Source organism: Chryseobacterium indologenes, from assembly GCF_001295265.1.
Lineage (GTDB): Bacteria > Bacteroidota > Bacteroidia > Flavobacteriales > Weeksellaceae > Chryseobacterium > Chryseobacterium indologenes_A.
On the sequence record NZ_LJOD01000007.1, the window covers coordinates 173,015 to 226,345 of the forward strand.

Sequence of the window (53,331 nt, forward strand, 5' to 3'; positions counted from 1 at the left end):
TGATTTCAGTATCAGGATTTTCTGTAATATTTTTTAAAATGTCTTTCAGGAACCCGTCAGAGACCTTTACAGGGAGAAGGCCGTTATTCAGGGCATTTCCTTTAAAAATATCGGCAAAGTAACTGGATATAATAACTTTAAAACCGTAGTCCGTCAATGCCCATGCGGCATGTTCCCTGCTGCTTCCGCATCCGAAATTATTTCCTGCAATAAGGATTTCACCGCTGTATCCGGGATTATTCAGGACGAACTCCGGATCAGGTTCCCCTGTATTACTATTAAACCTCCAGTCCCTGAACAGATTTTCCCCAAAACCTTTCCGGTCTATGCTTTTAAGAAACCTCGCAGGAATAATCTGATCTGTATCTATATTTTCTGCCGGCAGCGGAACTGCGCGGGATTGTATTTGTTTTAATGGCTGCATATAGTGTTAAAAATATGTTTTTAAACCTTTAATTTAAACTTTCAAAAGCTGATATCTTCCCTTCAATAGCGGCTTTAGCAGCTGTAAGAGGACTGGCCAGTATCGTTCTGGCTCCCTGCCCCTGCCGGCCTTCAAAATTCCTGTTGGAAGTAGAAACACAATATTCGCCTTCCGGAATCTTATCATCATTCATAGCAAGACAAGCAGAACATCCTGGCTGACGGATCTGAAACCCTGCTTCATTAAAAATCCGGTCAAGACCTTCTTCATAAATCTGTTTTACCACCTGCTGAGACCCGGGAACAATCAAAGCCTTAACATTGTCCGCCTTGTTCTTTCCTTTAATGTATTGTGCCGCTGACCTGAAATCTTCTATTCTTGCATTGGTACAGCTTCCGATAAATACATAATTCACTTTAATATCTGAAACGGTCTGTCCTGCTACCAATCCCATGTAGCGGAGGGCTTTTTCCTCAGATTCATTCTGTGGAACCGGAATTATTTCGTGGACAGAAATTCCCATTCCAGGGTTAGTTCCATAAGTAATCATAGGATGAATTTCAGATGCGTCAAAGCTCAGTTCCCGGTCAAATACAGCTCCCTCATCTGTTTTTAAAGTTTTCCAGTATGCCAGATCGGTTTCCCATTCTTCCCCCTGAGGTGCAAAAGGTTTTCCCTTCACATAAGCAAAAGTTATTTCATCCGGAGCAATCATACCGCCTCTTGACCCCATTTCGATACTCATATTGCAGACGGTCATTCTTCCCTCCATAGACATTTCTTCAAATACATTCCCTGCATACTCACAGAAATAACCTGTTCCGCCATCTGTTCCTATTTTAGAAATGATATAGAGGATCACATCTTTAGGCTGAACATTTTTATTCAATTTTCCGTTTACGGTAATCCTCATTGATTTAGGCTTATTCAAAAGCAGGCACTGGCTGGCAAAAACCTGAGCTACCTGGCTGGTTCCTATTCCGAAAGCAATCGCTCCGAAAGCTCCGTGTGTAGACGTATGGCTGTCTCCGCATACAATACTCATTCCGGGACGGGTAATCCCCAGCTCCGGGGCAATAATGTGTACAATTCCCTGATACGGATGCCCAAGTCCGAAAAGCTCAATATTATTTTTCCTGCAGTTTTCTTCCAGCTGCTGAACCTGATTCCGGGAAAGTTCATCCCGGATCGGCAGCTCCTGATCAAGTGTCGGAACATTATGATCAGCAGTGGCTACAATCTGTTCCGGTCTGAATATTTTCAGATTTCTGGCTTCGAGCTCTGCAAAGGCCTGGGGACTTGTTACTTCGTGAATAAGATGTTTATCAATATAGATAATCTGTGGACCGTCTGGAACCGTCTCCACAACGTGGGCATCCCACACTTTGTCAAAAAGAGTTTTTTTACTCGTATTCATTGCTATTCTGTCGTGATTATTCATCTTCATCTATCCTATTTTCCTGCTGAAAGTTTCCATCATCAGGTACAGGTCGTCATTTTTTACTTCTTTTTTTATATCGGCTATTTTTAAAAATTCCTGATACAGAAAATCAAGTTCATTTTTGGTTATATCATATCCGATATGTTTGAAACGGTACGCTAACGCTGAACGCCCGCTCCTTGCTGTAAGGACAATAGAAGATGCGTTCACTCCTACTTCCTCAGGATCAATAATTTCATAGGTTTCCCTGTTTTTGATAACACCATCCTGATGAATCCCGGAACTGTGGGCAAATGCGTTGGCTCCTACAATCGCTTTATTAGGCTGCACCGGCATTCCCATCAGATCTGAGACCATTAGGCTCATCTCATTAAGCATCCTGGAATTTACATCGGTATGCAGGTTTAAATGTTTATGCTGCTTCAGGATCATTACCACTTCTTCCAGAGCCGTATTTCCTGCTCTTTCTCCCAATCCGTTAATGGTGCATTCAATCTGACGGGCCCCATTGGCCGCTCCTGCAATGGAATTAGCTGTAGCCAGCCCCAGATCATTATGGCAATGGCAGGATAAAACAGCTTTTTCGATACCTTTTACATTTTCTTTCAGGTACCTTATTTTCTGACCGTATTCCTCAGGAAGACAATATCCTGTGGTATCCGGAATATTAAGAACCGTAGCCCCTGCTTTAATAACTTCCTCACAAACCTTTGCCAGATAGACATTATCCGTTCTTCCGGCATCCTCTGCATAAAATTCGATATCTTCCACGTAATTTTTAGCATATTTTACAGCCTCAACAGCTCTTTCAAGAATATCCTCCCTGGTTGAGTTGAATTTATATCTGATATGAGAATCAGAAGTGCCAATTCCGGTGTGGATACGTGGCCTCTTTGCATATTTTAAAGCTTCTGCAGCAGTATCAATATCTTTTCTGTTGGCTCTTGTCAGTCCGCACACTTTAGCATTCCGTATCAATTTTGAAATTTCTGAAACTGATTCAAAATCCCCGGGGCTTGAAATCGGGAAACCAGCTTCTATTACATCAATCCCTAGTTCATCAAGGCTTTCGGCGATAATCAGCTTTTGCCGGGTATTCAGCTTACATCCGGGAACCTGCTCTCCATCTCTTAATGTGGTGTCAAAAATTTCAATTTTTTCAGAACTCATAATTAATATTTTACTTAATTTTGATTCAAAACTACAGCTTACAATATTTTTTTATTTTCAATAATTCTGAAAATTACAATATCCAACAGCCGGCAAAATAACCGTATTTTATTAAAAACCAAGTAATTACAATTCATTAATTTACAATGGCAGAATTGCAGAAAGATTTTTTGTTCGTCCTTGTCAAGTCTTTGACTACATCAGAAAAACGACAGTTCAAACTTTATGTGAACCGTCTCGGAATAAATACAGATGCAAAATTTCTGCTGCTGTTTTCAGAAATGGATAAAATGAAAGAATATGATGAAAATATTGTTATTGAGAAAAAGATATCCACCAAACAGCAATTATCCAATCTTAAGGCCCATTTATACAAGCAGATCTTAGTCAGCCTGCGGATGAATCCCAGTCATCAGAATTACAGGATCCAGCTTCGTGAGCAGCTGGATTTCGCCAATATTCTATATCAGAAAGGACTTTATAAACAGGCTTTAAAAATATTGGATAAAACGAAGCAAACAGCTTTGGAACTGGATGAAAAAAGTATCGCTTCTGAAATTATTGACCTTGAAAAGGTAATTGAATCACAATTCATTACAAGAAGTATTGAAGGCCGCGCGGATGAACTGATCAGACAATCCCGCGAAGTAAGCAGACAAAATCATTACGCTACAGAACTCTCCAATCTTTCATTAAAACTGTACAGCGAAATGCTTACCCATGGCTATGCAAAAAATGATAAGGACCGGGAAGAAATACTGGAAATCTTCAATGCACAGATCCAAAATATCAATCCGGACCAGCTGAACTTCACAGAAAAACTATGGTATTTTAAAGCTCATGTCTGGAAAAACCAACTGTTACAGGAATATAAATATACCCTGAAATACGCCTACCAGTGGGTTGATCTGTTTCATAAAAAACCGGAAATGATCTTCAGCCATCCTGTATGGTACATAAAAGGAAATACCTATCTCCTGAAAATCCTGTTCTTATATGGAAACATTGATATCCTGGAAGAACATTTTGAAAATTTCAATACCACAGTGAATGCTGAAAACTTTGCTCAGAATGAGAACCTCCAGTCACTGATCTTTCTGACTCATTATAATACCCTCATGAACATTCATTTTGTAAAAGGTGAGTTTTTTGCAGGCACAAAGCTGATTCCGGAAATTGAACTGAAAATGGAACGCATGAAAGAAAAGATTGATGAACACCATTTCATGATTCTTTATCTGAAAATGGCAGCGATGTTTTTCGGAAGCAAAATGTATGACCAATCCATTGAATATTCCATGAAAGTGGTAGAATGCCGCGGAAATGTACAGGAAGACCTTCTCTTTCATACAAGAATCCTCATTCTGATGGCCAAACATGAATCAGGGAATGATGAAGACTATGACGAGTTTATTACTTCTACATTAAAGTTTACCCGGAAAATGAAAAAGCCTGAAGAGTTCCATTATGAAAGCATCCGTTTTTTTAAAGAGCTTAATGGTCTGGTTTTAAACAAACAGCAGGAAGCATTTAAAGCATTTGATGAAAAACTGGAAATCTTTTCCCAAAATGAATATTACAGAAGATCTCTTCTTTATATCGACATTCATGGCTGGGTAAAATCTAAGGTGAAAAATGTAGATGTGATTGAAATCATCAAGCAGAAAGTAAAATATAAAAGAAAAAGTTAGCTGTTTATAATCTGTTTTCCACAAATCCTATTGATTACAAATATCTTATAACATTTTTAATCTTCACTGATTGAACTGCTGACATGAGCTAAAAAATTTCCGTTATAGATCTCAGAGCGCACAATGCAGGTCTATATTGAAAGTCTCCATATATAAAAAGTTTATTTTTGTTTGATTTCTGATGTTTTAGAGAAGAAATACGGCTCAATATACAAAGCGGCGTACTTCATGCTTTTTACTTCTTCTCTAAACAAGGAATTTGAATAATTTTTCCATGAAAATCTACTTATAAAACTCAATGATATCAAAAGCACAAATATCTTTTCTATTTTTTATATTAAATCTCATTCTAAATAGATGCTCATATAGTATATTATCTAAAAAATGCGTATTTTTGCATCTTAAAATTTCTTAGTAAACAATGATAAAAATTACACTTCCAGACAATAGCGTCAAAGAATTCGAAGGAGAAGTTACTCCTTTAGATGTGGCAAAATCTATCAGCGAGGGATTGGCTAGAAATACCATTTCCGCAGTTGTAAACGGTAAACAAGTAGAAACCACCACACCTATAACGACGGATTCAACGGTACAGCTGCTTACCTGGAATGATGATCTTGGAAAGAAAGCGTTCTGGCATTCTTCTGCCCACCTTCTGGCACAGGCAATCCTTGAGTTTTATCCTAATGCTAAGCTGACCATTGGTCCCGCTATTGAAAGCGGATTCTATTATGACGTAGACTTCGGAGACGAAAGCTTATCTGAAAAAGACTTTGAGAAGATTGAAAAGAAAGTATTGGAAAATGCTAAAAAAGGTTCAACATTCTCATTATACCCTGTTTCTAAAGAAGAAGCATTGAAGGTGTATGCAGATAATCCTTATAAAGTAGAACTGATCTCTAATCTTAATGACGGAGAGATCACTTTTGTAACTCATGATGATTTCACGGATTTATGCCGTGGCGGCCATATTCCTAACACCAGTATCGTAAAAGCAGTTAAGATTTTAAATGCTGCCGGAGCTTACTGGAGAGGAAATGAGAAAAACCCTCAGCTGACAAGAGTTTACGGTATTTCTTTCCCTAAACAGAAAGATCTTACTGAATATCTTGAAAGACTGGAGGAAGCCAAAAGAAGAGACCACAGAAAACTAGGTAAAGAGCTTGGAATTTTTGCATTTTCTGAGAAAGTAGGTGCCGGGCTTCCGTTATGGCTTCCAAAAGGAACCGCTTTGAGAAGAAAACTTGAAAATTTCCTTTCTGCAGCTCAGAAAAAAGGTGGTTATGAATTCGTAATGTCTCCTCATATCGGGGCAAAAGAATTATATGTAACTTCCGGACACTGGGATAAATACGGAGCAGACAGCTTCCAGCCGATCAAAACTCCGAATGAAGGAGAAGAATTCATGCTGAAGCCAATGAACTGCCCTCACCACTGCGAAATCTATAAAACTTCGCAATGGAGCTACAGGGATCTTCCGAAAAGATATGCCGAATTTGGTACTGTTTACAGATATGAGCAAAGCGGAGAGCTTCACGGGCTGACAAGAGTTCGTGGTTTTACTCAGGATGATGCCCACCTTTTCTGTACTCCGGATCAGCTTTTAGGTGAATTTGAAGCGGTAATTGATCTTGTTCTTTATGTGTTCAGGTCTTTAGGTTTTGAAGACTTTGTGACCCAGGTATCTTTAAGAGATCCTGATAACAGAGAAAAATATATCGGTTCTGATGAGAACTGGGAAAAAGCAGAAAATGCCATCATTACAGCTGCTAAAAACAAAAACCTTAAAACGGTAATAGAATACGGTGAAGCTGCATTCTACGGACCAAAACTGGATTTCATGGTGAAAGACGCTTTAGGAAGAAGATGGCAGCTTGGAACCATCCAGGTTGACTACAATTTACCGGAAAGGTTTGATCTTCACTACATCGGAAACGATAATGAAAAGCACAGACCGGTCATGATCCACAGAGCTCCTTTTGGTTCTATGGAACGTTTTATCGCCATCCTTTTGGAGAATACTGCAGGAGATTTCCCTTTATGGCTGAGCCCTGATCAGTTTATAATTCTTCCGATCAGTGAAAAATATGTAGATTATGCAAAAAAAGTTTCACAATTTTTGGAAAATCACGATATTAGCGGTCAGATTGACGACAGAAATGAGAAGACAGGGAAAAAGATCCGTGATGCTGAATTGAACAAGATTCCATTCATGCTTGTAGTAGGTGAAAATGAAGAAAAAGACGGCACAATTTCTGTAAGAAGACGCGGCGAAGGAGACCTTGGAGTAATGAATATGGAAGATTTTGTTTCTTACTTCAAAAAGGAATCAGCCATCTAAGTTAAAATTAAAGTATCGGGAGATTAATCATTACTGAGTCTCTCAATCTTTATGATATAAAATAGCAATTAACCAATAAAATTATAATACAATAGCACAAAGATTTAACAACAGGGGCCCACAGAGACGTCCGGTACAGGAGGACGCACACTTGATCAACGATAAAATTCGTGTGAGAGAGCTTCGTTTGGTGGGCGATAACGTAGAGCCGGGAGTTTATCCAATTGATAAAGCAAGACAGCTTGCCACAGAGCAGGAGCTTGATCTGGTAGTAATCTCCGATAAGGCTGAGCCTTTTATTGCAAGAATATTAGACTATAAAAAGTTTTTATACGAGCAAAAGAAAAAGCAGAAGGAACTTAAGGCCAAGCAGGTAAAAGTGGTAGTAAAAGAGATCCGTTTCGGACCTCAGACTGATGACCACGATTATGAATTCAAGAAAAAGCATGCTGAAAAATTCCTTGAAGAAGGTTCAAAATTAAAGACCTACGTATTTTTTAAAGGACGTTCGATTATCTTTAAAGACCAGGGAGAAATCTTACTTCTGAAACTTGCTCAGGAACTGGAGCACGTTGGCAAAGTAGACCAGCTTCCAAAGCTTGAAGGAAAAAGAATGATCATGATGATGAGTCCTAAAAAACCAGCTAAGTAAATATAAAAAAGCTATCTCAAACGAGGTAGCTTTCTTTTTTCCGTTTATTTGACTGAAATGTAGATATTATATCACCTTACTTGAAGCAGACTAAACTTTCCATACGGCTTGAAGGCTGATTTTGCTTTATTACATTAACCTTAAATATTATCCTATATCAATATTCTGTGAAAAAATTAGCCCTACATTTGCTATACTCTCAATACGCCAGAATATTTACCATACTATTAATAACTAAAAAAGCAGAACAATGAGCACATTTCAATTAAAAGACGGAACAGAGATCTATTACAAAGACTGGGGAAAAGGACAGCCTGTATTCTTTCATCACGGATGGCCTTTATCAGGAGACGACTGGGACACACAGATGTTTTTCTTCCTGGAAAAAGGGTTTCGTGTAATTGCCCATGACCGTAGAGGTCACGGCAGGTCCAGCCAGGTAGAAACAGGGCATGATATGGATACTTACGCATCAGATGTAGCAGAACTTACGGAATTTCTGGATCTGAAGGATGCTATTCATGTCGGGCATTCTACAGGAGGTGGAGAAGCCATCCGGTACGCAGCAAAATACGGAGGAAACGGAAGAGTTTCAAAAGTAGTATTAATCAGTGCCGTACCTCCTATCATGGTACAAAGTGAAAGTAATCCTGAAGGAACACCAATCTCGGTATTCGATGATATCCGCTATAATACCGCTAACAACAGGTCTCAATTTTATATTGACATTACGCTTCCTTTCTATGGATTTAACAGAGAAGGAGCCAACGTATCGGAAGGAATCCGCAGAAACTGGTGGAGACAGGGAATGATGGGGTCTATAAAGGCGCATTATGACTGTGTTAAAGTATTTTCTGAAACAGATTTTACAGAAGATCTTAAAAGTGTTGATTTTCCTGTACTGGTAATGCATGGTGAAGATGACCAGATTGTTCCTTATAAGGATTCAGCGGTTAAATCTGCACAGCTTCTTAAAAATGGAAAGCTAATAACTTATCCTGGCTTCCCCCACGGTATGCCAACCACAGAAGCAGAGACAATTAATAAAGATCTGCTGGAATTTTTCAATTCATAGATTTCAGCTCATAAAAAAATCCCACTGCAGGCATTCCGTCTGCAGTTTTTCTTTTTTAGGAGGCAGTTTTTTTGTTATTTTGCAACCGGAATTCCTGAAAGGTTTGGGAAACTCTGCGCTAAAAAACTGACACATTCATGAAATTCGGATATCGACTTTTTTTCATTCTTTCCCTTATTGTATTTTTACTGACCTGCTACTTCTACTACCCTTTTTTCTCAGACGACAGCCTGATCTCTCTTCGATATGCACAGCGTTTTTTAGAAGGTAAAGGATTGAGCTGGAACGACGGCCATCCTGTGGAAGGATATTCCAATCTTCTTTGGGTTCTCGGAGTTTCTTTATTGGGAAAACTGGGCATTGATCTCATTGTTTCAGCAAGGATATTAGGGATTCTCTGTACGGTTGGGATGATAGGCATCATTCTCCGATACTTCAGCCAACAGCCTGTAAAAAAGGAGATTGTATTTTTTGCCGTGGGATTATTGGTGACAACACCTACCCTTGCTGTATGGGCAGTCGGGGGTCTGGAGCAGCCCCTATATGTACTGCTGGTTACCCTGGTTATCATTGAAGTTTTAAAAATCATCAATACCGGAAGTCTGAAAAGAGGACTTTACCTTTCTTTATGGCTGGGACTGCTTGCCCTTACCAGACCGGATGGATTTTTATTTACCCTTCTGGCTTCATTCTTCCTGTTAGCTGTAAATCTCAAAAACAGAAGCAAAGCAGCTAAAATAGCTCTTTTCAGTTTTATTCTCCCTTCTCTGTTTCTTTTGGGACAATTGGCTTTCCGGTATACTTATTATGGTGAAATTGTTCCTAATACGGCACTAGTTAAAGTAAAAGTCACCTTTCATCATATTCTGAGAGGCGGATATTATCAGCTTAGAGCATTTGCCGGAACCCTGATTATCTCTTCCCTGGGTCTGTATTTTTTATATATTCTTGTCTTCAGGAAAAAAAGTTTGTCCGGATTCTACCTTTTATTAAATATGATAGCATGGGCAGGCTATGTAACCTTAGTCGGAGGTGATATTTTCCCTGCCAACAGGCATTATTATGTTCTGCTTATTTTCTTTACGTTTGCTATTATTTTAGGGCTGAACTCTTTCTCCCAATTCAACTTTAAACAAAGAAAAATACAGGCTGTGCTGATTCTGGCACTGATTATTAATGCTGTTATACAGCTGTTTATTCCGCAGAATTACAGAGCGGCCAAAGAAAGATGGGAGTTCCGTGGGATGGAATTAGGCAAAGAGCTCAAAAGCACATTCCCGGATAACACTCTGATTGCAGTTACCGCAGCAGGATGTATTCCCTATTCATCAGAACTTCCGACTGTAGATATGCTAGGGTTAAATGATTATTACCTTCCGAGGCATCCGCCTGCTAATTTTGGAAACGGAGCTTTAGGGCATGAATTGGGAGATGCCAACTATGTTCTTAAAAGAAATCCCGGAATCATTATTTTCAACACCGGCAGTATTCCTTTTTTCTCTTTCGGAGAACAGATGGCTAAAGATCAAAGATTTACGGACCGGTATGATCGTGTTGACCTCAGGTTAAAAAATGAAGATTATATTCTCTATTTTAATAAATATGATAAGAATACGGGAATAAATACGGATAAAAATGAACTGAAAATTCCTGGTTATTTCTTTAAAAATACCACTGATACTTTAAGTATTTTCAGACAGAACAAGCTTGTAAAGAATATGATTAAAGGAAATATCTATACTGTGGTTCTGAAATCTATTCCGCTTAAAAAATGGTCTGTAAAATCAATCAATCATCAGAAAGATAATGGTAAACTTCAGAGTACTATTGTACAGGATGGCGAAGTGATGAGGATATCCGTTATTCCTTCCCACAATATTTTATTAGAATCTCTGGTATTACAGGCTAAAGATTAAATCTTTTTTTGTATCTTTGCAAACTGTTATTCCTAAACTATTTAGGAACCATGGACAAGATATTGATAACAAAAACAATAAAAAAGCAAAACAATGCCAAAATTAAAAACGAAATCAGGTGCTAAGAAACGTTTTGCTCTTACCGGATCTGGTAAGATCAAAAGAAAAAATGCTTTCAAAAGCCACATCTTAACTAAGAAAGAAACTAAGCAGAAGAGAAATCTTACGCAGACTTCTTACGTTGCTGCTGTGGACACAAAGAGCGTTCTTCGTCAATTAGCCATTAAGTAGTTTTTATAAATCTATATCCGGTTTATAAGAATTCAAAACAAATTCAAAATTTTAACCCTGAAACGGAGCCACTAAGAGAATTTTATATTCCGCCCTTTTCAAAAAAACAATTTAAATTATGCCTAGATCAGTAAATGCCGTAGCTTCAAGAGCTCGCAGAAAGAAAATTTTTAAGCAAGCTAAAGGTTTTTTCGGTAGAAGAAAGAACGTTTGGACTGTAGCTAAAAATGCGGTTGAAAAAGCAATGCAATATGCTTACCGCGGAAGAAAAGAGAAAAAGAGAAATTTCAGAGCACTTTGGATCACTCGTATCAACGCGGGTACAAGAGAGCACGGAATGTCTTACTCTCAATTTATGGGAGCTCTTAAAAAGAACAACATTGAGCTTAACAGAAAAGTTTTAGCAGATTTAGCAATGAATCACCCTGAAGCTTTCAAAGCTGTTGTAGATCAAGTAAAATAATGTAGAACTTTTGTTATCAATATAAATCCCGGGCTTTTGTCCGGGATTTTTTGTTATGGGAAATGACTTTCTTCTTTAAAGACTGATTCTTCAAAAAACATATATCACAAAGGTATTAGAAAAAAAATATTCTATGGGGTCATTGCTACAGCCCGGACTGATTTACGGTTATCAATTATATTTTATTCATACTATTAATCATTTAAACGTCATACCACCGTTGTTTTATTCCATTCAATAAAAATTAAAGGAAGGAATCTTTGGTTTTTTATAAAATAAAATTCGTTTTTATTATCTACATTTGCTGAATTATTGAATCTGTAAATTTTTATTTAAAAGTGAAAAAAATAACGACTATTATTCTCCTTTCTTTATCAGCTTACCACCTTCAGGGGCAAACTTTTATTCAGGCTTATCAGGACAGAGCCAATAAAGTTTCCCAAACCAATATAACTGCCAACCTTCAGGCTTTTGGAGATTTAGGCGTAAAAACAACCGGCTCACCTGCCAATACAAATGCTTTCGACTGGATCAGGAATAAATATCTTTCATATGGCTATACAACAGGACAGATCATGGAAGATCCTTTCACTTTTGATTATGCCAATACAACAATCAGTTCCAAAAACCTCGTGATTACCAAAACCGGAACCCTCTACCCGAATACGTATGTAATTATCTGTGCTCATTATGACACGGTTAACGGGCCCGGTGTAAATGATAATGGAAGCGGAACGTCTATCCTTCTGGAAGCAGCACGAATTTTAAAAGATGTTCCTACGGATTATTCTATAAAATTCATTCATTTTTCAGGAGAAGAACAGGGACTTTTTGGAAGTAAACATTATGCCAATAATGTTGTTTACCAGAATGGCAGCCGTAATATTGATGTAAAGCTGGTATTTAATATAGACCAGGTAGGCGGCCAGCTGGGTAATAACAACACGACGATTAAATGTGAAAAAGATATAAGCGGGCTATCTACCAACAATGCCATGTCCAGCCAGATTACTCAGGAACTGGCGACCTGCACAACGTTATATTCCCCGTTACAGACTGTGATCACCAATGCCTATTCATCAGACTATATTCCTTTTGAACAGAAAAATGAGATTATTACCGGGTTCTATGAGAATATTCAAAGTTCCCGTCCCCATACAGCCAATGATACTTTTGCTCATGTAGATCCTGTATATGTTTACAAAATAGGAAAAGCTGCTGTAGGAGCTCTTCAGCACTTTGCCTCTGCATCCAGCGTACTGGGAACCAATGAAGTTCATGCAGAAAATGTGCTGACAGCCATCAGAATTTATCCTAATCCGGCTAAGGATATGCTTCATATTGAGATGCCTGAAAGCATTAAAAGCTTTAATGTAGAACTTAGTGACATGAATGGCCGCTTACTGTTGAATTCAGAAAATGAGGACAGAATAACCACTTCCAGCCTTACCAGCGGCACCTATATGGTTACGGTGAAATCTGACCAAAATACAGTGACCCGAAAAGTCATTATTGAGAAATAGACACCACAAACAAATTATATGAAAAAACTCACCACAATCGCACTGGCATTATTTGCATTTCACGGCATTGGTGCCCAAAGCCTTATTCAGGCTTACAAAAACAGAGCTGATATGGTTTCTCAAACCAATATCACGACCAGCCTTCAGGAATTCGCCAATTTAGGCGTTAAAACAACAGGTTCAGTAAATAATGCCAATGCGCTTAACTGGATCAAAAACAAGTATCTTTCTTACGGTTACTCGGCCTCTCAAATTGTAGAAGATCCTTTTACATTCAGCGGAACAAGTTCTAAAAATTTGGTCATTACCAAAACCGGAACGGTCTACCCTAACAAATACGTGATCATCTGCGGGCATTTTGACAGCCTTAACGGGCCCGGAGTAAATGACAACGGCAGCGGAACTTCTATTATTCTGGAAGCCGCAAGAATTCTCAGGAATGTTCCAACAGAATATTCTATTAAATTCATCCATTTTTCAGGGGAAGAACAGGGGCTGAAAGGAAGCTATCATTACGCCAACAATATTGCATATCAAGGGAATACCCGGATATTGGATATCAAGCTGGTCTTTAACCTGGACCAGGTAGGCGGTGTTATGGGCAATAACAACAATGTTGTCTACTGCGATCAGGATCAGGGCGGATTAACAAGTAACAATGCTGCTTCCGCCGCTGTAACACAACAGCTTAGAAACTGCACCACCCTTTATTCTCCGCTGCAGACTGCCGTAGATCCGGCCGCAGATACAGATTATATTCCGTTTGAAAGGAAAGGTGAAGTCATTACCGGCTTTTTTGAAAGAATAAGAAGCTCTTATCCTCACACTACGGCTGATACATTTGCCAATACAGATCCTTTGTATATCTACAAAATAGGAAAAGCAACCGTGGGAGCACTTCAGCATTTTGCCGTTGCTACTACTGCCAGCTCATTAATGAAAACGCAGGAGGACCTTCCAAAATCAATTGAATCTGTTACGATTTATCCTAACCCCTCTAAAGATGTGATTTCAATTCAGCTTCCTGATATGAAAACCAAAGATCTGAGCTTTGAAATCACCGATTTATCCGGAAAATCTCTCCTTAAGAAAAGTAATGAAACTGAAATCAATGTCTCAGGAATTGCCAATGGAGCTTATATCGGAATTATTAAAGCAGGAAATCAAACAGCGGTACGTAAAATTTTAATAGACAGATAATTGAATGTAATCAAATAAAGTATTTTATAACTCATAAAGCAGGAAAATAATTCCTGCTTTTTTATATTAGCAATTACCTTTTTTAATGCATAGAAGCGGTAATCTGTAAACCTTCCACTCCTTTCAAATTTTTTCACTTCTATTGTTTCAAAAATTTTTAAAAAGATTTTTTGATTAGCTTATCTGTTCCTGCTCTGAAGCACCCCTTCAATTTCCTCCAACGTGTGTCCTTTAGATTTAAGCAGAATAAGAAAATGATACAGGAGATCAGCCGCTTCATTTCTGAATAAATCCGGATTGTTATCTTTTGCTTCGATGACCAGCTCTACAGCTTCTTCTCCTACTTTCTGAGCTACTTTATTAATGCCCTTCTGATAAAGGGAATAAGTGTATGAACCGTTTTCCTGACTATCGATTTTCTGGGAAATTTTGGTTTCCAGTTCATACAGAAAGCCTTTGGGGCTCTTTTCACCAAAACAGCTAAAGCTTCCGGTGTGACAAACCGGGCCTTCCGGAACTGCTTTGATCAGAATCGTATCCTGGTCGCAATCTGTATTTATGCTTTCTGCTTTCAGAAAATTCCCGGATTTCTCTCCTTTCGTCCAAAGCCTGTTTTTGGAACGGCTGAAAAACGTAACCCTTCCTTCTTTTTTTGTTTTTTCCAGCGCTTCTTCATTCATGTACCCGAGCATAAGGACCTGAAGTGTCCGAATATCCTGAATAACAACCGGTACAAGACCATTTCCTTTATTAAAATTAACTTTCATCGTACTGCAATTTTTTGAGATTTTAATTCTTTTTTTAATTCTGATATAGGCACTTCATTGAAATGGAAAATACTGGCAGCCAGGGCACCTGTAGCTTTTGTTTCCTTAAAAACTTCGGCAAAATCCTCTGCTTTTCCTGCTCCTCCGGATGCAATTACCGGAATCCTGACATTTTCTGATACAAGACGTGTAATGCGAAGATCAAATCCGGCTTTTGTTCCGTCTCCATCCATAGAAGTCAGGAGAATTTCTCCGGCCCCTAAAGATGCGGTTTCTTTAGCCCATTCTACAGTATTAAGACTGGTAGCTACACGGCCGCCGCTGATATAAACCAGATCTTTTTCATCGGAAAACCGGGTATCAATAGCCACTACCACACACTGGCTGCCAAACTCTTTTGCCAGCCGGTAAATAAGCTGCGGATCTTTTACCGCTGAGGAATTGATACTAATCTTATCCGCCCCGGCCTCCAAAAGCTTTCTGACGTCTTCTACAGAGGAGATTCCGCCTCCTACAGTGAAGGGTATACTCAATTTTTCAGCAATATTTTTTACCAGACTTACAAAGGTCTTTCGGTTCTCTATTGTTGCCGTAATATCCAGGAAAACCAATTCGTCCGCCCCGGCCTGTTCATATTTTACGGCAAGTTCTACGGGATCTCCTGCATTACGGAGGCCTTCAAAATTAATTCCTTTTACTGTGGTTCCGTCTTTGATATCCAGACATGGAATGATTCTCTTTTTAAGCATTTCCAATCAGTTTCTGAAGTTCTGTTAATGTTATTTTTCCTTCATAAAGCGCTTTTCCGATAATGGCCCCTTTACATCCCAGCTCTTTCACAGCGTACAGATCTGCAATAGATGAAATTCCTCCGCTCGCCGTGAGATGCAACGAGGTTTTGTCCAGAATCTCTTTATAAAGCTTCACAGAGGGTCCTTCCAACATTCCGTCCTTAGCAATGTCAGTACAGATTACCTGCCGGATTCCCTGTTCCTGATATCTCAGAAGAAAATCAATGATATCTTCTCTGCTTTCTTCCTGCCAGCCGGAGATCTTTATTTTCCGCTGGTAGCAATCTGCTCCTAAGATGATCTTTTCACTTCCGTATTTTCTGATCATTTCAATACTGAATTCCGGGCTCTGAACCGCTATGCTTCCAAGGGTCACCTGCTGCGCCCCTGAATCAAAGGCAGTCTCTATATCTTTTTGTGTTTTTATTCCTCCTCCGAAGTCTATATGCAGCGAAGTTTCCTTGGCTATATTTTCAAGTACTTTCTGATTAACGATATGTTTGGACCTGGCACCATCAAGATCTACCAGATGGAGAAACCGGACTCCTGCATTTTCAAATTCTTTCGCCGTGTCCACCGGATTTTCACGGTATATTTTTTTTGTGCTGTAATCTCCTTTTGACAGCCTTACACATTTGCCTTCGATAATATCAATAGCTGGTATAATCTTCATTTCTAAAGGTTTAAAAAATTTTCTAAAATTCTGCGTCCCACAAGCCCTGATTTTTCCGGGTGAAACTGAACCGCATAAAAATTATCTTTCTGCAGCGCAGCACTGAACGGAAGAATATAATGGCACGTTGCTGCTGTAAACGCTGACAATCCACAGTAATAGCTGTGCACAAAATAGACATCACTGGTTGCATCCACACCTGAAAAAAGCGGTGATGTAAAGTCTGAAACGGTATTCCAGCCCATATGAGGAACAAGGTCTTCAGGCGGAAATCTTTTAACCTGAGTGTCAAAAATCCCCATGCCTTTGGTTGTACCTTCTTCATTCTCAGCGCACATCAGCTGCATACCCAGGCAAATTCCCAGAACAGGCTGCCTTAATGTGGGTATAAGCGTATCAAGACCTTTTTCTGTAAGATGTTTCATGGTAGAAGAGGCTTCTCCTACACCGGGAAAAATAACCTTATCAGATTTCAGAATCAGTTCCGGATCATCAGTGACTACAGAATCGGTATTCAGTTGCAGCAACGCATTCTGAACAGAACTGACGTTACCACCGTTATATTTTATTATTGCGATCATAAACTGCCTTTGGTTGAGGGTAAATTATAGGTATCATCAGATTGTTTTACTGCCATTTTCAGGGCTTTTGCAAATGCTTTGAATAAAGCTTCTATCTTGTGATGTTCGTTGGTTCCTTCTGCTTTGAGATTCAGATTGGATTTTGAGGCATCTGTGAATGATTTAAAAAAGTGAAAAAACATTTCGGTAGGTACGTCCCCTATTTTTTCTCTTTTAAATTCTGCATCCCATACCAGCCACGGACGTCCTCCGAAATCTATTGCTGCCTGTGCCAGACAGTCATCCATCGGAAGCAGAAATCCATACCGTTCAATTCCTTTTTTATTTCCCAGTGCTTTTAAAAATACCTCTCCCAGCACAATCCCCGTATCTTCGATAGTGTGGTGTTCGTCAATTTCCAGATCTCCTTTGGCTTTAATTTTCAGATCAAGACCTCCGTGTCTGGCGATCTGATCCAGCATATGATCAAAAAAATGCAGTCCTGTTGAAATTTCCGAACGGCCTTTTCCATCAAGATTTATTTCTATTTCTATATCCGTTTCATTAGTCTTTCTGCGGATTTTGGCACTTCTTGAACCTTGTTTTAAAAAGTTGTAGATCTCTTCCCATTTTGTAGTGGTCAGAATTGCTTCATCATTAAAATTTTCATTTAAAAAGATAGCTTTAGACCCTATATTTTCAGCTAGTTGAACATCTGTAATTCTATCTCCTATCACATAGGAATTTTCCAGGTCATACTGCCCGTATTTATATTTTTCGAGCATGGCTGTTCCAGGTTTCCGGGTTGGTTTATTTTCGTATTCAAAACTGCTGTCAATCAGGATATCACTGAAATAAATCCCTTCATTTTCAAATGCCTTCAGCATCTTTTCGTGAGGTTTTATAAAATTCTCAAAGGGAAAACTCTCTGTTCCCAGGCCATCCTGGTTGGTCACCATTACCAGTTCATAATCCAGCTCTCTGGCTATTTTTGAAAGATTCTGGAAAACTCCGGGATAAAATTCCAGTTTATCCAGTGAATCAACCTGAAAGTCTTCGGAAGGTTCAATAATCAGTGTACCATCACGGTCTATAAAAAGCACTTTTTTCATGAGCTGATTTTTTTCAGTGTACCAATTAATTTTTTGTTCTCTTCACGGTTTCCCACGTTGATCCTGATGCATCCCGGAATGGCAGGAGCTCTTTTACTGGTCAGGATTTCCTCTTCAAGCATTTTTTCATATACCTTTTCTGTATTTTTCATTTTAATCAGGAAGAAATTGGCATCAGTAGGGAAAACTTTTTCAATACATTCAATATTCTTAAACTCTCCGCTCAGCCACTCTCTTTCCCGAAGGGTATTTTCAACATTTTCTTTCAGTCTGTTTTCATCATTTAAGAGATTCAGAATCAGTTCCTGGCTCAGTGCATTGACATTGTAAGGAGCTTTTACGGTGTTGATAAACCTAATGATTTCTTCTGAAGCGTATGCAATACCTACTCTTGCTCCTGCTGTTCCCCATGCTTTTGAGAACGTCTGAAGGACAATCAGATTAGGATATTGTGACAGCAGTTCTATACCTGAACGTTTTCCCGAAAATTCAATATAAGCTTCGTCAATAACTACAATTCCGTCAAAATTTTTAACAAAGAACTCAATATCCTCCACACTGTTTCCGGTTGGATTATTAGGAGAGCACAAAAAGAAAATTTTAATGTTCTTTTCGCCGGTCTTTTTTAAGAACTCATCTTTTACCATTTTAAAATTCTCATCCAGATCCAGCTTCAGGACTTCATTTTCATTGACCGCAGCATAAAAACCATACATCGCAAATGACGGATTCATCATAAGGATGGTGTCTTTTTTAGGCTCACAGAATACTTTAATGATAAGATCAATCAGCTCATCACTTCCGTTGCCAACCGCAATCTGTGCAGGTTTTACCCCTTTTATCTCCGCCAGTTTATTTTTAAGCTTTTTCTGGGTCGAATCCGGATACCTGTTGAACTCTCCGAACGGGCATTCGTTGGCGTCCAGCATTACCGGAGCAATGAACTCGTTATGATCTCTGAAGCTGATATAAGGCTGTAGTGCTATGATATTTTTTCTTACTAAACCGTTAAGGCTGAATTCTTTCATTTTTATTGTTTTAATCTGATGGATACTGCATTTTTGTGAGCGAAAAGACCTTCTGCTTCCGCCATAATTTCTATTGTTTTTCCAATGTTCTGAAGGCCTTTTTTAGTCAGGTGCTGGAAAGTTATTTTCTTGACAAAGCTATCCAGTGAAACTCCGCTGTAGTTTCTGGCAAAAGCATTGGTAGGCAATGTATGGTTAGTGCCGCTTGCATAATCCCCGGCACTTTCACAGGAATAGTTACCCAGGAAGACTGAGCCTGCATTTTGAACCATTGGAATATATTTTTCAAAGTCCTCTACCGCCAGAATCAGGTGTTCCGGTGCATACAGGTTGCTGAATTCAACCGCATTTTCAAGATTTTCTGTCAGGATGAAAAAGCTGTGCTGCAACGCCTGGTGTGCTGCTTCACTTCTCGGAAGCTTTTTAAGCTGCTTTTCTACAGCCTCTATTGTTTCATTAAATACTTTAAAATCGGTAGTGATAAAAACCACCTGGCTGTCATTTCCGTGTTCGGCCTGGGAAAGAAGGTCTGCCGCACAGAATTCAGGAACAGCTTTGTGATCTGCAATGACGAGCACTTCACTTGGCCCGGCCGGCATATCTACGGCAACACCATAACGCTGTGCGTATTCTTTTCCTGCTACTACAAACTGGTTTCCGGGACCAAAGATCTTATAAACCTTCGGAATGCTTTCAGTTCCTAAGGCCATTGCCGCTACAGCCTGTGCACCCCCTGTTTTATAAATTTTTGAAATTCCGCAAAGCTGTGCAGTGTACAGAATAGCAGGATTGACACTGCCATTCTGGTCAGGAGGTGTGCAAAGAACAATTTCCTTACATCCCGCGATATTAGCAGGAATGGCCAGCATCAGAACGGTTGAGAATAAAGGGGCTGTTCCTCCCGGAATATAGATTCCGACCTTTTCTACAGCTCGGTTTTCCCGCCAGCATACTACTCCGGATGTGGTCTCTATTTTTTCGGCTTGCTGTATTTGTGAAGCATGAAATTTTGATATATTATCTTTTGCCTGCCCGATTGCTTTTTTTAAATTTTCACTGATCTGTCCGGCTGCATTTTCAATTTCAGCTTCTGAGACGGCAATCTGAGGCGTTACGGCTTTATCAAATTTTTTATTGAATTCAATAAGCGCTTTATCTCCGTTTTGTGCTACTGCTTCAAATATGTCAGCAATAAGCCGGGAAATCTCTTCCCGTTCAATGACAGGACGCCTGGTAAGTTCCGGCCATGTTTTTATTTCTGGATACCTGTATATTTTCATCTTTATATAACCATTTTATCAATCGGAATAATTAATATGTCCTGGGCTCCGTTTTCTTTCAATTCGTCAATGACGTCCCAGAACCTTTCTTCATCAATCACGGAATGGATGCTGCTCCAGCCTTTTTCTGCCAACGGAATGACGGTGGGACTTTTCAATACCGGAAGTACGGAAGCAATGTCCTGAATTTTTTCATTTGGGACATTCATAAGGATATATTTTGAGTTTTTTGCTTTTAAAACGGCTTTGATTCTGAACACAAATTTTTGCAGAACAGCTTCTTTCTCCTCACTGAGTTCTGAAGTCTTTGCGAGAACGGCCTCTGATTTCAGAAGGGTTACAGTTTCTCTTAATCCGTTTTTAAAAAGGGTGCTGCCTGAACTTACAATATCACAGATTCCGTCTGCAAGGCCTATATTGGGGGCTATTTCCACTGATCCTGAAATGATATGAATTTCTGAATTGATGCCGTTTTTTGTCAGAAAACGGTTAAGGGTATTCGGATATGATGTTGCAATTTTTTTACCCTGGAAATATGAGAGGTCGTCGGTTTCTACGTCTTTCGGAACAGCTAGGGAAACGCGACACCTTGAAAAGCCGAGTTGCTGAACGATTCTGATATTTTTCTGTTTTTCAGCTAAAAGATTTTCCCCTACAATGGCAATGTCTACCACTCCATCTTCCAGATATTGCGGAATATCGGAATTTCTGAGATAGAGAATCTCCATCGGAAAATTGTCTACGGACACTTTAAGCTGATCTTTTCCATTATTCACGAAGATCCCGCAATCTTTGAGAAGCTGTAAGGATTCTTCATACAGCCGGCCGCTTTTCTGAACTGCAATTTTTAATTTACTCATTGTATTCTTTTTGAAGCCTGAGCAAATAAAACTGATCTGTTGGGAGTTTCTGGAAAGAAGAATTCAGGAAACAAAAAAACCGTCTATTTACTCAGACGGTTTTTAATTATTTTGATTTTTAACGTAGGTGCATACTAATCAATTCCGTCTTTGCAGAGATGATAGTAGTAATGATGTACTGTTAAAAAATTCGGTTTCATTATTTTGAATTGTGGTACAAATGTAGGATTTATTTTTAAACTGCAAAGTTTTTTTACATTAATTTTTTATAAAGTTTCATAATCTGGGCGGCAATCGGTTCGTCATTAAATTTCTGCACAAACTCGAAACTCTTTTCTGCACGGCGTTTTCTTTCGGATTCATTATCCCAGAGAAATTGTATTTTGGCTTTAAGATCAAGATAGTTTCCGGGATCAACATAAACTGAGTCTTTTCCCCCTGCTTCCGGAAGGCAGCTTGTATTGCCTGTTATGGTAACCGTTTTTGAGAAAAGGGCTTCAATAACCGGTATTCCGAAGCCTTCGAAGAAGCTTGGATACACAAAAATATCAGCCAGTTTATAGATCACCGCCAGTTCATCCATAGAAACGCCTTCAAGAAAATGGGTCTGTTTTTCCATTTTGTTCTTTCGGATAAAATCAGCTACTTTTTTATAATATCTGGTTTTTCTTCCGACTACTACAAGCGGTATTTCTGTTCCCTGGATGGCTTTAACAATATTCAGGAGATTTTTCCGGTCCTCTATGGTTCCTACATTCAGAATGAAACGCTGCGGAAGCCCGAATTTATCTTTTACCGCGAGAATCTGCTCATCGGTCTGCTGCTCTTTGAATGCTTTGTGGCATCCCTGATAGATTACTTCAATCTTATCTTCCGGAACTTTCAGGTAATGGATAATATCTCTTTTAGTCTGTTCTGAGATGGCAATGATTTTATCTGCTGTTTCAGCGGACTTTTTAAATTTCCAAAAGTGAATTTTTCTGTCAAAAAAGGAATAATACTGAGGATATCTCATGAAGATCAGGTCATGGATGGTCACGATTTTTACAATCGGTTTTTTATCCCATTTCAGAGGGAGTTCACCGGAAAGCCCATGGAAAATATCAGCTCCCTGTTTCTGAGCATCTTTTCCCATTGCCAGCTGCCTTGAGAATTTTCCTTTTGAAGTTTCCACAAACCGGACATCAGGTCTTTCCAGAATTTCTTTCCCCCGTTCTGAGGTGTTTTTATTCAGCAGGAGATATTCATTTTCAGGATAATACTGAGACAGAATCCTTACAAGATCTCTCGAATAATTGCCCAATCCGGACGTATTATGAAAAAAACGTTTTGCATCGAAGGCAATTTTCATGTTCATGTTTTTCAATAAGCTTTTTTAATCTTTCAAAGGTATCAATAAAATAAACCCTAAATGTATATTCAGGGTTTTTATATGAATTTTAAGAATAATTCTTCAAAATTTAAGGTAAATACGGCTTATACAGCTACATTATTTTCTCTTAAAGCATCGTTAAGAGATGTTTTCTTATCTGTAGATTCTTTTCTCTGTCCGATGATCAGGGCACACGGAACCTGATATTCACCAGCCGGATACTGTTTTGTGTAGCTTCCGGGAATAACTACTGAACGGGCAGGAACTCTTCCTTTGATCTCTACAGGCTCACTGCCTGTAACATCGATAATTTTTGTAGAAGCGGTTAATACTACATTGGCACCCAATACAGCTTCTTTTTCTACATGAACTCCTTCCACCACGATACATCTTGAACCGATAAAGCAGTCATCTTCAATGATTACGGGAGCCGCCTGAAGCGGTTCCAATACTCCACCGATTCCGACACCTCCGCTTAGGTGAACATTTTTTCCGATCTGTGCGCAGCTTCCAACAGTTGCCCAGGTATCTACCATTGTTCCTGAATCTACATAAGCTCCGATATTTACGTAAGACGGCATCATGATTACTCCTGAAGCTACGAAAGATCCTTCTCTGGCAATCGCATGCGGTACAACTCTCACTCCTTTTTCTGCATAATTTTTCTTCAAAGGAATTTTGTCATGAAATTCAAACGGACCTACCTCAATGGTTTCCATTTTCTGAATCGGGAAATACATTACCACAGCTTTCTTCACCCACTCATTCACCTGCCATCCGTTTTCTACAGGTTCAGCAACACGAAGTTCACCTGAATCCAATAAAGAAATAACCTCTCTTATCGCCTTCTGGCTTTCTTCATTCTGTAATAAATCTCTATTATCCCAAATGTTTTCAATTGTTTGTTGTAACGACATGTTTCTTGTTTAAATTAATTTGAAAATTATACCGGCCAAAGATACAAAAAAGTTCATCAAAACAGTTTGCTCCTGATGCTTTTAATGAAAACACAACATGCGGCCCGTAGTCTTTTTATAATTCATATAACCTGCTCCATGCTGTTGTAATAAATATTCTTCTTCAAGCCTGATCTGAATCTGCATCAGCATATGCCCTGAAAGCAAAAATGTAAAAGAAATGATTGTGGGAACCAGAAATAAAAAACCGATAAGGGCAACCGTCATTCCCAGAAAAACAGGATTTCTTGAAATTCTGAATAAGCCGGTCACCACCAGTTTTGTTTTGGTGGTATGATCTATCCCGATCCGCCAGGAATCCTTCATTTGTATCTGTGCTGTTATTACCCATACAAAAGCTGATACCATCATAAAAATTCCTGCATACCTGGAAACCGGATGGTCTAAAAACCGGATTGTAAAAGCCGACAGAATTTTTTCAGGAAATAAAAGAATCAAAAGGGTATAGATAAAAAGTGCTGTCAGGATGATTTTGAAGTAGCGGCCGATAAGTCCGTAAGCAGAGTCGTCACTGGGAAGAACGTCAGGCCTCCGGCCGGTTCTTGTATAGACCAGCAGGCTGGCACCCAGAAATGCAGTGATAAAGAAAAATATAAAGTAAAGGGGAGCAAAGAATCTTATAAAATCTGTCATTGTTTTTATTTTATGACAAATTTCGAAATCTGTTCTATGCAATTCTATTGCAAATGTTTAAAGAACTCTTTGAGCATGAAGATAGGCCTTGTTCCAATATTTTTCGTTCAGTGATGAAATAATAACTCCTTTTGATGTGGAAGCGTGGATAAACTTTACTTCTCCATCCGTCCCGATATCATGAACAATACCTACATGGGAAACCCTGCTTCCGCCTGCCGTTGCAAAAAACAGGAGATCACCCGGCTGTACTTCCTTAATATCTATTTTCTTTCCTGCTTCAGCCTGATCCGAAGATCTTCGGGGAAGTGAAAAATCGTTTTCTCCAAATACTTTTACGGTAAATCCGGAACAGTCAAAGCCGGAAGAGGTATTTCCTCCGAATTTATAAGGGGTTCCGATATATTTTTCTGCATCTTTCAGGATATCGCTGATTGACCTGGATACTTTTCCGTCAAACTTTGAATCAAGTTTTCTGAGGTTTTCGGCTCTCGTTACGGTTTTAGAGCCTGTATTCTTCTTTGATGAAGCTGTTTTTGAGGCTCCGCATGACACCGCTACAGCTGAAGCGATCAGTAAGACAGAAAGCTTCTTTAATTTCAGGTTTTCAAATAATCCCGGTACCATAGTCATCTGATTTTAAATGAAGTAACTAAATATGCACAAATATACATTTTTATATTTTAATTATATAATAACTATACTACAACTATATTATAAATATATGTTAAAATATTGATTTTATATATTTATTACTATCTTTGAGTTCAATTTTACAGTATGGCAACGTATGAAAGTTTAATAAAGATCACAGGAGCCGTTGGCGATCTGGTTTTTTACAGCCTGAACGGGAAAAATGTGGTCCGTAAGAAAAGCGGATTTAATAAAAAGGCTTTTAAAAAGAGTCCTTCATACGAGAAAGTACGTCAGAACAGTTCTGAATTCGGGCATTGCTCCAAAGCGGGAAAGCTTATCCGGAGCTGTATTAACGGATATATTAAAGAAGCCGGCGATCCCCTGCTCTATCAGAGTTTTGCCAAACTAATGACGGATATAAAAGACCTGGATACAGTTTCAGAAAGAGGAAAAAGAAGTGTGGAAAAAGGTCTTCTAACAGAAAAAGGGAAAGAATTGTTAAAGGCATTCCAATTTGGAAATAAAGAGACCATTTCCACAGAAATCAGGATTTCAACGGAGCTTCAACATAATATACATGCTGCTGTCAAGGATGATGATATTCATGAAACAGCATTGATTAGTATAAAACCTGATTTTGAAGAATATACTGTTGAATATATTGAAGAACAAGGTATTCCTACACAAGAGGGGAAAATTAATTTTAAAAATCATTTTCCGGATGAAGGTGTCCTGCTCTATTTCCTTATTATTAAAAATAAAGACGGGAATATTTCCCGGATGGGATTTGTATAGATTTGAAAATTTGAGATTTGCATATGAGGACAGGCAGAATCTTAGATTGACTTTTAAATGAAGAGACAAAAAAAAGTCTGCAGGTTGATCTGCAGACTTTCTTTTTTATTGTTTATTTTTCTCTCCTGACCATGTTCCGGTTCTTGTTGGAGTAGGAACTGAGTTTGACCAGCTTCCGTTTCCTTTCCCTTCTCTTGTGAGTGCTCCTCTGAATTCTCCATCTGAAGGAAGACCGACTACTGAAGTAAGATCTCCGGTGTCTGTTAAGTTTCCTGAAATGGTATAGTTTTCATTATTTACTTCAGAATGCATGGTTCCGGATACTTTACCGTCACTTGCCACCACAAAGTTCCAGGTTCCTTTATCGCTGCCGTCGTATTTCCCTGACCAGGTTCCGATAAAATCGTAAATAGTGTCATCGTCTGAGCTGCATCCGATAAATAAAAAAGCTGTTAAAAGAAGTAAAAAAAGTTTCTTCATAGTTCTAATAGTTTTATACCCTAATCAAATTGGATTGTTTTCTTATTTATTGTTCATAAACAGAGAACAGAATTAATATGTTTATTATTGTTTAATGTCGTGCAAATCTACTAAATTTTTCATTCAGATTATCTGAATTTTAACCAGCCGTTTATATTTTTATGAATAAGCAGCATATTTTGGCTAAAATACAATTATTTTTCAAATAGAAGCTGATGAGCGAGATTTTATATGAAACGAGTGTTTTTTGATGGTTTTATAATCTAATTTAAAGTTTGATTGGTGATTTTAGACGGCAATGTGGTAATCAACTGAATTAATTTTATGAAGCTAATTAAAGGGAATTAAACTTACTCCAATACTCCTTTCAACACATATTAATTATCAGAAATTAATATTTAAATTACAAAGTTGTATTTAATTAATAAACATCCATTAACTTCTAACTTCAAAATTATGCTTCGCACTTATTTAAAGGAAAAAAGTTATCTTTGAAGGAAAACTAAATCATGAATAGACTTGTCATTATAGGTAATGGATTTGACTTAGCGCATGGGCTCCCCACTTCTTATGGTAATTTTTTAAACTGGATATGGAAAAACTATAACTCAGAAAATCCTTTAATAAATGCCCTATTCAATGTAGATAGAACTAGTTTTACTGTTGATGAAAACATTTCTTGCTATGCAGATTTTGATAAATACGTGATGGAAAAATGTAGAGGCGGCGCATACAGCATTAAGGAGCCTTTACATAGTAATTCTACATATTCTGTTTTATACAAAGAAACCCTGTATGATGCACCACGTACAGTTTTTTCATTTAGAAACAAATTGTTTGAACTAATTACGGTTAAAAACATTGTAAACTGGGTTGATATTGAAAACATTTATTATGATGTTTTAAAGTCTATTGTAAAAGGAGATAATAAGTTTCCTAAGCTGGGAAATGTGCAGATTCTTAATGACGATTTCGAGCAAATTAAAAATCTTTTGCATTTATACATTGATGAAGAGGTTGAAAAAAAATATAGCTATGATGGCACATATAGTAGATGTATCTCTATAATTGACTTGTTCGAGTATAGTTTCAATAATTTAGAAAAACAGCCCTATTCTGATTTGTTTTCAGAGTTCCCGCCCAACTATAGAAGCAGTCTTATAGATTTTGACAATTTATTTCATCCTGATTTTGACTCTCATCAAAACGATGCATTTGAAACAATGTTTGTTGATTTTAACTACACTAGTAATTGCTCCAACTACGTATCAATTATGTCTCGTATGGGACGCAGAGGTTTTGGACAAATATTTTATACACCTATACATGGGCAAATAAGCGATGTAAGAAACCCTATAAACTTTGGTTTTGGAGATGAGATGGATGATCATTATAAAATTCTTGAAAATACTGGAGATAATGCTTTTTTGAAAAATATTAAATCATTCATGTACTTTAATAATTCAAATTATAGAAATTTACTTAACTGGATTGAAAGTAATGATTTTCAAATCTTTATCATGGGGCATTCGTGTGGCCTGTCCGACAGGACATTGCTGAATACCTTATTTGAACATAACAATTGTAAATCAATTAAAATTTTTTATCATCAGAAAGATGATGGAACTGATAATTTCACAGAATTATCACAAAATATTTCTCGTCACTTTAATAAAAAATCTATGATGAGAGAAAAGGTTGTAGATAAAAGCATTTCTAAGCCATTACCCCAAAATGTAAGATATAATTCCAAATAATTAAAGCCTCAATTAAGAGGCTGTTTTACTCTTTAGTATTTATTATATTTCCAATTACCGTATCATAATGTTCAATTGACCGGAACGAAGTACCATTTGTTAAAACAATATTACATCCATCTGCTCCACTTTGATTTGGTTCAATCATTAAAATGTGGCTAATGTTAACCATTATGAATATGTGGTTGCTTCTAAATATTTGTACAAATATAATTTACTAATTTCCAAAAATATAACAAAAAGCTCTTTGAAAAAGAAGACGTGTAAATTATTGCCGCATTGCTGGTTTTTATAGAACCGGATTTTCTGGGTTAGTTGAGAAACATAGGTAAATCAGAATCAGAGAAGGTAGTAATTATTTTTTATTATACTTTTTCTTGAAAAAAGTATACAAAATTCAAGACTGGAATCATCCGCTAAAAATTGATATTAACTCCTAAAATTTCCAAACTCGCATGGATCAGGCTGTTCTTCTTCGGGTCTAAATACGAGCCATGCTCAGACAGTGGAAATTTTTTAACGGATTCAATCTCAATTTTGCCTCTAACTTTTTATTTTTTTATTTGAATCGGCGAACCTTACGGTTTTTTAAAGCTCCTGCTTCCTAAGTCGATTAATCTGCCACAGTATACCCCATTTTGTCCTTAATGAAAACTCAACAGTATTATCTGCTATTTTCAAAAATGTAAATTATCTACAACCTTGTATTTCAAAAATAAGCGAAGCGCCTTTGTTTATCCTAAAAACACTTTGTTATTATTCATCTTTGTCTACCATAGCGATTAATAAAAAGGTATTCTCCCCCAAATGATTTTTAATCAGTTTTACACCTCAATCATCAAAAAAACAAAAGGGCTGTAATCAATTAAATTACAACCCTTTTACGTGGAGAATACGGGATTCGAACCCGTGACCTTTTGACTGCCAGTCAGAAATAATTTCTTTTTATGCGTATTAACAGCGTTTTACCGTTGTTTTTAATATTATATTTCGGTGTAAAGATAATGGATTGTTACTGATTTTGTTACTTTTTTGTTACGGAATTTTGTATTGAAAAATAAGAAAAGGAACTAAAATAGTTCCCTTACATATTACCATTCGTTGCTGCTCTCATATTTCTTGTTCATTGAATTTTTTAATCCAGAAACAAGAGATTGAATTTTGGACATCGTCTTTTCTTTAACATCCGCCCACGCTCGGTCATCGGCGATTCCACTACCTTTTAAAGGCGCTTTTTCGATTAATGTTAAAGGTCCGTAATTAACTTGTCTACAAGAAGGACCACCTGAACCCGTATGTACAAAAGAATAAAATAAATACTTATACCTACCGTCTTTCACAAAAATGCTGAATTTATACGAAACTGGCCCCTCAGCACATTCAAACCCATAATACCCCTTTTCTGTTCTATAATCATAAATTGCTACACCACTAATTTCACCAGTTTCTCTATCTTCTGTTGTAATTAAATTATTTTTTTCACTGAAAGTTTGTCCAGCCCATGTTCTGGCGCGATAAAATAATTCGTCCTTTTTTGCTGTTGAATCAACCTTTACAACTTCTTCATACTTTAGCTCCTGCGAGAATAAAAAAACTGTAAATAAAAATGTTAATAGTGTAAATATTCTTTTCATAATGCTATTTATTACCAATCTTCTTTTTTGTTTTCTATTAAATCGTCATTAAAAGTTCTTACAAAGGAGTTGGTCAGAAGTTCTGCAAATTCCACTCCATGTTCTAATCTAACAATACCTCTACTATTGAAAAAATTTCCCAAAGAAACTTCTGTTTTTAAATCTTCATTTATTAGTTTTAAAAAATATGGGCGAACCATTATTTTGCCGTTTTTAAAATTTAGCTCATACCTATTAACAACTTTCCAAACATTAGAGCCTCTTTTATTTATATAAATTGTTCTTGAAGCTAGACTAGTCACATCTACAATTATCTGTTCGTTTTGTATTTCCTGATAATTAATAATCTGTGTTTTAAACTTATATTTTATGTTTTTTTGAACAAGATTAAACAAGGCTTCTTCGTTCTTATCTGGAAAATATAAAACCACATAATCTTTTGATAAGTCAGGTTTTAATTTGTAATTAGTTTCAGTTAAAACAAAATCTTGGGAAAATATTAAAACTGTAATTAGGAGTGTTAATAATGTGAATATTTTTTTCATATTATATTTTATTATTGTTACCAATCATTTTTGGAGCTAATTTTTTCATGCAATCCCTTGATAAATTCTTTTATATCACTTTCCGCTGTCTCTTTTGCTTTTTCTCTCATAACTTTTCCTTTTTTGTTAAACACTGCCCAAAGATAGCCAGAACTTAGCACCAAAGGAAGATTGTCTCCTCCGTTGTAATTTTTTATCCATTTGAATTTTGGTGTTAGTTTTATTTTGTCATCTTTGAATAACAATTCAATTTGATACTCATTATACCAACTCATTAATGTCATGTTGTACTTACTACCAAAAGCATTTACTACTAATTGATCATTTTCAGATTCAGCTGTTACATATTTGGGGTTATTATAATATTGGTTGATGAATTCTTTTGACTTATTGAATAACTCTTGTTTGCTATATCCTGGCATTTCCAATATGACATAATCATTAACTTTGTCTGTTTTACATTTAAAATTATCAGGAGTTAACTCAAACTCTTGCCCAAATACTGATAAGCTACAGATTAAAGCAAACAATGTTATTATTTTCTTCATTTTACTATTTTCCACAAATATAAAAATATAAACACCTCAATTTTACGGTTTCCCGTAATAATCTTTGTTTTGACTGATTATAAAATATGTTTTGAATATAAAATTTTTCATTGTCGAATGAATTATTTATTTATATTAGCATTTCGATACATAGTGAAATAATTTAATATTTTTGCCTCATTATTTGTTAATTTTGCAGCTAAACTTTTAATTAACAATTTATGAAAACAAGAATAATTTTATTCGCTATCGGAGCAAGTTCTTTGCTCTTATCGTGCTCCGGAGAAAGAGAAGAAGAAATCTCCAATCCTAATTATGTAAATAAAACAGATTTAAAACTAAAACCGCTGAGTAATTCAGAAAGCAAAACGGAGAGCGAGAATATTATTAGTGATTCTATTCGTTTTACACCTCCAGCAAATACTGCTGACGGCCCTGGATTACCGCCCGAAAACCCACCCTTAGATGGAGGAGACCCAAAAGACGTTCCTGTCCCGCCTAGGAGATAACAGGACAGTAAAGCATTTAAGACTACATTTAGATAAACACAGATTGACTTATCTAAAAACTATTGGCTCGTTAATAGTAATATTAGCGGGCTTTGTTCCATTTACTGACAATATTTGGTCTTGGATAGATCCAGCTTTTAATACAATGTTGGATGGAAGAGGTGTTAAATTAAGGTCAGATGTTTGGATTGAAAGCCTTTATGTGACTATAATATTATGTAGTGTAGGTCGTTTCATGAGAGCATACCACATTTGCTATTTCCTTCCAATTTACGCCTCTTTATATTCTTTGGCAATGTACGAACTTATGAGATACGGTTTTGAATTAGATCCAGATTGGTGGCATCGAATGGGATTTTTGATAATGCTATTACCAGTATTCTATGTTGGTTATAAACTATATGATTACGTTGGAGACCAAATTCTCAAAGATGATATTCAATGGAGGTCAATTGATCGAATAGCTAAACAAAACGATAAAACCTATGGAGAGAATTAATAGAGAACAAAGGGGTTTTATCAGGCAATTACACCATAGAAATGAATCTTTTTATGATAAAGGTCTAATTGAATTTGATGAATACATTTTTAACAATCATTTATTACTAAGACAAGTTAGGTATTCCTTGTTATCAAAAGAACAAAAAATTACTTTCTTTGAAGCCGTTACAGAAAGCTTTAACTTAGACAAGTTTAGGTTAAGTATAAAAATAGCTCAATTAGGCTTTAATTAATTGAGCTTTTCCTTTTATCTATAACACTATGGTCATCGGCCTTTAATTTGAAATGCCGTAAAATTGGAGCTAATGAAATCTCCATCATAAGACTTAAGTGATCTACCATATCTTTTAATTCTTCATTCTCTTCTCTCAATTCCATATTTTGCTTATGGATATAATTCAATTTTTCTTCTATAGGCAGTTTTTCAAAAACATATTTTTTTACATCATCCGATGATATAACGCTTTTTTCCCAACCATCTAATTCGGGATAAACTTTCTTTATCTTAAGCAAAGTTTCTTCAGGAATTGGGGTTTTGCTTATAGCTTGAGAAAACGCAGACTCACTTTTATAGCCTATTTTCAAAGCAAAATCTTTTTGATTCTCTACTTTCTGTAATACTTTCAAATGAGAAATAAATCGTTTTATCGAATTCTTATCCATTTTAATAGAAATTTTTCTTATTGATTATCAATCGTTTAGATATTAAAAATAAAGTTACTTTATTTTTTTCTTGTTTTAAAATAAAGTTTCTTTATCTTTGTAAAACAATTACAGAGTTACTGCTCTTAATTTTTAACAAAAATAACAAATATTACGCAATGGCTATAAAAATAGGTGAAACAATACCTCTTCTGCTGTCTGAGTATCTAAAAATGTTTACTACAAAAGATGACCGGGCAGACGTCAATAATGAGGTGAAAAATGTAAGTGTTTCTTCTTTAAGAGAACTTACATATAGAAATAACAGAGTAACTGAGGGCAATATAATTGGCCTTAAAGTTCTACTGATGAAGGCGGCCAAAAACGCTGACGACAAAATAAAGCAGGCTAAAGACTGCAAAAAAGAAGTAAAGAAAGTCATCGACTGTATTTAACAATCAAATTCTCAAATCATGCAAACAATCGTCTCAATACCAACACTCGAAAATCTGGCATTTCAAAGGTTAGAAAATGACAATTTCATTACCGGTGAGGTTGATTTTAACCCAACATACGGTGTGTATACTGGTTATTTGCAGATAACGCCTACTATTTACATCGACTTCACAGATTCGCATTTCTGTCTGGCTGACGAAGGTGAGAAGATAGCCGAGATCAGCCCCGAGTTAGAGAAAGCAGTTGAGAAATACCTACAGTACAACTACTCTACTTCTGAAGATGAAAGTGAGTACGATTATGCAGATATGAGAATAAAAATGCAAAAAGAATTCTGATGAAAACAGTTCTAAACATCTTAATAGCGACATCGGTATTAATAATGATGTCAGATTGTGAAGATAACGCAGGTAAAACTGCGGTGAACTACCAAAATACAATATTTGCCCTTGCCGGGTTAATTGTAACAGGTTTTTTGAGATTGTATTACCGTGAATTCATTGAATTTCTTACCAAACCACAATGAGACTAAAAAACAGATTTAAATACCGATTTATCTCACATGAAAAGTGGGTACAATGGTTTTCGGCTCGAGACTTCAGATCATCAGTTATCTGTACGCTGGCAAAATTTGAAAAACACAGATTAAAAAAATCAGCATGAAAAGTTTAAGCACAAAGATATTAGAGCAAATACCGATAGAACACATATACCGGTTTCTCGAACAAAAAAACGCTTCCAAAAAGCAAGATGGCGGTAGCAAGGTGGGACTATCTACCGCCAGCCGAAAGGCTAAAAATGATGCGCTGACAGCGATGGTAAGAGATTTAGCAAAATAATTAACTCAAAATAAAATTAACAACATGAAAAATTACAAAGAAACTTACCGCGGTTGGGTAATCGAATCCTATGGCACACAATTCAAATATTACCCGCAAAACAAGAAAAAAGAAATCGTTATCGGTGACAGCTTGCCGATGATCAGAAGACAAATCGACCACTTTAACGCATAATATATGGCAGATCCAAAAATGATAACCACGGCCGACATTAGCAAATCTAATGACCTGATATTATCTGTCGGCCAGCTGAACGGGGTGATTGGCAAAACACCTGAAAAAGCAAAGAAAATTCGACCTGCTAAAGGTGGCGGTACATGGACGTACGTGTCTGGTTCTTATATGAAAAAACAACTCAATATTCTGTTCGGCTGGAATTGGGATTTTGAGATCGTTTCAGAACAGATTTTAATTGAAGCTGCTGAAGTGGTTGTAAAAGGTAGATTGACGTGTAGATCGGGTGGCCAAACCATCGTAAAGATGCAGTACGGCAACAAAGATATTATTTTCAAAAGAGGCACTCAAACTCCTCTATCAATTGGTAATGATTTAAAAGCCGCTGCTACAGATGCATTAAAAAAATGTGCAGCAGAAATTGGAATTGCTCAGGACGTTTATGGACCTGAAGACTTCAAAGACGTTGAAGTAGTTGAAGAAATCCCAAATGGAAAGTCTAACGCTGAAAAAATGAAGTTATGATAAAGTATGCTGTATTTGATAATGAGCCGGATTGGCTGGCTTTCCGAGCAGAGTATTTCACAGCAAGTGAATCGTCAAAGCTGATAACAAGTGCTAAGGATAAAAACGAGGTTTTATCTGTTGGGGCCAAAACATACATAAGAAAATGCGCAGCTGCTGTACTGGCTCCGAATGATCCGCCTTATTACAATTCATCAATGGAACGTGGCAAAAATACTGAACCTGTTGCCGTTTTAAGTCTGGCAAAACATTTAGGCAGATCAGTTGACGATGATGATTTTATCTACACTTCTCAAAATGGCTTTGTTTTCTTCTATGATGATGAATATAATTTAGGTGGCACTCCGGATGTGATTATTAAAGGTATAAATAAGTCAGTCGAGATCAAATGCCCCAACTCTGACACACACTTGGAATATTTAATGATTTCTACTGCTGAAGAGGTAAAATCAAAAATGCCTGACTATTACGGACAGATGCAAACAAATATGTATTTAACTGGAACGAAAGAATGCATTTTCATGAGTTTCGATAACCGATTTTATAATGAAAATCTTCACGAGCATTACATCATTATTCCAAAAGACCCTGAGTACATAGAAAGATTATTGTTAAAAGCAAAACACGCAAAAGAATATAAAGAACAAATACTAAACATCATAAATAAAAATGCCAAGGTTGAACCAAGAAAGACAAAAGCAACTAGAGCCCGGAAGAGTTCAGTTCGCAGTCAATAAGATTCGGGCTTTAGGATTTGAGGTAATCATACAAAGCGACACTGCAATATCATTTGAGTTTAATGGCAGCACTGTGATATTATTCCCGTATTCCGGCTGGCACACTGGTAAAACCATAATAGACGGCAGAGGATTGAAGCACTTATTAAACCAGATAAAACATGAAAACTAATGACAATACTCCATCACCCTCAAAACGACCGACCTCCGAAGGTCTACGACAAAGAAGATCATCAGAATTATGCAAAGTGGTGTTTGATCTATCTACACAGAAACCCATCGAAATCCGAAATGGAAAGCACACGAAAGAATTTTACATACGACATGGATTATTATCTGTCTCTTCCGAATCCTAGTAAAAATATTGAAATACTATAAATCATGGCTAAAAAAGATATAACAATAACAAGAGACGTTAATCATATTTGTTCCCGCTCGCAAAAGAAAGTAGAACATGAAAAAGCACTTGAAGTGTTAGCAAAAGCAAAGCAAATCCCCAGAAAGGTAGTTTTCTTGAAGCAAGGCGAAAGTAAGTTTTCCAGAGAATTGACAAAACAAGAAGACACATCAGACATGCTCAGTAGCAAAGATGCAGCAGTTTACTTATGTCTTTCCTACAATGCTTTCACCCGCAGGCAATCAAAGAGTAAAATCCCCTGCGTGAAGAAAAACGGCAACAAAAAATATTTCAAAATCTCTGATCTTGATCATTTCCAAGCAAAATATACGAACCAATGAATAGTACAATAAAAATCAAAACGGGCAAATGCCTGGACTGTCCTTCCGATGCTCCGTATCGACCCTTGATCGCGAAAAGATGCCAGGCTCACTATAAAGCATATAGAATTAAGGTTAATTCTGAAAAGAGGCCAAAAGAGATTAAAATCAGAAAACCTATCCGTAAGGTTTCCAAAAAACAGGCAATAATTGACGCTAAATATATAGCAGCTAAAATACAATTTATGGGCAAAATAGAAAACAAAATTTGTCCAGTCACCGGACAAGAAACAACAGACGTCCATCATAAAATGGGCAGAATCGGATTTGCGGATCAATGGGCCAGAATAAACAACGTACCTCTTCTACTCGATTCCCGGTTTTGGCTGGCTGTTTCACGAGAAGGCCATCGTCAAATCGAAGAAAACCCAACATGGGCCAAAGAGATGGGATACTCTCTGAACAGATTAACCAATTAAAAACTTAAAACTATGTCAAATTACATTGCGATGTTCCAATACAGTAAGGACACTTTTTCAGTGATACATTCGCCTAATTTAATTCCAGAAATTAATGATACCGCTACTGTTTACCATAAAACACTGCTCCACAAACCAAACAGGACAGACAACAAACTCAATATTATTGAGATAATTGAAACCAGAGAACATAAAACAGATCCTGCTTCCTCAATTACGATTGTACGATGTGAAGCACAAGCAGATTAGTTGTTTTTTGAACGTTATTGAGCCCGGCAAGATGTGAAGATTGATAAAAAAGTCCGGAATTTCAAAAGAAAATACAGGTTGTAACCTGGTGAATACAGAATTACTACTAAAGCTATAGAAGGATGGAAAGAGACGGATTTGTTTTTTACCGTAGCTTCTATGAGGGAATTAAAGATCTGCCGAGAGATATTCAGGGAGAAGTGCTTACAGCCATAATGGAGTATGGCTTAAACGGAGTAACAACTGAAAATCTAAAGCCCGTAGCACGAGCTATATTTACTTTGATAAAACCTCAAATAGACGCTAATAACCAGAAGTTTATTAATGGTAAAAGTGGTGGAAGGCCACCAAAAGAAAAACCTAACCATAACCAAGAAGAAACCAAACCAAAACCAAAGCATAACCAAAGCATAACCAAACAGGAACCTAAAGAGAAAGTAAAAGTAAAAGATAAAGTAAAAGAAGAAAGTAAAAGTATTCCCCCTGAACCCCCAGATCAAGAATATTTATTTTCTGAAGAAAAAAAAGAAGTTGTAGAAGCAGTAAATGATTTGGTAAAATACTTTCATGATAACTGCTCACGCCTGCCAAAGGTTCAAGTAATTAGTAAGTCCAGAAAATCATCAATCAAAGCACGCATTAGTGATTATGGGTTGGAAAAGGTAAAAGAAGTATTAAAATCTGCGGGAGAATCTAATTTTCTTGCGGGCGAAAATCGAAACCAATGGACAGCAGATTTTGACTGGATTTTAAAGCCAACAAATTTTGTGAAAATTCTGGAAGGCAATTATAACAACAAAGATTTAAGCAATGGACAATCAAATAATTTTAACACAAACAACGGATCTGGCACAATCAGAGCAAGTGGAGGTAAGGTTGATGGGACAACCCAACTGCTTAATGGAGAAGTCCGTTATTTCGAAGCTACCTGAAATTGTGAAGAAAGAGGTGTTGTACCCTTCTGTAAAAGACAAGGTTTTCGGAATGGCAGAACGTGAGAAGATCAGTAGAAAGCTTATTGCTGCATTTCAGATGAGCTTCCCTAAACTTGAAGGAATTGTTTACGAAAACGGATTAAACCCCACGGAGGTGGCGATTTCCGAATTTGGAGCATATCTCCGGACATTTCCATATCACATAACAGGTGAAGAAATACTGGAGGCTTATCGAATGGCATCCCGTGGCGAACTTAGAGATTTTTTAGGGAATCAAATTCAGTTCTTTCCTACTCTATCAACTGCCCAAGCCGGTAAAATATTGATGGCTTACCAGGAATTCAAAGTACACAGCCAACAGCACACTCTTGGAATGCAGAAACTGAAAAGACTTATCAATCCGGAAATAGAAAGAACCCCGGAAGAAGCAAGAGCCGAAAAGCGGAAAAATTGGGAAGTACTGACCCGAGCCGTCAAAGAAAACAAGCCTTGCGAACGTGCTTTTTTGTTCTACGAACTGGTGTTGAAGAAAGGAGGACTAAGAAAGTTTGTGTCGGACCCGATTGCTCAGAAAATCGTCATTAAGAAGAAAATGTTTACCATCCTACAGGCTGAACGCATGAAAACAAAATCCGTGATGTTCAACCAATTTGAAATAAAGCACCTTTCAGAATACTTCCGAGACCCGAAAGAATTTCTGCACAAAAACGTAAATCATGCATTTGAAAGACTTCAGGCCATGGCTACTACCCTAGTGAAAAACGATTTAGTGTATAACTGGATAAAAAAAGAGATCAAAAAAAATGAAGCCCGAAATTAAAAGTATTATCAGGACTTACCAGCGAAACAGGGCAGAAAAATCAAATTATCTGCCGAAGCGACAAAAGGAGACTGTTAAGGTTTTGTATTCAAAAATCCGATGGACTTAAAATTACCTTTATCATCTTTAATAAAAAGCTCCTGTCCTTTCTCGTCAACTCCAGCAGGGAAAAGATCTCGAACCGGAACACCCAAAGCATCAGCGATAGAGTTCAATTTTGTTAATGTCGGGTTTTTCAAATTGTCTGTTAATGTACTTTTTGCAATACCCATTTTTTTAGCGAGTTCGGCTTGGGTCCAACCTCTTTGATTTAATAATGGTGATATATCTAGCATGAATATTCGATTTTAATAGCACAAAATTACCTATTAATAACATTCTGTTAGACTACACTAAAACATTTAACAAAATATTAACATATTATTTTTGTTCGATTAAAATAAAATCAAATACATTTGTCGTACGGTTATAGTCGAATTTTTAAATATAATAAAATGCTTATAGTGAAATTATCAATCGGCGAAATAGAACTAACTGAAGCCGATATAAAGGCCCTGAAGGTTCAAATAGACGATTATTTGTCGGGTACCGATGAAACGAAGTATAATCAATTAAAATGCTTGACTGCTGTAGAATTCTCTGAAGAGCTATCGAAGATGTCAGATGATGAATTGGTGAATTTTACGCGCATGCATGAAAGATTACTCGGACCGCCTCACTTAACAATAAAGTTTAGAACTGAGATATTCAGACGAAACGGTGTAGGTTACAAAAACGTTACTCGTTACCTAAGTGGTAAACAGAGAAACCTTTTGAACAAATTAGGCCTAAAAAACAGGTAAAACAACTGCCCCGTTTCGGTGGGGCCTAAAATCAAAATCATGAGAGAAATAAAATATAGAGGTTTCAGCCTCGGAAGCAGAAAATGGGTATATGGTTTTTACTACTCAACTGTTTTTAGTGAAGAATTTAAAAAAGAATTCAAGATAAAGAAAGATGTTGCACATTATATTTATAAGGGGCATGTCGATTCAAGTCCTAAAGAAGTTGATCCCTTAACAGTCGGCCAGTACACAGGCTTGAAGGACAAGAACGGAGTAGAGATATTTGAAGGTGACATTATGGGCAAAGGTGTATTAAGATGTGTAGTTGAACAGCAGCCGGATGGTGCTTATGTGCTTCGTTTTATAGACGCCAAAATGAAAGGTCAAATGATTTCAATTCTTGACCCCAAAGTATCAAACAGTGAAATTACTGGCAACATACACTCCAATCCGGAACTACTAAAATAACAGAGAAATGAAAATACTAAATCTATATGCCTGCTTAGGGGGTAACCGCTACAAATGGGGTGATGAGCATGAGATAACGGCCGTTGAGTTAGACCCCGAACTCGCAAGAATGTACCAGGAGCGATTTCCCAATGATACGGTTATAATTGCTGATGCTCATCAATATCTATTAGATCATTATAAAGATTTTGATTTTATCTGGAGTTCGCCACCATGCCCGACGCACTCAAGAGCTAGATATTGGAATGCGTCAAACTACGATACTGCAACTGAGCCTGTTTATCCCGACATGACTTTGTACCAAGAAATAATTTTTCTTCAACACTACTTCAAAACCGGTAAATGGGTTGTTGAAAATGTTATTCCATACTATGAGCCCTTGATACCAGCAAATAAAAGAGGTAGGCACTTGTATTGGACTAATTTAATACTGCCAACTAACTTACGAGATAGACGTTTTAAAATTTCCAATACAACAAAAGAGCTGCAGGAGCTTGAAAAATTTCACAACATAGATTTATCTAGCTATAATGGAAGTCAGCGTAAGGATAAAATAGCTCGAAATCTCGTCGATTATGAAGCAGGCAAAACAATACTTGATTGTGCTATCAACGCGATGCCAAAATACGAAATCAACAGTCTATTTGATTTAAAATAAACACGGAAGTCTGCACCGTTCTTTTGCAGGCGTAAAAATCAAAACATTTTCAATGAAAAAATTAATTTTCATCGGTGCTATGGCACTGACAATGTTGGCTGCATGCCAAAACGAAAACAATGAAGTATTCTCTACAGAGAAAACAGAAACTCAAAAAACAGCTTCTAAGACTGTTATAGACGATGCTGCTGTTCTCAATTCGGTTAAACCTTTATTAGAAGCTAACCAGCTAGCTAGAGGCAAAGCAGAGATTATGTGCCATACTGATTATTTAGCTGATAGCGGTTCGGCATGTGTGTATAACGAAGGCTATATGTTTCAGGTGACATGGGGCGTCGAATGGGTATACCAGCCAAGCACAGGACAATACATAGATCAGGTTGTGTGGCATTCAAACTCTGTCCACTCTTGTGGCTGTTAACCCCGGGCCCTTCGGGGCCTTTTAAAAAAATCACTAACAAACTAAAAAAATCAATAGAATGGAATTCAAAGGAACACCGGGCCAATGGCAAAGGAAGTTTATAGGCAGCGAACCTGAAATGATGATTGTTTCAGATCATATTGAAATAGCGTCCGTTAATCGATATAGAGAAGAATATAAAGCAAATGCTCAATTAATAGTCAAAGCCCCTGAAATGCTTGAAATGCTACGAAAGCTGTACGCAGAAGATTTATTGAAAGATAATGCTGATGACGTATTAAAATTAATCCAATCCGCCACCGAACTATAAAACGCGTCACCTTCTGACGCTTCAACAAATCAACTTTAAAGAAAAATAACAATGGAAAATACATTAGAAAATAAAGCAAAATTCTTCGCTCAATATTATAGCGTGCCTTGCATTCAGAATGACGAATGGATATGGAGAGAAAATGATGAGTTTGGGAAATTACCATCTGGTTGTGATATTACAGATTGTTATGCTAATTTAAAACCACTCACATTAATTACTGATGAAGATGCTTTTAGAATTGGATTCTGCAATAGAAAAATATTTTTAGCAACAAATACGAATCTATATATCTATCAAATTAATTCAGCTGATTTTCTCCGCTCAAAAGGCTACGCATTACCATGGATGGGACTGTCTGTTGAAAAACTAATTGAATACGGTTGGATTAAATTACGCGAATCATGAAAACCGTTGAGTTACAATTAAAGGAGAGGCTTCTTATTGTGGAGTTTCCAGAAAATGGATTTTCATTAGAAAAGAATATTAAGGCTTTCATTGATAGTCAAAAATATATCAATTCACAATTGGACATTAATGAAGAATTAGAAATGATCTGCTTAGGCTCAGAATTAACAGAGGAGATAGCAGTAGATCTTGTTGAGGAATCTAAGTACATGGATCTAGATGGTAATAGTGGGTATGTGGATTATAAAGTTTACCCTGACGGTCTTTTACTTAATCCTTTACATTCCTTCATTTCAGCCGTAGAAGCATCCGGCTACCATTGGAGATTATAATAAAATGAAAGCCTCAATAATTAATCCCGAAAATCTTATCAAATGAAACTACAACCAATGACAGATTTTTGTTTAGAAATTTTAAATGAAAATCCCCCTGGATATAATGAGACAGAAATGCTAACTAAAATTAGCAATTATGCAACGTTTTTAAAACAGCCTTTAACGCTTGGAATGTTTGTTACGGTTGATGAAAAAGGCGAGTATTGGGATTCTCCTACTTATTATGGAGGTTCGAATGCTATGATGAATGATTTTGAAATTGAAAAGTGGGATAAAGCTAAAGAGAAAGTACTGTTTGAAGGGTTTGCCATAGGAAAATCAAAAGTTGGATTAAAAATTAATCATTATATGCATAATTCACAAAAAGATATTATGATAGCTTATAAGATTAATAGTGATGATTGGGACTTCAACAGAGATTTAAAATGTGTAGAATGTTTGTGTAAATATGAACTTGAATTAACCCCTTCTGCTTTAAAACAAATAGAATCATGAAAGAACCACAAGAACTACGCTTAGGAAATTGGATTTACGATGATGATGGAATTTTATGTAAGATCATAGGATTTCAACCATTCGACCATGACAAAGAAATAAATCCTTTAGACTTCTTTATGCTTGGCTATTTCGTTGGTCGGGATTATCAGAAATAGTAAATTTACCAAAATAAAGTAAATGCAAAATCTACAATACATTAACAATATATTCAACTATTATAATACTTCTCTTTTTGAGAGAAAGCTGCCTGATGTTGTTTTCACTCTATCCAGAGATTCCAAGATGTCCGGAATGTTTTTGGCTGACCTGTGGAAAAAAGACGGAAAACAGGTACATGAAATTGCTTTGAATCCTGATTTTATAAATATTTATGATGTTGAATTTCACCAGGCGATTGTTCATGAAATGTGCCACTTGGAACAACATATTTTCGGCAAACCCGGCAAAAGTGGATATCACAATCTCGAATTTTCCCAGATTATGGAAAGGGTAGGACTTCAAACATCAGATACGGGAACTCCTGACGGCTTCAAAACTGGCCGTAGAATGTACGATTTTGTAATTGATGGTGGGCTATTCCAGAAAGCTTTTCAAAAGCTTCAGGAAACCGGATTTGAAGCCATGGAAGTTGTTCCAGTAAAAAAACAGAAAGTAAGTCGGGGCCGGTACTCCGGAAAGAGAAAAAAATATTCATGTACATGCGGGGTGAATGTATGGGGCAAAACAGGCCTTTCCCTTACGTGCACTGTTTGTCAAAAAAAACTAATTGAAAATTGATATGGAAGCAAAAGAATTGAGAATAGGAAATTTCATTAACTATCTACTATTTCCTAATATTCTAGATAGTGGCATTCAAGTGGTAGTATGTAGGATATCAGAATCTCATGTAACATTTATAGAAAATGGCGAAGAGAACACTTATGCTATTAATAATTTTATTCCTATCCCCTTAACCGAGGAATGGCTCATTAAATTTGGATACCATACTGAAAGAGTTAAATATTAAGTAATCAGCGGTTATATACTGCTGTTTTCTTATTTAGAAATAAATAATGTTAATTTTTGTTAAATTTAATTACACATATTGCGTAATTAAAAAATTAGATGTAATTTAGCATTAGAAAATGAGAGACAAACCAGCTCATTAAAATTTAAACCGAACCCCGATGCAGATAATAGTGGGTAAATATTATGAAAACTTTAAATAAGTATCAAATTTCTTGGGTAATTCTAACACCAAAAAAAGGCAATGCAACAAAAAGAGATCAGAAAATATTTAATAGTGTAGATCCTCTATTTTGTTTTTCTATTGGTGCATTTAATCAAAATTTACAGGCTCACTTCTCTACTAAAGAAAAGGCTCAACAGGCAGTTAAAAGCCTTAAAAAAGCAAATAAAGATTATACAGCAACTATAATTACAGATGCTCAATTTGGAAATATTGAGATTGATTATAAAACAAAAACGGTTAAAATTGCTTACACAGAAAAACAACTGACCGAATCAATATTAATTTAATGAACAAATACGAATTTTTCAACGAAGAAAAAAGCATAATCAGGCACAACTTAGTGCCTGAAATGCTTATAGAAGTTATTAAGCTACCTCGTGTTAACGATTATACATCTGTTGGACTTGGCTTTGATGATATTTTTGATGAAAAAATAATAAAAGGATGGCATTTTATTTTTAAGGTAATGAATGACGAAGATTTTGAAGATGTAGAGGATTTCTCGCATATCCGAAGTATTTTAAAACGTGCTGGCAAATGGTACCAAGCTAAAATAGTCGTGGGAGAAATTAAATTAGATAAATTTAAATCTGCAGCACCTACATTTGAAGATAATGAATTTAAATTGATAAGATCAGATTTGCCTGGCTTATGGCTTTTAGCCCATAAAGAAACTGCTATAATTATTGAGTTTGAAGAATATAATTTTAATGAAACTCAAAAAATATCTGAACTCACTTCTGTTAATTTAGATTTAATGAGTTATGCAAAGCTTATGCGTTTAGCTGGTGAATGGCTGGCATTAAATAACCCTGAAATTATTTAAAAATGAACGAAATTGAAAAGTTAATTTTGCTTTCAAATAAAAAAGGCAAAGAACTCGCCCCATTGTTAAGAACCACAGAGGCGAGAATATCTGAATATAAAAACGGTAAACGTGGAATTAGTGTTAGAAAATTAAGAGAATGGTGTAAAATACTTGAAATTGACATTAAAGAACTATTTTAACATGAAACCGTACAATTATGGACATTGATATAATTAGACATGATGATAGGCTTAATGCTCTATGGATCAATACAACAGATATAAGCCTTGCAAATAGAGTTGCTGAAGAATTTTTAAAAGGATTAGAAACAATAAACACTGAGTTTAAAATTTCATCATCTAATATTTGGAAAAAAGATGCTTCTATGACAAAGGTGGTTTATTCCAGATATATAAAAAAAGGAGGTCCAGAATGGCTGGAATTAGAGGCAATTCGCAGTAGAGAATATTCTTTGATAATAAAAAATAATTTAATAAATAAGATTGAAAAATTTAAAAATAGATTGGATATTATTGAAATTAAAATCTACGGACTTTCAATTGACAAGAGTAACAGAATTATAAATTTAAAAATTGGCGAGAGTTTAAATCTTAATTATTATAAAGAACATGAATTTGAAGGCGAAATATCTGATTTTGATTATACAATAACACGACTGTCTTAGAGATTCTAAAAATAAAACACCCCTGTTAATACAGGGGTATTTTTATTTAAAATATGACACCTTTATCTTTCAATTCCCTAATCTCCTTCTCTACAATTTCTTCTGTCAGATCTTCTTGAGATCAACTGTTTTATTACTGAATGAATAACTAATTCCAACATGCGCTTTTACGCTTTCAGAATAATTGAATCATAAAAGCTTGTAGAGTATTTGGGCGACAGGTGTTTTTGATCCATCTTCCAAGTCGTTTGAACATCCATAGACGCTAGTTTTACCTTCTGCTTACCCAGGCGGCTGTTCATTGCGTCCATTGCCTGCATGATTGGCGTGTGCTTGTCGTGTAGATCTTCATCAAACATGCTTGTCATTCTTTCGGTATCCGGAACGAAAGTTCCCACAATCACACCAGCTTTTCTATATTTAGGTCCAGAGATAAATATTTTATCCAGTGCTTTTTTAGCGTATTTTGAAATTTCGATGCTCGAATTACTCGGATTAGGAAGAGTAACTGTGAAAGAATCCGAATATTGGACCTGATTCTGTTTGAATCGGTCCGTTGTAATAAACACTGTTACGTGCCTGCAACATGATTTCTGTTCACGAAGTTTACGGGCGCACTCAGACGCAAAGGTGGAAACACGTTCATGCACGTAGTCGTATTCTGCATGGCCTGTATCGAAAGTTCGTGTGGTTGAAATGTTTTTTTTAGGTTCCGGAATACTCATTGTATATTGTGCCTCTCCCAGAAGTTCCTTTTTCATACGTACGCCAAGAATTCCCATTTCTTTGCGGAGGAAATCATCTGGGAATTGTGTGAAGTCCCAAGCAGTGTGAGCCCCATAATTTTTAAATCGATCATGATACCTGCGTCCGATTCCCCAGATGTCTTCCAGAGGAAACCATTTCAATGCAGCTTCCAGTTTTTTATGTGTGTCGATCATGTAAACAGATCCTGTCTTTTCTGGAAACTTTTTTGCTATTTTATTGGCGACTTTGGCCAGCGTTTTACTTGGGGCCATCCCGATACTGGTAGGCAAGTCCAAGCCTTTGAGTACATCTCTCCGAAGATTTACCATTCTCTGATGCTGATCTGAGTATCCATCAAGAAATAAAAATGATTCATCAATACTGTATACCTCAATATCGTTGCAGTATCGCCGGGTGATCTGTACCACTCTATTACTGATGTCGCCGTAAAGGACAAAGTTAGCAGAACACACAACCAGCCCGTGTGTTTTTTCAAGTTGCTTTATTTTGAAGTATGGTTCTCCCATAGGAATGCCGAGTGCCTTAGCTTCGTTGCTCCTGGCTATTGCACACCCGTCATTATTAGACAGAACAACTACCGGACGGTTCCGCCATCCGTAATTAAAAATACGCTCACAGGAAGCATAAAAGTTATTTCCGTCAATTAAAGCAATCATAATTTTCTCCAATTCTTAAATGTCCACGTAACGACACCCCAGAGAAAGAATTCCGTTTCATCTGTGATGTCAAAGTCTGAAAATTCAACATTGGCCGACTGCAGCTTCAGTTCTTTGATAGCATTCCCGGCACCGTACCGCGGTCGAAACCGCTTAATGAAAAACTGATTTTCAATAATTGCTGCTACAAGATCATTCGGACGGGCTTCGATACCTTTTTGTATCAAACACCAATCCTCATTAAGTATTCCTATATCTTTCAGCGAATCCCCGGAAATTCTTCCCGGAAAAGTAGTTTCTGCATCTTTAACCAATAGCTTTAAAAAATCGATACTTTCATCCGGAAAGTCAAGTGCAGCACTCGGAAACGCTCCATATCCTCCGGCATGCAAACGCTCTTCCAGTGGCTTTAATACAACAGGTTCCGCACTTTCCAATACAAATAACTCTAAATTTCCGGTACTTTTCATAACGCAAAATTATGAACATTTTGAACCAAAACAGAACAAACCAATGTTAAATTTTCATACCGCAAAGCAAAACCCTTTATGCGACAGAACTTGACGCAATAAAAAGTTATCCACAAAAAATTAGAAATTAAAAAAAGAATCGAAAGAAATACTACCTAAGAAACCCTATGATAAACTATCACAAGTGCAGTCGGGCGCATTTGAAAACTATCAAAATTGAAAATGGGACAAATTTAATAAAACAAAATAAATATTAATTACGGAAATCCGTTAATAACCTTACTGTCTTATTTGTATATTGCAGAAAAAAACATGTTACCTATATCTAAAGATAATTTAGCATACCCAATGTATGTTGAAATTAATCAATATTCTGGCACTGCCTTTTTAATGGAATACAAAAACCGTATATATTTGATTTCTGCAAAACACGTTTTTGTAAACATGGAAAATAACAAATTTCTAAGCCAAACTGTCCTAGTCAAATACTCAAAAAAAGAATTGAATTCCGATAACTATTTTCTAAGCAGCTTTACGATGGATATGGTTATATTAAGCAAAAATAGCAAAGTAATTTTTGATGAAAAAAACGACATAATCGCTATTGATATTTTTGAAAATGAAATGAGTCCAAAACATGCTAATTTTACCGAAGGAATAGTTGAAAGCAACCCTAGGCCTGGAGTTTTTTTTGTTGTACCAGGAGCTTCAATTTTAACAAGCAATTTAGTCCAAATTGGACATGACGTCGGCATATTTGGTTATCCAACTTCTTTACAAATACAAAATGACAAACAATTTGATTTTGATTTACCTTTAGTTAGAAAAGGAATGGTATCTCAAATATACAATGAAAAAGGCTACATAGTTTTAGACTGTCAAGTTCATCCTGGAAATAGTGGAGGCCCTGTTTTCCAATATACACAACATAGCCATGGTCTCATAAAACAATATCTAATCGGAATCCTTATTCAATTTATTCCTCATAATACTAAACTTCCAGTTAGTAATAACTATTATGGAACTATAACAAGTATTTATGATGCTAAAAATTCAGGGTATTCTGTCGCTGTAAACATGGATTATGTTATAGCTACTTTGGAGAGATTTAATCGACAATAACTAATAATAATCCCCACGTCTGAGGTGGGGATTATTTATTTAGAGAAAAACAAATCTGCTTCAGCTTTTCTTCTGCGAACCAGCCCGTTAAGTTTTACTCCTTGTGCAGTAATATACTTTGTAAGAAACCAATCCCGGATTGACGCTCTTGGCGCACGGTCATTGACAAGCTTAAAAAGCCCATCAGATCCGCCTGTATTATAGGTGTGAGAAACTAAAGCATCAAACTGATTTTGAGTAATTGGAATATTTATTTTCTTAGCAACAATATTTTCGTAAACAGCCAGATCCTGACGTAGTGCGTCCTCTGCTTCCTTCTCGGTGTGTATCGTAGCTCTTTTTTCTGCTACAGCTTTATTTCCGGCTCCTTTTAAAAAGTTGCCTTTATCATCTCTCATTGCCCGGCCGTATCCTTCTGTCCATATTCCTACTGGGTCCATCTTTGGCTGCAAACCCGGTTTTTTCAAATCGCCATCGTGCAGGCTCTCAAATTCTTTTATAAGGTCAATCCCTTTTTGTGATGTTCTCATTTCTTAAGTTCTTTTGTAAAATCTTCTAAACTCTTTTTAAATCCTTTTTCGCAGCAAAAGGAAATGAGATTTCCTTTAATATCCGCAGTGAATAATTTATTATCACATTCAGATTCAAACACTTGTACAACCTTATTTTTTTTCCTAAATAATTTCATTTCTTTAATTTTTCGTCAATTAGTATTTTAGCGCAGAAACCAGTTCCGGCACCTAATAAGTAAAGAGTTATTTTGAAAAGCGTTTCGATCATTTTTTGAAGTATTTATATATTCCAAAAATTATAATTCCCACAGATCCCAAAACAACCAAAACAACCCACCATCCAGCCTGAAATCCTTTTGCTTTTATGTCGTTGGTTTTCTTTTCAACTTCAGCAGCAACTGCCTTGATCGTTTCTTTTGAAACAGCGGTCTTGGCTAAGTCTTGAATTATGTTTGTTTTTTCTTCGCTGGAAGATTCTTTTTTGTCTTCGGTTGACTTTCGATAATGGTTATTGATATAGTAGTCAGCCGTGCCGCGGATTACTATACTTTGCAATGTGTCTGGTCCTATGATATTATGAAAGATCAGCGGGTTTAGTGTATCGGATTTTCCCCGAATCACAATATCGCCAGAGAAGTCTTCCAGCTTCTTTTTGATTATTTGATCCGATATTTTCTTTGTGGATTCTTTCAATACTTTCTCCTTGACTGAATCCAGCTGAACACGTTCAATTTCTGTTTGCTCCTCCCGGGAAAAAAACGTAGTTTTATGCTTTGTACGGCATCCCATCAGAATGCTACTCAGTATGATTACTATCATTATTTTCGCTTTCATCGTTCTTATTTTTAAGGTTTAAATCTCTGATGTCTAAAGTCTTGTTGAACTTTTCAAATTTCTTCAGAAAAGCCAGCGGTGGGAATTTCCCATCAGTTATAATTCCGATATTCACCAAGGCATTGCCTGCTGGATAAATGAAAATCATAATCTTACTTGCAACCTTGAAATAAACGCTATCCAAATCGGCATCAGAAATTATCTGAATGAATGCTTCAGTTAGAAAGTAAACAAGAATTACGAGCCCTATTTTCTGGCAGAATCCGGTTACCATTTTTTTAGGAGAAAATGTATTAAGCTTCATATGCTTCCATATCCCGGCTGCCAAATCTGCAATCAAAGCAAATCCCAAAACGAAAATAAATACGTAGGATTCAATATACCAACCCGTAAGACGCTCTGATATGGTTAACCCTACAGCTGGAACCGCAGCCAACTGAAATGATGCCCAGATTTTACCACCAATCCCGCCAGAATGTATGGACAGGAGATTTTTTATTATAAATTCTTTCATTGTTATACTTTTAACTACTTGTTATTCCAGTGAATATTCCATTAATGAAATTCAAATATGATGGCGTTGCTGTTCCGTCGGAAAATTTTACTTTAGCTGTCACCCCGATACTGCCGGCTACTCTAATATTTCCATTGGCGATATCTAATGCAAGGTTGTCTGTGCCGTTGGCCGCACTCAATAATAGACAGGTATGAAATGTTCCGTCTGACTTCTCGTCTCTTATGGTTAGCATAGGCGCTCCGGTTGTGCCGACAATTTGAACAAACTTTTTATTTGCGGATGTGTAGTCGCCTGTGACAAACCATCCCTGTGGAGATTCTAATCCGTTAGAGGAAATTGTAAAGTAATTATTGCCCGCAGTGTTGCCAAAGGTTCCCTGTTGTGCATTAATTGTTCCAGTAAACGTGCCAGAAGTTGCGGTTATCACGCCTTTAATATCAGCGTTTTCCGCAATCATTTTTCCGTTATGCTGCACCCGGAAAGGAGCTGTATTTCTGTTTGCATAATCTTTCCCTGCTCCGAATCGTATACTCGTTCCGGTGATGTCTCCCGCATCTGTTGTACTGGAGATAAACGCGTTTTTTGTTGTAGCGTCGCCAACTTCGATGACCTGAGACATCAGTAGCCCTCCATTAATCGATGTAAACCCATCTGATCCGGTTAGAAATTTGATTTTTCCTTTAATTTCTCCCGTATCCAGATTAAACTGTGTTTGCGAATCCAAAGAAGAAATAATTCCGGTTCTGATTAGTCCGCCGTTTATGGTTGTTGTACCAACGGTGATTGATAATACTCGCACGTTTTCCACTACAGAATGAAGCACACCGATAAGAAAATAATAATCATTAGCATCAGAATCGAACTTTATTTGTTCCTGCGTGAAGACAATTGAGCCGGTCTGATCGGTTTTGGAACATTTCCCATAAACATATCTGAACTGATCATCTGGAATCGTTTCTACAACTTCCGGAATATTCCATTCTTTGTCCATTGTCTGCGAGTAGATGATTCCCGGATTGATTTTTATTTTATTCTTATCGTTTTCAAACATTACATAGAAAACAACACTGCAGCTTATTTGCTGGGAACGGGCGCCAACAGAAATCATGTTTGTTTCAATAGAGTTCGGTCGTATGTTCTCTGGGAGAAAATAATCATCCGTGTCAAAGACGAGATTCTTCAGTTCCTCGGTTGTTTTCAATCCCAGTTTTGAATAATTGATCTGTCCTAGATTGGTAATTGACATTACATTCTTGATCTCTTTAATATCCAGAACCAGCTGTGAAGCGTAATTTATCTCATATGAATCAGCTATAACAATCTTAGTCCGGAACGGATTATAATCCCCCCCTTGGATGAAGTCTGTTGTAATTTGATTTACACGCAGAACCTTGTCAATTCCTAAATCTGAATCATACACACCTATATAGTCTCCTATATCAAAACGGCCGATTCCGATTTTTTCCATATAGGTCGGATCGACATTGAGATCATAAGAAACTTTAGCATTCTTATTTAATTCAAATTGTTCAATCCCCTTCTGTAAAAGTTCGTTTTCGGCATTATCTATATATGTTTTAGGCATTACAATATCAAGCAGCACATATTCGTCACCAACAGCAAATTGAAATGCTGCAGAAGCTTCGTCCGGGAAACTCTGTCCCTGGTCATTTTTGAAAGGAATGATTTCAAATGATTTTGTAGCATGGTTATACCCGCCCTTTTTGATCTCGAATTCATATCCAGCCAGATTACCAGTATTAAAATGTACTTTCGCAGAAGTTCCAGCAATCAGATATTTAGTCGTTACTCCATCGGATTCCTTTTCATTAAGATCAAAGTCCATGGTAGAATCCGAAAACTTGAACTTTGTGTCACCTAAAGAAGTTATTTTGCCTGTTCTTTTTGGGGAAATTTCATCAAAGGTTATGGAGCCTTCTTTTAAGCCGAAAGAAGCGATCGATCCCGCGTCCTCCAAGTTATCAGCTCCCGGAAGCTTCAAACGCTTACTGAAGTTTCTGTATTCATTAGGAATATTGTTCGTTCCTCCGAAAACGTACAGGCGATTGATAATGTCATTATCATCAACATTGCTTCGCGTTAATGAATATAGCCCCTTACCTTTACCGTACTCAAACTTTATTGGAACTTTTTTGCCATAGTCTCCGGTGTGAATTACATATTTTCCATTTTCGTATTTAACCCAAAAATCGGTCTTGAATTCTGAGCAGATCTTCTGCAGGGCCGACAGACATGTATCATCCCCGAATGTTATTGTTTTAGTTTCGCCGTTGGTAAAGTTTCCAATTTCCCAATTGGTAGAGAAGCGCTGCATATTGTTTTTCAATGCCAACAGGAAAACTTCAATATTTCCAATCAAAGGAAACTCCAGGTCTGGACCGAAACCAGTGGCATCAGCGTTGAAGTATTTACAACGAAGCAGGTCAAACATAAGGCCTTGCGCTGTTATGTTGTATTCATACTCCCTTTCTGATTTTTTTGTACAGCCTGGCAAAACATTGATGCGATAAACAGAGCCGAACACAATAAAATAATCATTGATTCTAATGTCTAGGACTTCACAAGAGTTCATCTTAATCGTTAATGCGTCATCAGATAGCAGAACACGATTTAATGTAGCCGAATCCACAGAACGTTTCCCTCGCTCAATCAAGTTGAACAAGGGTGTGCCGCTTCTATATAGTACGATTTTATTCATTGGTTGTTACCTCTACTTCTTGATTATCATGAATAACTTTCAGGACCTCATTCACAGAATGAAAGCCAGCATAGTAAAATTGTTGGTCTCCGTTGGCGTTCTCTTCAATTCTGACAGCCCGTGCTCGGCTAATATCTCCATAGAATATAACACGGTAAACATTTATGTCTCCTTCTTTTACGACTGAGTAAGTTCCACCATTTACAATGGTTTCGACCTTATCGTTTAGTCTCTCCTTAATTATTAATAAAATTTCTTCCATTATTATAATTATTTAAACATATTGAGCCGTTTTGTAAATACCTCCGGATTCTTCAACGTGAGTATTAACCCGGACGAATCCGGAAACACGAGTTTCTCCAGTGTTTTGAGTTCTTACCCCTGTAGTTGATCCCAGTATTCTCGTTGACCCAGATAATAAAAGCTTACATCCGTTATTAATAATGTTGTTGGCTGAAGTATTGCCCGCATTGCCTACCATTGTATTATTGATAACTATAACGCCATTTGAATTTGAAACCTGAAGGAATGGCCCCATCAGAGTTTCAGACCAGCAGTTTTCAAAAGTAATATCTACTCCTTCACCTCCTGGGCTTAATCTTGTTGCTCTTACTCCTCCTGTATTTGTGTTGCCAGTGGTTCCACATCTTTCAAAGTTGCAAGATCTAAAAGTTAGGTTAGCGGCTCGATCAATATCAACGGCCAATCCTGGAATTCTTTGAAAATAAACAAAGTTGTACTGATTAAGATTTGCCTGCATATACCCCGCTGCACTTTGATCGCTTGTAAGAATATTAAAGCCAGCATCCTGAACATCACAATAATCAAATGTATGCCCCATAACGCCAGTTAGTCGAACAGACCAAACT

General features: G+C 36.8%; 72 protein-coding genes and 1 pseudogene (1 of these 73 running past the window's edge). 43 read left to right on the forward strand and 30 right to left on the reverse strand.

Annotated features, from left to right (window positions below):
• The 3 genes in view from leuD to AOB46_RS12290 are tightly spaced (at most 30 nt apart) and all read right to left on the reverse strand, a layout consistent with a single transcriptional unit that may run on beyond the window.
• Positions 1-424 carry the 5' portion of a 3-isopropylmalate dehydratase small subunit gene (gene leuD / locus AOB46_RS12280; protein ID WP_062699702.1) on the reverse strand. 182 nt of this gene lie to the left of the window's left edge, so 424 of the gene's 606 nt are visible here — the first part of the coding sequence; the start codon lies at positions 422-424; its stop codon lies off the left edge, out of view.
• Between the two features lie 28 nt (positions 425-452).
• Entirely contained in the window at positions 453-1,841 is a 1,389-nt protein-coding gene (gene leuC, locus AOB46_RS12285; RefSeq protein WP_062699855.1) for a 3-isopropylmalate dehydratase large subunit, read from the reverse strand.
• A gap of 30 nt (positions 1,842-1,871) precedes the next feature.
• Complete coding sequence (locus AOB46_RS12290; protein WP_082377083.1) at positions 1,872-3,035, reverse strand: 2-isopropylmalate synthase; 1,164 nt, start codon at positions 3,033-3,035, stop codon at positions 1,872-1,874.
• A gap of 146 nt (positions 3,036-3,181) precedes the next feature.
• On the opposite strand from AOB46_RS12290, the gene AOB46_RS12295 reads away from it, so the two are divergent.
• From AOB46_RS12295 to AOB46_RS12335, 9 genes are all read left to right on the forward strand, one after another.
• Positions 3,182-4,726, forward strand: a complete 1,545-nt coding sequence (locus AOB46_RS12295) for a hypothetical protein (protein WP_062699704.1) — start codon at positions 3,182-3,184, stop codon at positions 4,724-4,726.
• 421 nt (positions 4,727-5,147) lie between these two features.
• Positions 5,148-7,067, forward strand: coding sequence for a threonine--tRNA ligase (thrS, locus tag AOB46_RS12300; RefSeq protein ID WP_062699706.1), 1,920 nt, complete (start codon positions 5,148-5,150; stop codon positions 7,065-7,067).
• A gap of 151 nt (positions 7,068-7,218) precedes the next feature.
• Entirely contained in the window at positions 7,219-7,719 is a 501-nt protein-coding gene (gene infC, locus AOB46_RS12305; protein ID WP_172617123.1) for a translation initiation factor IF-3, read from the forward strand.
• 250 nt (positions 7,720-7,969) lie between these two features.
• The gene (locus tag AOB46_RS12310) at positions 7,970-8,794 is read left to right on the forward strand and encodes an alpha/beta fold hydrolase (RefSeq protein WP_062699708.1); all 825 of its coding nucleotides are present in this window, start codon (positions 7,970-7,972) and stop codon (positions 8,792-8,794) included.
• A 137-nt stretch (positions 8,795-8,931) separates the two neighbouring features.
• Entirely contained in the window at positions 8,932-10,710 is a 1,779-nt protein-coding gene (locus AOB46_RS12315; protein ID WP_062699710.1) for a hypothetical protein, read from the forward strand.
• A 93-nt stretch (positions 10,711-10,803) separates the two neighbouring features.
• Positions 10,804-11,001 carry a 50S ribosomal protein L35 gene (gene rpmI, locus AOB46_RS12320; RefSeq protein WP_062699712.1) on the forward strand — a complete coding sequence of 66 codons (198 nt, stop codon included), beginning with the start codon at positions 10,804-10,806 and terminating at the stop codon, positions 10,999-11,001.
• A 118-nt stretch (positions 11,002-11,119) separates the two neighbouring features.
• The gene (gene rplT, locus AOB46_RS12325; RefSeq protein ID WP_034694451.1) at positions 11,120-11,464 is read left to right on the forward strand and encodes a 50S ribosomal protein L20; all 345 of its coding nucleotides are present in this window, start codon (positions 11,120-11,122) and stop codon (positions 11,462-11,464) included.
• A 338-nt stretch (positions 11,465-11,802) separates the two neighbouring features.
• Complete coding sequence (locus AOB46_RS12330; RefSeq protein ID WP_062699714.1) at positions 11,803-12,987, forward strand: M28 family peptidase; 1,185 nt, start codon at positions 11,803-11,805, stop codon at positions 12,985-12,987.
• A gap of 18 nt (positions 12,988-13,005) precedes the next feature.
• Positions 13,006-14,187 (forward strand): M28 family peptidase, encoded by a 1,182-nt coding sequence (locus tag AOB46_RS12335; RefSeq protein ID WP_062699716.1) that lies wholly within the window; start codon positions 13,006-13,008, stop codon positions 14,185-14,187.
• A gap of 179 nt (positions 14,188-14,366) precedes the next feature.
• On the opposite strand, the gene hisIE is transcribed toward AOB46_RS12335, so the two are convergent.
• The 12 genes from hisIE to AOB46_RS12395 form a co-directional block, all read right to left on the reverse strand.
• Entirely contained in the window at positions 14,367-14,954 is a 588-nt protein-coding gene (gene hisIE / locus AOB46_RS12340; protein WP_062699718.1) for a bifunctional phosphoribosyl-AMP cyclohydrolase/phosphoribosyl-ATP diphosphatase HisIE, read from the reverse strand.
• Positions 14,951-15,703 carry an imidazole glycerol phosphate synthase subunit HisF gene (hisF, locus tag AOB46_RS12345; RefSeq protein ID WP_062699720.1) on the reverse strand — a complete coding sequence of 251 codons (753 nt, stop codon included), beginning with the start codon at positions 15,701-15,703 and terminating at the stop codon, positions 14,951-14,953. Before hisF ends, hisIE begins: the two co-directional genes overlap by 4 nt.
• Positions 15,696-16,418, reverse strand: a complete 723-nt coding sequence (gene hisA, locus AOB46_RS12350; RefSeq protein WP_062699722.1) for a 1-(5-phosphoribosyl)-5-[(5-phosphoribosylamino)methylideneamino]imidazole-4-carboxamide isomerase — start codon at positions 16,416-16,418, stop codon at positions 15,696-15,698. The genes hisF and hisA overlap by 8 nt, the downstream gene beginning before the upstream one ends.
• A gap of 2 nt (positions 16,419-16,420) precedes the next feature.
• Positions 16,421-16,999, reverse strand: a complete 579-nt coding sequence (gene hisH / locus AOB46_RS12355) for an imidazole glycerol phosphate synthase subunit HisH (RefSeq protein ID WP_062699724.1) — start codon at positions 16,997-16,999, stop codon at positions 16,421-16,423.
• Positions 16,996-18,090 (reverse strand): bifunctional histidinol-phosphatase/imidazoleglycerol-phosphate dehydratase HisB, encoded by a 1,095-nt coding sequence (hisB, locus tag AOB46_RS12360; protein ID WP_062699726.1) that lies wholly within the window; start codon positions 18,088-18,090, stop codon positions 16,996-16,998. Before hisB ends, hisH begins: the two co-directional genes overlap by 4 nt.
• On the reverse strand, positions 18,087-19,118 hold the full coding sequence (gene hisC, locus AOB46_RS12365; RefSeq protein ID WP_062699728.1) for a histidinol-phosphate transaminase: 1,032 nt from the start codon (positions 19,116-19,118) through the stop codon (positions 18,087-18,089). Before hisC ends, hisB begins: the two co-directional genes overlap by 4 nt.
• A gap of 2 nt (positions 19,119-19,120) precedes the next feature.
• On the reverse strand, positions 19,121-20,398 hold the full coding sequence (gene hisD, locus AOB46_RS12370) for a histidinol dehydrogenase (RefSeq protein ID WP_062699730.1): 1,278 nt from the start codon (positions 20,396-20,398) through the stop codon (positions 19,121-19,123).
• Positions 20,399-20,400: 2 nt separating this feature from the next.
• Positions 20,401-21,258 (reverse strand): ATP phosphoribosyltransferase, encoded by an 858-nt coding sequence (hisG, locus tag AOB46_RS12375; protein WP_062699732.1) that lies wholly within the window; start codon positions 21,256-21,258, stop codon positions 20,401-20,403.
• A 253-nt stretch (positions 21,259-21,511) separates the two neighbouring features.
• A complete protein-coding gene (locus AOB46_RS12380) occupies positions 21,512-22,609 on the reverse strand; it encodes a glycosyltransferase family 4 protein (RefSeq protein ID WP_062699857.1) in 1,098 nt (365 codons plus the stop codon).
• A 125-nt stretch (positions 22,610-22,734) separates the two neighbouring features.
• On the reverse strand, positions 22,735-23,547 hold the full coding sequence (locus AOB46_RS12385; protein WP_062699734.1) for a 2,3,4,5-tetrahydropyridine-2,6-dicarboxylate N-succinyltransferase: 813 nt from the start codon (positions 23,545-23,547) through the stop codon (positions 22,735-22,737).
• An 81-nt stretch (positions 23,548-23,628) separates the two neighbouring features.
• Positions 23,629-24,240, reverse strand: a complete 612-nt coding sequence (locus AOB46_RS12390; protein ID WP_062699736.1) for a methyltransferase family protein — start codon at positions 24,238-24,240, stop codon at positions 23,629-23,631.
• Positions 24,241-24,297: 57 nt separating this feature from the next.
• A complete protein-coding gene (locus tag AOB46_RS12395; RefSeq protein WP_062699859.1) occupies positions 24,298-24,867 on the reverse strand; it encodes a C40 family peptidase in 570 nt (189 codons plus the stop codon).
• Between the two features lie 153 nt (positions 24,868-25,020).
• Here AOB46_RS12395 and AOB46_RS12400 point away from each other — a divergent pair, with 153 nt between their 5' ends.
• Positions 25,021-25,671, forward strand: a complete 651-nt coding sequence (locus AOB46_RS12400) for a hypothetical protein (RefSeq protein WP_062699737.1) — start codon at positions 25,021-25,023, stop codon at positions 25,669-25,671.
• Positions 25,672-25,776: 105 nt separating this feature from the next.
• Here the strand turns inward: AOB46_RS12400 and AOB46_RS12405 are convergent, their stop codons facing one another.
• Positions 25,777-26,151: a hypothetical protein gene (locus tag AOB46_RS12405; RefSeq protein WP_062699739.1), complete on the reverse strand. Its 375-nt coding sequence runs from the start codon at positions 26,149-26,151 to the stop codon at positions 25,777-25,779.
• 509 nt (positions 26,152-26,660) lie between these two features.
• Between AOB46_RS12405 and AOB46_RS22920 the strand changes: the two genes are divergently transcribed.
• Positions 26,661-27,908, forward strand: a complete 1,248-nt coding sequence (locus AOB46_RS22920; RefSeq protein WP_082377092.1) for an AbiH family protein — start codon at positions 26,661-26,663, stop codon at positions 27,906-27,908.
• Between the two features lie 1,091 nt (positions 27,909-28,999).
• Here the strand turns inward: AOB46_RS22920 and AOB46_RS12415 are convergent.
• The 3 genes from AOB46_RS12415 to AOB46_RS12425 are packed head-to-tail and all read right to left on the reverse strand — an operon-like array spanning position 29,000 to position 30,635.
• Positions 29,000-29,542 (reverse strand): DUF4468 domain-containing protein, encoded by a 543-nt coding sequence (locus AOB46_RS12415; RefSeq protein ID WP_131724364.1) that lies wholly within the window; start codon positions 29,540-29,542, stop codon positions 29,000-29,002.
• A gap of 11 nt (positions 29,543-29,553) precedes the next feature.
• Positions 29,554-30,087, reverse strand: coding sequence for a hypothetical protein (locus AOB46_RS12420; protein ID WP_131724365.1), 534 nt, complete (start codon positions 30,085-30,087; stop codon positions 29,554-29,556).
• Between the two features lie 17 nt (positions 30,088-30,104).
• Complete coding sequence (locus AOB46_RS12425; RefSeq protein ID WP_062699745.1) at positions 30,105-30,635, reverse strand: DUF4468 domain-containing protein; 531 nt, start codon at positions 30,633-30,635, stop codon at positions 30,105-30,107.
• Between the two features lie 221 nt (positions 30,636-30,856).
• On the opposite strand from AOB46_RS12425, the gene AOB46_RS12430 reads away from it, so the two are divergent.
• From AOB46_RS12430 to AOB46_RS12440, 3 genes are read left to right on the forward strand one after another with little or no spacing between them, the layout of a single operon-like run.
• Positions 30,857-31,144, forward strand: coding sequence for a hypothetical protein (locus tag AOB46_RS12430; protein WP_062699747.1), 288 nt, complete (start codon positions 30,857-30,859; stop codon positions 31,142-31,144).
• Positions 31,101-31,643, forward strand: a complete 543-nt coding sequence (locus AOB46_RS12435; RefSeq protein WP_131724366.1) for a hypothetical protein — start codon at positions 31,101-31,103, stop codon at positions 31,641-31,643. Before AOB46_RS12430 ends, AOB46_RS12435 begins: the two co-directional genes overlap by 44 nt.
• A complete protein-coding gene (locus AOB46_RS12440; RefSeq protein ID WP_062699750.1) occupies positions 31,630-31,878 on the forward strand; it encodes a hypothetical protein in 249 nt (82 codons plus the stop codon). Before AOB46_RS12435 ends, AOB46_RS12440 begins: the two co-directional genes overlap by 14 nt.
• Here the strand turns inward: AOB46_RS12440 and AOB46_RS12445 are convergent.
• The gene (locus AOB46_RS12445) at positions 31,871-32,308 is read right to left on the reverse strand and encodes a hypothetical protein (RefSeq protein ID WP_062699752.1); all 438 of its coding nucleotides are present in this window, start codon (positions 32,306-32,308) and stop codon (positions 31,871-31,873) included. The genes AOB46_RS12440 and AOB46_RS12445 overlap by 8 nt on opposite strands.
• Positions 32,309-32,466: 158 nt before the next feature.
• Here AOB46_RS12445 and AOB46_RS12450 point away from each other — a divergent pair, with 158 nt between their 5' ends.
• The 13 genes from AOB46_RS12450 (at position 32,467) to AOB46_RS12495 (ending at position 38,218) form a co-directional block, all read left to right on the forward strand.
• The gene (locus tag AOB46_RS12450; RefSeq protein ID WP_131724367.1) at positions 32,467-32,742 is read left to right on the forward strand and encodes a hypothetical protein; all 276 of its coding nucleotides are present in this window, start codon (positions 32,467-32,469) and stop codon (positions 32,740-32,742) included.
• Between the two features lie 18 nt (positions 32,743-32,760).
• On the forward strand, positions 32,761-33,081 hold the full coding sequence (locus AOB46_RS12455; protein WP_062699756.1) for a hypothetical protein: 321 nt from the start codon (positions 32,761-32,763) through the stop codon (positions 33,079-33,081).
• The gene (locus AOB46_RS23645; RefSeq protein WP_185113867.1) at positions 33,081-33,269 is read left to right on the forward strand and encodes a hypothetical protein; all 189 of its coding nucleotides are present in this window, start codon (positions 33,081-33,083) and stop codon (positions 33,267-33,269) included. The genes AOB46_RS12455 and AOB46_RS23645 overlap by 1 nt, the downstream gene beginning before the upstream one ends.
• Positions 33,270-33,402: 133 nt before the next feature.
• Positions 33,403-33,582 (forward strand): hypothetical protein, encoded by a 180-nt coding sequence (locus tag AOB46_RS12460; protein ID WP_062699757.1) that lies wholly within the window; start codon positions 33,403-33,405, stop codon positions 33,580-33,582.
• A gap of 24 nt (positions 33,583-33,606) precedes the next feature.
• Complete coding sequence (locus tag AOB46_RS23385) at positions 33,607-33,756, forward strand: hypothetical protein (RefSeq protein WP_157845059.1); 150 nt, start codon at positions 33,607-33,609, stop codon at positions 33,754-33,756.
• 3 nt (positions 33,757-33,759) lie between these two features.
• Positions 33,760-34,281, forward strand: a complete 522-nt coding sequence (locus AOB46_RS12465) for a Rad52/Rad22 family DNA repair protein (RefSeq protein WP_062699759.1) — start codon at positions 33,760-33,762, stop codon at positions 34,279-34,281.
• The gene (locus AOB46_RS12470; protein WP_062699761.1) at positions 34,278-35,018 is read left to right on the forward strand and encodes a YqaJ viral recombinase family protein; all 741 of its coding nucleotides are present in this window, start codon (positions 34,278-34,280) and stop codon (positions 35,016-35,018) included. The genes AOB46_RS12465 and AOB46_RS12470 overlap by 4 nt, the downstream gene beginning before the upstream one ends.
• 171 nt (positions 35,019-35,189) lie before the next feature.
• The gene (locus AOB46_RS23215) at positions 35,190-35,396 is read left to right on the forward strand and encodes a hypothetical protein (protein WP_131724368.1); all 207 of its coding nucleotides are present in this window, start codon (positions 35,190-35,192) and stop codon (positions 35,394-35,396) included.
• Positions 35,397-35,399: 3 nt separating this feature from the next.
• Positions 35,400-35,756: a hypothetical protein gene (locus tag AOB46_RS12475; RefSeq protein WP_062699762.1), complete on the forward strand. Its 357-nt coding sequence runs from the start codon at positions 35,400-35,402 to the stop codon at positions 35,754-35,756.
• Positions 35,753-36,214: a hypothetical protein gene (locus AOB46_RS12480; RefSeq protein ID WP_062699764.1), complete on the forward strand. Its 462-nt coding sequence runs from the start codon at positions 35,753-35,755 to the stop codon at positions 36,212-36,214. The genes AOB46_RS12475 and AOB46_RS12480 overlap by 4 nt, the downstream gene beginning before the upstream one ends.
• Positions 36,215-36,226: 12 nt before the next feature.
• Positions 36,227-36,463, forward strand: a complete 237-nt coding sequence (locus tag AOB46_RS12485; protein ID WP_062699766.1) for a hypothetical protein — start codon at positions 36,227-36,229, stop codon at positions 36,461-36,463.
• A 122-nt stretch (positions 36,464-36,585) separates the two neighbouring features.
• Positions 36,586-37,395, forward strand: a complete 810-nt coding sequence (locus AOB46_RS23650) for a DUF6291 domain-containing protein (RefSeq protein WP_062699768.1) — start codon at positions 36,586-36,588, stop codon at positions 37,393-37,395.
• Positions 37,364-38,218, forward strand: a complete 855-nt coding sequence (locus AOB46_RS12495) for a hypothetical protein (protein ID WP_131724369.1) — start codon at positions 37,364-37,366, stop codon at positions 38,216-38,218. The genes AOB46_RS23650 and AOB46_RS12495 overlap by 32 nt, the downstream gene beginning before the upstream one ends.
• Positions 38,219-38,292: 74 nt before the next feature.
• Here AOB46_RS12495 and AOB46_RS12500 read toward each other — a convergent pair whose 3' ends face one another.
• Positions 38,293-38,553: a helix-turn-helix domain-containing protein gene (locus AOB46_RS12500; RefSeq protein ID WP_062699772.1), complete on the reverse strand. Its 261-nt coding sequence runs from the start codon at positions 38,551-38,553 to the stop codon at positions 38,293-38,295.
• A gap of 159 nt (positions 38,554-38,712) precedes the next feature.
• Here AOB46_RS12500 and AOB46_RS12505 point away from each other — a divergent pair, with 159 nt between their 5' ends.
• The 15 genes from AOB46_RS12505 to AOB46_RS12570 all read left to right on the forward strand — a co-directional run bounded on the left by AOB46_RS12505 (position 38,713) and on the right by AOB46_RS12570 (position 44,864).
• Positions 38,713-39,060, forward strand: a complete 348-nt coding sequence (locus tag AOB46_RS12505) for a hypothetical protein (RefSeq protein WP_062699774.1) — start codon at positions 38,713-38,715, stop codon at positions 39,058-39,060.
• 39 nt (positions 39,061-39,099) lie between these two features.
• Positions 39,100-39,510 (forward strand): YopX family protein, encoded by a 411-nt coding sequence (locus tag AOB46_RS12510; protein ID WP_062699775.1) that lies wholly within the window; start codon positions 39,100-39,102, stop codon positions 39,508-39,510.
• 7 nt (positions 39,511-39,517) lie between these two features.
• Entirely contained in the window at positions 39,518-40,168 is a 651-nt protein-coding gene (locus AOB46_RS12515; RefSeq protein ID WP_062699777.1) for a DNA cytosine methyltransferase, read from the forward strand.
• Positions 40,169-40,220: 52 nt separating this feature from the next.
• A complete protein-coding gene (locus AOB46_RS12520) occupies positions 40,221-40,589 on the forward strand; it encodes a hypothetical protein (RefSeq protein ID WP_062699779.1) in 369 nt (122 codons plus the stop codon).
• 58 nt (positions 40,590-40,647) lie between these two features.
• Positions 40,648-40,899 carry a hypothetical protein gene (locus AOB46_RS12525; protein WP_062699781.1) on the forward strand — a complete coding sequence of 84 codons (252 nt, stop codon included), beginning with the start codon at positions 40,648-40,650 and terminating at the stop codon, positions 40,897-40,899.
• Positions 40,900-40,950: 51 nt separating this feature from the next.
• Entirely contained in the window at positions 40,951-41,307 is a 357-nt protein-coding gene (locus tag AOB46_RS12530) for a hypothetical protein (RefSeq protein WP_062699783.1), read from the forward strand.
• The gene (locus tag AOB46_RS12535; protein ID WP_062699785.1) at positions 41,304-41,639 is read left to right on the forward strand and encodes a hypothetical protein; all 336 of its coding nucleotides are present in this window, start codon (positions 41,304-41,306) and stop codon (positions 41,637-41,639) included. The genes AOB46_RS12530 and AOB46_RS12535 overlap by 4 nt, the downstream gene beginning before the upstream one ends.
• A 42-nt stretch (positions 41,640-41,681) precedes the next feature.
• Complete coding sequence (locus AOB46_RS12540; protein WP_062699787.1) at positions 41,682-42,137, forward strand: hypothetical protein; 456 nt, start codon at positions 41,682-41,684, stop codon at positions 42,135-42,137.
• On the forward strand, positions 42,134-42,295 hold the full coding sequence (locus AOB46_RS23390) for a hypothetical protein (RefSeq protein WP_157845061.1): 162 nt from the start codon (positions 42,134-42,136) through the stop codon (positions 42,293-42,295). The genes AOB46_RS12540 and AOB46_RS23390 overlap by 4 nt, the downstream gene beginning before the upstream one ends.
• A gap of 22 nt (positions 42,296-42,317) precedes the next feature.
• Positions 42,318-42,917 carry a SprT-like domain-containing protein gene (locus tag AOB46_RS12545; RefSeq protein WP_082377103.1) on the forward strand — a complete coding sequence of 200 codons (600 nt, stop codon included), beginning with the start codon at positions 42,318-42,320 and terminating at the stop codon, positions 42,915-42,917.
• 1 nt (position 42,918) lies between these two features.
• A complete protein-coding gene (locus AOB46_RS12550) occupies positions 42,919-43,146 on the forward strand; it encodes a hypothetical protein (RefSeq protein WP_062699791.1) in 228 nt (75 codons plus the stop codon).
• Between the two features lie 185 nt (positions 43,147-43,331).
• A complete protein-coding gene (locus AOB46_RS12555) occupies positions 43,332-43,658 on the forward strand; it encodes a hypothetical protein (RefSeq protein WP_062699793.1) in 327 nt (108 codons plus the stop codon).
• A complete protein-coding gene (locus AOB46_RS12560) occupies positions 43,658-44,197 on the forward strand; it encodes a hypothetical protein (protein ID WP_062699795.1) in 540 nt (179 codons plus the stop codon). Before AOB46_RS12555 ends, AOB46_RS12560 begins: the two co-directional genes overlap by 1 nt.
• A 2-nt stretch (positions 44,198-44,199) precedes the next feature.
• Complete coding sequence (locus AOB46_RS12565) at positions 44,200-44,379, forward strand: helix-turn-helix domain-containing protein (RefSeq protein WP_062699797.1); 180 nt, start codon at positions 44,200-44,202, stop codon at positions 44,377-44,379.
• Between the two features lie 17 nt (positions 44,380-44,396).
• The gene (locus tag AOB46_RS12570; protein ID WP_062699798.1) at positions 44,397-44,864 is read left to right on the forward strand and encodes a hypothetical protein; all 468 of its coding nucleotides are present in this window, start codon (positions 44,397-44,399) and stop codon (positions 44,862-44,864) included.
• A 167-nt stretch (positions 44,865-45,031) separates the two neighbouring features.
• Here the strand turns inward: AOB46_RS12570 and AOB46_RS23855 are convergent, their stop codons facing one another.
• The 3 genes and pseudogenes from AOB46_RS23855 to AOB46_RS12580 form a co-directional block, all read right to left on the reverse strand.
• Positions 45,032-45,805 carry a DUF4113 domain-containing protein gene (locus AOB46_RS23855; protein WP_241489208.1) on the reverse strand — a complete coding sequence of 258 codons (774 nt, stop codon included), beginning with the start codon at positions 45,803-45,805 and terminating at the stop codon, positions 45,032-45,034.
• 54 nt (positions 45,806-45,859) lie between these two features.
• Positions 45,860-46,288, reverse strand: a pseudogene (locus tag AOB46_RS24095) (SOS mutagenesis and repair protein UmuC); the annotation flags it as partial.
• Positions 46,285-46,758, reverse strand: a complete 474-nt coding sequence (locus tag AOB46_RS12580; protein WP_062699802.1) for a LexA family protein — start codon at positions 46,756-46,758, stop codon at positions 46,285-46,287. The gene AOB46_RS12580 and the pseudogene AOB46_RS24095, both read right to left, overlap by 4 nt.
• A gap of 312 nt (positions 46,759-47,070) precedes the next feature.
• Here AOB46_RS12580 and AOB46_RS12585 point away from each other — a divergent pair, with 312 nt between their 5' ends.
• Complete coding sequence (locus tag AOB46_RS12585) at positions 47,071-47,880, forward strand: serine protease (protein ID WP_062699805.1); 810 nt, start codon at positions 47,071-47,073, stop codon at positions 47,878-47,880.
• A gap of 35 nt (positions 47,881-47,915) precedes the next feature.
• Here AOB46_RS12585 and AOB46_RS12590 read toward each other — a convergent pair whose 3' ends face one another.
• The 6 genes from AOB46_RS12590 to AOB46_RS12615 all read right to left on the reverse strand — a co-directional run.
• Positions 47,916-48,410, reverse strand: a complete 495-nt coding sequence (locus tag AOB46_RS12590; RefSeq protein ID WP_062699807.1) for a lysozyme — start codon at positions 48,408-48,410, stop codon at positions 47,916-47,918.
• Positions 48,411-48,656: 246 nt separating this feature from the next.
• On the reverse strand, positions 48,657-49,226 hold the full coding sequence (locus AOB46_RS12595; RefSeq protein ID WP_131724370.1) for a hypothetical protein: 570 nt from the start codon (positions 49,224-49,226) through the stop codon (positions 48,657-48,659).
• The gene (locus tag AOB46_RS12600; protein WP_062699811.1) at positions 49,189-49,740 is read right to left on the reverse strand and encodes a phage holin family protein; all 552 of its coding nucleotides are present in this window, start codon (positions 49,738-49,740) and stop codon (positions 49,189-49,191) included. Before AOB46_RS12600 ends, AOB46_RS12595 begins: the two co-directional genes overlap by 38 nt.
• A gap of 10 nt (positions 49,741-49,750) precedes the next feature.
• On the reverse strand, positions 49,751-52,462 hold the full coding sequence (locus AOB46_RS12605) for a hypothetical protein (RefSeq protein ID WP_082377106.1): 2,712 nt from the start codon (positions 52,460-52,462) through the stop codon (positions 49,751-49,753).
• On the reverse strand, positions 52,455-52,724 hold the full coding sequence (locus AOB46_RS12610; RefSeq protein WP_062699815.1) for a hypothetical protein: 270 nt from the start codon (positions 52,722-52,724) through the stop codon (positions 52,455-52,457). The genes AOB46_RS12605 and AOB46_RS12610 overlap by 8 nt, the downstream gene beginning before the upstream one ends.
• A gap of 12 nt (positions 52,725-52,736) precedes the next feature.
• The coding region (locus AOB46_RS12615; protein ID WP_206542258.1) for a hypothetical protein at positions 52,737-53,331 on the reverse strand (595 nt) is incomplete at its 5' end.

Coding starts and splice junctions, on each gene's coding strand:
- leuC (WP_062699855.1), bottom strand. CDS start 1,841: ATGAATACGAGTAAAAAAACTCTTTTTGACAAAGTGTGGGATGCCCAC.
- AOB46_RS12290 (WP_082377083.1), bottom strand. CDS start 3,035: ATGAGTTCTGAAAAAATTGAAATTTTTGACACCACATTAAGAGATGGA.
- AOB46_RS12295 (WP_062699704.1), top strand. CDS start 3,182: ATGGCAGAATTGCAGAAAGATTTTTTGTTCGTCCTTGTCAAGTCTTTG.
- thrS (WP_062699706.1), top strand. CDS start 5,148: ATGATAAAAATTACACTTCCAGACAATAGCGTCAAAGAATTCGAAGGA.
- AOB46_RS12310 (WP_062699708.1), top strand. CDS start 7,970: ATGAGCACATTTCAATTAAAAGACGGAACAGAGATCTATTACAAAGAC.
- AOB46_RS12315 (WP_062699710.1), top strand. CDS start 8,932: ATGAAATTCGGATATCGACTTTTTTTCATTCTTTCCCTTATTGTATTT.
- rpmI (WP_062699712.1), top strand. CDS start 10,804: ATGCCAAAATTAAAAACGAAATCAGGTGCTAAGAAACGTTTTGCTCTT.
- rplT (WP_034694451.1), top strand. CDS start 11,120: ATGCCTAGATCAGTAAATGCCGTAGCTTCAAGAGCTCGCAGAAAGAAA.
- AOB46_RS12335 (WP_062699716.1), top strand. CDS start 13,006: ATGAAAAAACTCACCACAATCGCACTGGCATTATTTGCATTTCACGGC.
- hisIE (WP_062699718.1), bottom strand. CDS start 14,954: ATGAAAGTTAATTTTAATAAAGGAAATGGTCTTGTACCGGTTGTTATT.
- hisF (WP_062699720.1), bottom strand. CDS start 15,703: ATGCTTAAAAAGAGAATCATTCCATGTCTGGATATCAAAGACGGAACC.
- hisA (WP_062699722.1), bottom strand. CDS start 16,418: ATGAAGATTATACCAGCTATTGATATTATCGAAGGCAAATGTGTAAGG.
- hisH (WP_062699724.1), bottom strand. CDS start 16,999: ATGATCGCAATAATAAAATATAACGGTGGTAACGTCAGTTCTGTTCAG.
- hisB (WP_062699726.1), bottom strand. CDS start 18,090: ATGAAAAAAGTGCTTTTTATAGACCGTGATGGTACACTGATTATTGAA.
- hisC (WP_062699728.1), bottom strand. CDS start 19,118: ATGAAAGAATTCAGCCTTAACGGTTTAGTAAGAAAAAATATCATAGCA.
- hisD (WP_062699730.1), bottom strand. CDS start 20,398: ATGAAAATATACAGGTATCCAGAAATAAAAACATGGCCGGAACTTACC.
- hisG (WP_062699732.1), bottom strand. CDS start 21,258: ATGAGTAAATTAAAAATTGCAGTTCAGAAAAGCGGCCGGCTGTATGAA.
- AOB46_RS12380 (WP_062699857.1), bottom strand. CDS start 22,609: ATGAAAATTGCCTTCGATGCAAAACGTTTTTTTCATAATACGTCCGGA.
- AOB46_RS12385 (WP_062699734.1), bottom strand. CDS start 23,547: ATGTCGTTACAACAAACAATTGAAAACATTTGGGATAATAGAGATTTA.
- AOB46_RS12390 (WP_062699736.1), bottom strand. CDS start 24,240: ATGACAGATTTTATAAGATTCTTTGCTCCCCTTTACTTTATATTTTTC.
- AOB46_RS12395 (WP_062699859.1), bottom strand. CDS start 24,867: ATGGTACCGGGATTATTTGAAAACCTGAAATTAAAGAAGCTTTCTGTC.
- AOB46_RS12400 (WP_062699737.1), top strand. CDS start 25,021: ATGGCAACGTATGAAAGTTTAATAAAGATCACAGGAGCCGTTGGCGAT.
- AOB46_RS12405 (WP_062699739.1), bottom strand. CDS start 26,151: ATGAAGAAACTTTTTTTACTTCTTTTAACAGCTTTTTTATTTATCGGA.
- AOB46_RS22920 (WP_082377092.1), top strand. CDS start 26,661: ATGAATAGACTTGTCATTATAGGTAATGGATTTGACTTAGCGCATGGG.
- AOB46_RS12415 (WP_131724364.1), bottom strand. CDS start 29,542: ATGAAAAGAATATTTACACTATTAACATTTTTATTTACAGTTTTTTTA.
- AOB46_RS12420 (WP_131724365.1), bottom strand. CDS start 30,087: ATGAAAAAAATATTCACATTATTAACACTCCTAATTACAGTTTTAATA.
- AOB46_RS12425 (WP_062699745.1), bottom strand. CDS start 30,635: ATGAAGAAAATAATAACATTGTTTGCTTTAATCTGTAGCTTATCAGTA.
- AOB46_RS12430 (WP_062699747.1), top strand. CDS start 30,857: ATGAAAACAAGAATAATTTTATTCGCTATCGGAGCAAGTTCTTTGCTC.
- AOB46_RS12435 (WP_131724366.1), top strand. CDS start 31,101: ATGGAGGAGACCCAAAAGACGTTCCTGTCCCGCCTAGGAGATAACAGG.
- AOB46_RS12440 (WP_062699750.1), top strand. CDS start 31,630: ATGGAGAGAATTAATAGAGAACAAAGGGGTTTTATCAGGCAATTACAC.
- AOB46_RS12445 (WP_062699752.1), bottom strand. CDS start 32,308: ATGGATAAGAATTCGATAAAACGATTTATTTCTCATTTGAAAGTATTA.
- AOB46_RS12450 (WP_131724367.1), top strand. CDS start 32,467: ATGGCTATAAAAATAGGTGAAACAATACCTCTTCTGCTGTCTGAGTAT.
- AOB46_RS12455 (WP_062699756.1), top strand. CDS start 32,761: ATGCAAACAATCGTCTCAATACCAACACTCGAAAATCTGGCATTTCAA.
- AOB46_RS23645 (WP_185113867.1), top strand. CDS start 33,081: ATGAAAACAGTTCTAAACATCTTAATAGCGACATCGGTATTAATAATG.
- AOB46_RS12460 (WP_062699757.1), top strand. CDS start 33,403: ATGAAAAGTTTAAGCACAAAGATATTAGAGCAAATACCGATAGAACAC.
- AOB46_RS23385 (WP_157845059.1), top strand. CDS start 33,607: ATGAAAAATTACAAAGAAACTTACCGCGGTTGGGTAATCGAATCCTAT.
- AOB46_RS12465 (WP_062699759.1), top strand. CDS start 33,760: ATGGCAGATCCAAAAATGATAACCACGGCCGACATTAGCAAATCTAAT.
- AOB46_RS12470 (WP_062699761.1), top strand. CDS start 34,278: ATGATAAAGTATGCTGTATTTGATAATGAGCCGGATTGGCTGGCTTTC.
- AOB46_RS23215 (WP_131724368.1), top strand. CDS start 35,190: ATGACAATACTCCATCACCCTCAAAACGACCGACCTCCGAAGGTCTAC.
- AOB46_RS12475 (WP_062699762.1), top strand. CDS start 35,400: ATGGCTAAAAAAGATATAACAATAACAAGAGACGTTAATCATATTTGT.
- AOB46_RS12480 (WP_062699764.1), top strand. CDS start 35,753: ATGAATAGTACAATAAAAATCAAAACGGGCAAATGCCTGGACTGTCCT.
- AOB46_RS12485 (WP_062699766.1), top strand. CDS start 36,227: ATGTCAAATTACATTGCGATGTTCCAATACAGTAAGGACACTTTTTCA.
- AOB46_RS23650 (WP_062699768.1), top strand. CDS start 36,586: ATGGAAAGAGACGGATTTGTTTTTTACCGTAGCTTCTATGAGGGAATT.
- AOB46_RS12495 (WP_131724369.1), top strand. CDS start 37,364: ATGGAGAAGTCCGTTATTTCGAAGCTACCTGAAATTGTGAAGAAAGAG.
- AOB46_RS12500 (WP_062699772.1), bottom strand. CDS start 38,553: ATGCTAGATATATCACCATTATTAAATCAAAGAGGTTGGACCCAAGCC.
- AOB46_RS12505 (WP_062699774.1), top strand. CDS start 38,713: ATGCTTATAGTGAAATTATCAATCGGCGAAATAGAACTAACTGAAGCC.
- AOB46_RS12510 (WP_062699775.1), top strand. CDS start 39,100: ATGAGAGAAATAAAATATAGAGGTTTCAGCCTCGGAAGCAGAAAATGG.
- AOB46_RS12515 (WP_062699777.1), top strand. CDS start 39,518: ATGAAAATACTAAATCTATATGCCTGCTTAGGGGGTAACCGCTACAAA.
- AOB46_RS12520 (WP_062699779.1), top strand. CDS start 40,221: ATGAAAAAATTAATTTTCATCGGTGCTATGGCACTGACAATGTTGGCT.
- AOB46_RS12525 (WP_062699781.1), top strand. CDS start 40,648: ATGGAATTCAAAGGAACACCGGGCCAATGGCAAAGGAAGTTTATAGGC.
- AOB46_RS12530 (WP_062699783.1), top strand. CDS start 40,951: ATGGAAAATACATTAGAAAATAAAGCAAAATTCTTCGCTCAATATTAT.
- AOB46_RS12535 (WP_062699785.1), top strand. CDS start 41,304: ATGAAAACCGTTGAGTTACAATTAAAGGAGAGGCTTCTTATTGTGGAG.
- AOB46_RS12540 (WP_062699787.1), top strand. CDS start 41,682: ATGAAACTACAACCAATGACAGATTTTTGTTTAGAAATTTTAAATGAA.
- AOB46_RS23390 (WP_157845061.1), top strand. CDS start 42,134: ATGAAAGAACCACAAGAACTACGCTTAGGAAATTGGATTTACGATGAT.
- AOB46_RS12545 (WP_082377103.1), top strand. CDS start 42,318: ATGCAAAATCTACAATACATTAACAATATATTCAACTATTATAATACT.
- AOB46_RS12550 (WP_062699791.1), top strand. CDS start 42,919: ATGGAAGCAAAAGAATTGAGAATAGGAAATTTCATTAACTATCTACTA.
- AOB46_RS12555 (WP_062699793.1), top strand. CDS start 43,332: ATGAAAACTTTAAATAAGTATCAAATTTCTTGGGTAATTCTAACACCA.
- AOB46_RS12560 (WP_062699795.1), top strand. CDS start 43,658: ATGAACAAATACGAATTTTTCAACGAAGAAAAAAGCATAATCAGGCAC.
- AOB46_RS12565 (WP_062699797.1), top strand. CDS start 44,200: ATGAACGAAATTGAAAAGTTAATTTTGCTTTCAAATAAAAAAGGCAAA.
- AOB46_RS12570 (WP_062699798.1), top strand. CDS start 44,397: ATGGACATTGATATAATTAGACATGATGATAGGCTTAATGCTCTATGG.
- AOB46_RS23855 (WP_241489208.1), bottom strand. CDS start 45,805: ATGATCGACACACATAAAAAACTGGAAGCTGCATTGAAATGGTTTCCT.
- AOB46_RS12580 (WP_062699802.1), bottom strand. CDS start 46,758: ATGAAAAGTACCGGAAATTTAGAGTTATTTGTATTGGAAAGTGCGGAA.
- AOB46_RS12585 (WP_062699805.1), top strand. CDS start 47,071: ATGTTACCTATATCTAAAGATAATTTAGCATACCCAATGTATGTTGAA.
- AOB46_RS12590 (WP_062699807.1), bottom strand. CDS start 48,410: ATGAGAACATCACAAAAAGGGATTGACCTTATAAAAGAATTTGAGAGC.
- AOB46_RS12595 (WP_131724370.1), bottom strand. CDS start 49,226: ATGAAAGCGAAAATAATGATAGTAATCATACTGAGTAGCATTCTGATG.
- AOB46_RS12600 (WP_062699811.1), bottom strand. CDS start 49,740: ATGAAAGAATTTATAATAAAAAATCTCCTGTCCATACATTCTGGCGGG.
- AOB46_RS12605 (WP_082377106.1), bottom strand. CDS start 52,462: ATGAATAAAATCGTACTATATAGAAGCGGCACACCCTTGTTCAACTTG.
- AOB46_RS12610 (WP_062699815.1), bottom strand. CDS start 52,724: ATGGAAGAAATTTTATTAATAATTAAGGAGAGACTAAACGATAAGGTC.